This window comes from Paenibacillus sp. JNU01, from assembly GCF_059130585.1.
In genome coordinates, this window is the sequence record NZ_CP169723.1 from 3,287,272 (window position 1) to 3,344,942 (window position 57,671).

The 57,671-nt window shown below is 46.7% G+C and carries 46 protein-coding genes and 1 riboswitch (2 of these 47 only partly in view); all 46 genes read right to left on the reverse strand.

Annotated features, from left to right (window positions below):
* Positions 1 to 1,113, reverse strand: partial view of a stalk domain-containing protein gene (locus NLBNIHML_RS14360; protein ID WP_494354592.1) — the start only. The gene continues 1,611 nt to the left of window position 1, outside the view; the window shows 1,113 of its 2,724 coding nt (coding positions 1-1,113); it begins with the start codon at positions 1,111 to 1,113; its stop codon lies beyond the left edge, outside the window.
* 440 nt (positions 1,114 to 1,553) lie between these two features.
* Complete coding sequence (locus NLBNIHML_RS14365) at positions 1,554 to 5,264, reverse strand: SwmB domain-containing protein (protein WP_494354593.1); 3,711 nt, start codon at positions 5,262 to 5,264, stop codon at positions 1,554 to 1,556.
* A gap of 192 nt (positions 5,265 to 5,456) precedes the next feature.
* Positions 5,457 to 6,659, reverse strand: coding sequence for a methionine adenosyltransferase (gene metK / locus NLBNIHML_RS14370; protein WP_494354594.1), 1,203 nt, complete (start codon positions 6,657 to 6,659; stop codon positions 5,457 to 5,459).
* 254 nt (positions 6,660 to 6,913) lie between these two features.
* Entirely contained in the window at positions 6,914 to 7,186 is a 273-nt protein-coding gene (locus tag NLBNIHML_RS14375; protein ID WP_017691962.1) for an alpha/beta-type small acid-soluble spore protein, read from the reverse strand.
* A 147-nt stretch (positions 7,187 to 7,333) separates the two neighbouring features.
* Positions 7,334 to 7,900: a hypothetical protein gene (locus NLBNIHML_RS14380; RefSeq protein ID WP_494354595.1), complete on the reverse strand. Its 567-nt coding sequence runs from the start codon at positions 7,898 to 7,900 to the stop codon at positions 7,334 to 7,336.
* A 134-nt stretch (positions 7,901 to 8,034) separates the two neighbouring features.
* Positions 8,035 to 10,650, reverse strand: a complete 2,616-nt coding sequence (locus NLBNIHML_RS14385) for a hypothetical protein (protein ID WP_494354596.1) — start codon at positions 10,648 to 10,650, stop codon at positions 8,035 to 8,037.
* A gap of 129 nt (positions 10,651 to 10,779) precedes the next feature.
* Positions 10,780 to 13,734 (reverse strand): S-layer homology domain-containing protein, encoded by a 2,955-nt coding sequence (locus NLBNIHML_RS14390; RefSeq protein ID WP_494354597.1) that lies wholly within the window; start codon positions 13,732 to 13,734, stop codon positions 10,780 to 10,782.
* Between the two features lie 578 nt (positions 13,735 to 14,312).
* Positions 14,313 to 14,654 (reverse strand): hypothetical protein, encoded by a 342-nt coding sequence (locus NLBNIHML_RS14395; protein WP_017691958.1) that lies wholly within the window; start codon positions 14,652 to 14,654, stop codon positions 14,313 to 14,315.
* A 204-nt stretch (positions 14,655 to 14,858) separates the two neighbouring features.
* A complete protein-coding gene (locus NLBNIHML_RS14400; protein WP_494354598.1) occupies positions 14,859 to 18,812 on the reverse strand; it encodes an S-layer homology domain-containing protein in 3,954 nt (1,317 codons plus the stop codon).
* Positions 18,813 to 18,977: 165 nt separating this feature from the next.
* Positions 18,978 to 20,105, reverse strand: coding sequence for a glycosyltransferase family 4 protein (locus NLBNIHML_RS14405; protein WP_339238171.1), 1,128 nt, complete (start codon positions 20,103 to 20,105; stop codon positions 18,978 to 18,980).
* 375 nt (positions 20,106 to 20,480) lie between these two features.
* Positions 20,481 to 21,239, reverse strand: a complete 759-nt coding sequence (locus NLBNIHML_RS14410; protein ID WP_494354599.1) for a WecB/TagA/CpsF family glycosyltransferase — start codon at positions 21,237 to 21,239, stop codon at positions 20,481 to 20,483.
* Positions 21,240 to 21,246: 7 nt separating this feature from the next.
* Positions 21,247 to 22,428 carry a polysaccharide pyruvyl transferase CsaB gene (gene csaB / locus NLBNIHML_RS14415; protein ID WP_494354600.1) on the reverse strand — a complete coding sequence of 394 codons (1,182 nt, stop codon included), beginning with the start codon at positions 22,426 to 22,428 and terminating at the stop codon, positions 21,247 to 21,249.
* Positions 22,404 to 24,425 carry a DUF5693 family protein gene (locus tag NLBNIHML_RS14420; RefSeq protein ID WP_494354601.1) on the reverse strand — a complete coding sequence of 674 codons (2,022 nt, stop codon included), beginning with the start codon at positions 24,423 to 24,425 and terminating at the stop codon, positions 22,404 to 22,406. The genes csaB and NLBNIHML_RS14420 overlap by 25 nt, the downstream gene beginning before the upstream one ends.
* Positions 24,426 to 24,641: 216 nt before the next feature.
* Entirely contained in the window at positions 24,642 to 26,363 is a 1,722-nt protein-coding gene (locus NLBNIHML_RS14425) for a phospho-sugar mutase (RefSeq protein ID WP_494354602.1), read from the reverse strand.
* A gap of 112 nt (positions 26,364 to 26,475) precedes the next feature.
* Entirely contained in the window at positions 26,476 to 26,907 is a 432-nt protein-coding gene (gene fabZ / locus NLBNIHML_RS14430; protein WP_145324406.1) for a 3-hydroxyacyl-ACP dehydratase FabZ, read from the reverse strand.
* Positions 26,908 to 27,428: 521 nt separating this feature from the next.
* A complete protein-coding gene (locus tag NLBNIHML_RS14435) occupies positions 27,429 to 27,653 on the reverse strand; it encodes a DNA-directed RNA polymerase subunit beta (protein ID WP_494354603.1) in 225 nt (74 codons plus the stop codon).
* A 12-nt stretch (positions 27,654 to 27,665) separates the two neighbouring features.
* Positions 27,666 to 28,505 carry a flagellar hook-basal body protein gene (locus NLBNIHML_RS14440; RefSeq protein ID WP_339238184.1) on the reverse strand — a complete coding sequence of 280 codons (840 nt, stop codon included), beginning with the start codon at positions 28,503 to 28,505 and terminating at the stop codon, positions 27,666 to 27,668.
* Positions 28,506 to 29,038: 533 nt separating this feature from the next.
* The gene (locus tag NLBNIHML_RS14445) at positions 29,039 to 29,923 is read right to left on the reverse strand and encodes a flagellar hook-basal body protein (RefSeq protein ID WP_433747875.1); all 885 of its coding nucleotides are present in this window, start codon (positions 29,921 to 29,923) and stop codon (positions 29,039 to 29,041) included.
* Between the two features lie 102 nt (positions 29,924 to 30,025).
* Positions 30,026 to 31,024 carry a rod shape-determining protein gene (locus NLBNIHML_RS14450; protein ID WP_253441322.1) on the reverse strand — a complete coding sequence of 333 codons (999 nt, stop codon included), beginning with the start codon at positions 31,022 to 31,024 and terminating at the stop codon, positions 30,026 to 30,028.
* 219 nt (positions 31,025 to 31,243) lie between these two features.
* A complete protein-coding gene (gene spoIIID / locus NLBNIHML_RS14455; RefSeq protein ID WP_024632710.1) occupies positions 31,244 to 31,531 on the reverse strand; it encodes a sporulation transcriptional regulator SpoIIID in 288 nt (95 codons plus the stop codon).
* A gap of 170 nt (positions 31,532 to 31,701) precedes the next feature.
* Complete coding sequence (locus NLBNIHML_RS14460; protein ID WP_253441323.1) at positions 31,702 to 32,442, reverse strand: M23 family metallopeptidase; 741 nt, start codon at positions 32,440 to 32,442, stop codon at positions 31,702 to 31,704.
* Positions 32,443 to 32,874: 432 nt separating this feature from the next.
* The gene (gene spoIID, locus NLBNIHML_RS14465) at positions 32,875 to 34,215 is read right to left on the reverse strand and encodes a stage II sporulation protein D (protein WP_494354604.1); all 1,341 of its coding nucleotides are present in this window, start codon (positions 34,213 to 34,215) and stop codon (positions 32,875 to 32,877) included.
* Between the two features lie 469 nt (positions 34,216 to 34,684).
* Positions 34,685 to 36,031: a UDP-N-acetylglucosamine 1-carboxyvinyltransferase gene (gene murA / locus NLBNIHML_RS14470; RefSeq protein ID WP_278299125.1), complete on the reverse strand. Its 1,347-nt coding sequence runs from the start codon at positions 36,029 to 36,031 to the stop codon at positions 34,685 to 34,687.
* Between the two features lie 522 nt (positions 36,032 to 36,553).
* Positions 36,554 to 36,811 carry a DUF1146 family protein gene (locus NLBNIHML_RS14475; protein ID WP_124116534.1) on the reverse strand — a complete coding sequence of 86 codons (258 nt, stop codon included), beginning with the start codon at positions 36,809 to 36,811 and terminating at the stop codon, positions 36,554 to 36,556.
* Positions 36,812 to 37,419: 608 nt separating this feature from the next.
* On the reverse strand, positions 37,420 to 37,824 hold the full coding sequence (locus tag NLBNIHML_RS14480; protein ID WP_062836965.1) for a F0F1 ATP synthase subunit epsilon: 405 nt from the start codon (positions 37,822 to 37,824) through the stop codon (positions 37,420 to 37,422).
* Positions 37,825 to 37,884: 60 nt separating this feature from the next.
* A complete protein-coding gene (gene atpD / locus NLBNIHML_RS14485; RefSeq protein ID WP_047840699.1) occupies positions 37,885 to 39,288 on the reverse strand; it encodes a F0F1 ATP synthase subunit beta in 1,404 nt (467 codons plus the stop codon).
* A gap of 95 nt (positions 39,289 to 39,383) precedes the next feature.
* Complete coding sequence (gene atpG, locus NLBNIHML_RS14490) at positions 39,384 to 40,256, reverse strand: ATP synthase F1 subunit gamma (protein WP_076209796.1); 873 nt, start codon at positions 40,254 to 40,256, stop codon at positions 39,384 to 39,386.
* 130 nt (positions 40,257 to 40,386) lie between these two features.
* Entirely contained in the window at positions 40,387 to 41,901 is a 1,515-nt protein-coding gene (gene atpA / locus NLBNIHML_RS14495) for a F0F1 ATP synthase subunit alpha (RefSeq protein ID WP_047840700.1), read from the reverse strand.
* A gap of 16 nt (positions 41,902 to 41,917) precedes the next feature.
* Positions 41,918 to 42,466: a F0F1 ATP synthase subunit delta gene (locus tag NLBNIHML_RS14500; protein WP_036612565.1), complete on the reverse strand. Its 549-nt coding sequence runs from the start codon at positions 42,464 to 42,466 to the stop codon at positions 41,918 to 41,920.
* A complete protein-coding gene (gene atpF, locus NLBNIHML_RS14505) occupies positions 42,463 to 42,951 on the reverse strand; it encodes a F0F1 ATP synthase subunit B (protein ID WP_339238194.1) in 489 nt (162 codons plus the stop codon). Before atpF ends, NLBNIHML_RS14500 begins: the two co-directional genes overlap by 4 nt.
* A 113-nt stretch (positions 42,952 to 43,064) precedes the next feature.
* Positions 43,065 to 43,289, reverse strand: a complete 225-nt coding sequence (gene atpE, locus NLBNIHML_RS14510) for a F0F1 ATP synthase subunit C (RefSeq protein ID WP_017691934.1) — start codon at positions 43,287 to 43,289, stop codon at positions 43,065 to 43,067.
* A 78-nt stretch (positions 43,290 to 43,367) separates the two neighbouring features.
* The gene (atpB, locus tag NLBNIHML_RS14515; RefSeq protein WP_339238196.1) at positions 43,368 to 44,186 is read right to left on the reverse strand and encodes a F0F1 ATP synthase subunit A; all 819 of its coding nucleotides are present in this window, start codon (positions 44,184 to 44,186) and stop codon (positions 43,368 to 43,370) included.
* A 45-nt stretch (positions 44,187 to 44,231) separates the two neighbouring features.
* Positions 44,232 to 44,609 carry an ATP synthase subunit I gene (locus NLBNIHML_RS14520; protein WP_062836961.1) on the reverse strand — a complete coding sequence of 126 codons (378 nt, stop codon included), beginning with the start codon at positions 44,607 to 44,609 and terminating at the stop codon, positions 44,232 to 44,234.
* On the reverse strand, positions 44,602 to 44,856 hold the full coding sequence (locus NLBNIHML_RS14525; protein ID WP_024632723.1) for an AtpZ/AtpI family protein: 255 nt from the start codon (positions 44,854 to 44,856) through the stop codon (positions 44,602 to 44,604). Before NLBNIHML_RS14525 ends, NLBNIHML_RS14520 begins: the two co-directional genes overlap by 8 nt.
* 186 nt (positions 44,857 to 45,042) lie before the next feature.
* A complete protein-coding gene (wecB, locus tag NLBNIHML_RS14530) occupies positions 45,043 to 46,200 on the reverse strand; it encodes a non-hydrolyzing UDP-N-acetylglucosamine 2-epimerase (protein ID WP_339257685.1) in 1,158 nt (385 codons plus the stop codon).
* Between the two features lie 50 nt (positions 46,201 to 46,250).
* Positions 46,251 to 46,880: a uracil phosphoribosyltransferase gene (upp, locus tag NLBNIHML_RS14535; RefSeq protein WP_017691929.1), complete on the reverse strand. Its 630-nt coding sequence runs from the start codon at positions 46,878 to 46,880 to the stop codon at positions 46,251 to 46,253.
* Between the two features lie 424 nt (positions 46,881 to 47,304).
* Complete coding sequence (gene glyA / locus NLBNIHML_RS14540; protein WP_494354605.1) at positions 47,305 to 48,552, reverse strand: serine hydroxymethyltransferase; 1,248 nt, start codon at positions 48,550 to 48,552, stop codon at positions 47,305 to 47,307.
* A gap of 233 nt (positions 48,553 to 48,785) precedes the next feature.
* A complete protein-coding gene (locus NLBNIHML_RS14545; RefSeq protein ID WP_169479777.1) occupies positions 48,786 to 49,379 on the reverse strand; it encodes a TIGR01440 family protein in 594 nt (197 codons plus the stop codon).
* Positions 49,380 to 49,519: 140 nt separating this feature from the next.
* A riboswitch (ZMP/ZTP riboswitch) is annotated at positions 49,520 to 49,601 on the reverse strand.
* Between the two features lie 96 nt (positions 49,602 to 49,697).
* Positions 49,698 to 50,270: a low molecular weight protein arginine phosphatase gene (locus tag NLBNIHML_RS14550; RefSeq protein ID WP_339238201.1), complete on the reverse strand. Its 573-nt coding sequence runs from the start codon at positions 50,268 to 50,270 to the stop codon at positions 49,698 to 49,700.
* A gap of 58 nt (positions 50,271 to 50,328) precedes the next feature.
* Entirely contained in the window at positions 50,329 to 50,889 is a 561-nt protein-coding gene (locus tag NLBNIHML_RS14555) for a manganese efflux pump MntP (RefSeq protein ID WP_339238203.1), read from the reverse strand.
* Between the two features lie 204 nt (positions 50,890 to 51,093).
* On the reverse strand, positions 51,094 to 52,332 hold the full coding sequence (locus NLBNIHML_RS14560; RefSeq protein ID WP_494354606.1) for an L-threonylcarbamoyladenylate synthase: 1,239 nt from the start codon (positions 52,330 to 52,332) through the stop codon (positions 51,094 to 51,096).
* Positions 52,333 to 52,589: 257 nt separating this feature from the next.
* Entirely contained in the window at positions 52,590 to 53,249 is a 660-nt protein-coding gene (gene spoIIR, locus NLBNIHML_RS14565) for a stage II sporulation protein R (RefSeq protein ID WP_339238207.1), read from the reverse strand.
* Positions 53,250 to 53,511: 262 nt separating this feature from the next.
* A complete protein-coding gene (locus NLBNIHML_RS14570) occupies positions 53,512 to 54,729 on the reverse strand; it encodes an FtsW/RodA/SpoVE family cell cycle protein (protein WP_339238209.1) in 1,218 nt (405 codons plus the stop codon).
* 307 nt (positions 54,730 to 55,036) lie between these two features.
* On the reverse strand, positions 55,037 to 56,257 hold the full coding sequence (locus NLBNIHML_RS14575; RefSeq protein ID WP_339257696.1) for an FtsW/RodA/SpoVE family cell cycle protein: 1,221 nt from the start codon (positions 56,255 to 56,257) through the stop codon (positions 55,037 to 55,039).
* Between the two features lie 85 nt (positions 56,258 to 56,342).
* A complete protein-coding gene (gene prmC / locus NLBNIHML_RS14580; RefSeq protein ID WP_472479416.1) occupies positions 56,343 to 57,227 on the reverse strand; it encodes a peptide chain release factor N(5)-glutamine methyltransferase in 885 nt (294 codons plus the stop codon).
* A 24-nt stretch (positions 57,228 to 57,251) separates the two neighbouring features.
* Positions 57,252 to 57,671, reverse strand: the 3' portion of a protein-coding gene (prfA, locus tag NLBNIHML_RS14585) for a peptide chain release factor 1 (RefSeq protein WP_339238213.1). The gene runs 648 nt beyond the window's last position; the window shows 420 of its 1,068 coding nt (coding positions 649-1,068); the start codon falls outside the window, past its right edge; its stop codon occupies positions 57,252 to 57,254.

The window sequence follows — 57,671 nt, forward strand, 5'->3', positions numbered from 1 at the left end:
CATCCCGCTGCTGTTACTGTTTTTCTCCGCTGCAACGATGTAGACATACCGACCATCCTGAGAGTAGCCTACTGCCGTTCTTGCACGAATACCACCAATGCCGGACGCAGCGATATCCCGGGAGAAGGAAGCTGCCTTACCACCGTTCACCAAAATGGTATGACCACCGATCATCATTTCCAGATTACTTGGATCAACCGATTGTCCGGTTGTTTTGGCTTTCAGCTTGTAATCCGCATCCAAGGTTTGCCCAACAGATAGATGGCTCATGATCCATGTCGCCGCTGTTCCATGCGCACGCAAAATGTACCCATCCTGCGGCACCGTCATGTTTAACGCTTTTTTATCCGAGATTTGGGTGATTACTCCGTTCTGCACGAGAACCTCTGTCGGCGTTGTGGAAGGGTCATTCGGACGTTTGGTGGAGGTCCATGCCGGTGTATAAATATACATCGAGTTGGCATGACTATATTTCACCGCACCCGACTCTACCGTATAATCCTCTTTATTTATCCCACGCAAAGCAAAGGTTGAACCATCCTGGGCCTTCACCGTTCCATCAAAAGAATACTCGTCGATCATCGGTTTACCGTCCTTGGTCACCGTGAGTGCATACATGCCCGACAGTTCGGAAGGTGTGGAGACCAGTACCCCATCGGAGACCTGTCCACCAATTGGAGCGAGCTCCCCGGATACATTGAAGTAATCGCCATTTACAGCAGCCACTGCACCATTTTCCTTGGCCATGGCACCTGTGCTCTGTTTGCTGTTCAGATTACCGCCCTTGCCTGTCATCACATCCAGCTTCACATACGGGTTCTGCAGATCCACCTGGACCACATCCGCCAGTACGTTGACCTTGGAACCGGAACGTGTTGTCGTATATCTGTATTTCATGAGCTTCGCACCCGAAGTCAGAATTTCTTCACTCAACTTGCTTGTATTCGTAGATGCCGCTGCGGCCACCGATTGCCATGAAGTGCCTGACCACATCTGCCCGCCTGCACTCATCACCGGTGCAATCCAGATTACACCCGCCAGCGTCACTATTGCCCATTTCTTCACCTTACTGCCCTTAACGTCTTCCAGCTGTTTCCCATGTTTCCCCAGCATGTCTGAAACGTCTCTCCCATCTTGTATATCAATCTTAGACATCACGAACACTGCCAAGTAGGCAGTAGATAGCGAGATCTCTAGTATACTCTTCTATTAATAGACTGCTTTTAGTGGAAAAAGTTACGCCACTAGCTAACTTTGAGGTATTTATTGGTTAATCCATTCCACACGTTTATGCTATGTAGTTCAACTAATCAAAAAATAGACTTCGTCTGTGCACGAGTCAGCACAACAGAAGTCCATTTATAATTCATATATGTCCTATTAACTTAAAAGTCTTCTACCACAAATTCAATATCATTATAGTACCTCTGCAATATAATTGGTTTCGGCTTTCTAATACCTTTTTCACCAATTCATGTGGTGATAGTTTAAATCTAGGATTACTAAAAAGGAACACCTCAAGAAGTTCGCCTCCTTGAAGTGTCCCTATTAATTTATAGATATTCCAACTTATCCAAAACCCGTTTTAACATGACTGCTGCCTGAGCGCGAGTCGCGTTCCCCTGGGGTTCGAATGTTCTCGCTGTCATGCCTTGAATAATTCCCTCTTGCACTGCTTTGGCAACAGAATCCTTGGACTGAATTTTATTGCTGTCCTTGAACTTGGACAATGTCGACGTAGCAGAGGATTGAAGTGAGACCGTTTTCCCACCGTAGCTCATCGCCCGAACCATCATGAGAGCCATCTGTTCACGCGTGATTTCGCTTTCCGGTTTGAATGTACCATCCGTGTTGCCTGTAATAATGCCGGCTTCTGCCGCGGCACCAATGTAGGCACTGGTCAGATCTCCTCCGCGAATATCACGGAAACGACGTGCAGCATTCTGATCTCCTTTTAAACCAAGACCTTTCGCTACCAATTCGGCAAACTCGGCACGTGTTATTTTCTGATTAGGTCCGTAATAGGAGCCATTCGTGGCCCCAATGATCCATTTGGACGACAACTCTTTGATGACTGCACCTGCCCAATGGCTGGAGGTATCCTGATAACTCACGGAATGAGTGACAGGCACGATGGTCTGGTTACCGTTCAGTTGTCCTTTAACGACCACTCCTCCTGTTGTACTCGCAAACGTATGCGGCACATTCGCCAGAATCAGTGTAGTCGGATCAATATACGTAAACCCGGAAGTTGCTGTAGGTGTGTTTACAGGCAACTGCATTGCGAGCTGGCTTTTGATATTCTGCTCTACCCGTTGATTCGTATTTCCACTAAATGCAGAGAGGTAGATGTCTGTAACATTACCAAGCTTCTGTGCTCCAGCAACTGCCAGCATTCCGTCGATCGTCCCTGAACTGGAGACAGGAACCGTCTCCACCTGTACATAGAAGTAGGAGGCATCCGTGTTGGTTGTGTTTCCCCCTACAGCTTGACTCATTGCGGATACATCCAGATTGGAAAGTGGGACCATCCACAGACGATCACCATATTTGACACCGATTGAACCTGTACGGTTACTTAATGCAACCTGAGCCAATGTGTTAAGCGGGAATCCTACATAAGCGGAAGATTCACTGGCAGGGACTTCAAATACAACAGGTTGTGTTGTTTTGCCAGTTGTTGTTGCGTACTGGAAGGCTTGCAAAAGCTTCGCACCGTCTACATTGAACTGACGAGTAGAGCGATTGTTGCGTGACATCATTGAAACTGTAGCTGCTGTATCCGTGCTCATCACAAGCAGAGCTTGTCCATAACTTGACGAGTCTTGTTCTGTAAGCCAAGAAGGACGACTGTTCGTCTGGTTGCCTGTCGAACTACTACCATTTTGTTGCAGAGGAAGCGGTCCGAACGCAGTAATGGTGTTGTTCAACGCATCTCGCAGCGGAACGGCTCCCGGAGTATAGCTGACCGTACCTGTCTGTCCTGCTGTTGCCGAGTTTGAGAGATTAAGAGTCACGATCGAACCCGATATGGAGGCATTCAGAACATTCGTTGTTGTCCCTCCAAGCTGCACACTAAACTGTGAAACAGTTAGAGCCGTCTGAGCCTGAAGTGCATCTCTAAAGTTAATATATACTTTGTCCCCTTGAAGAGTTGCCGACAATATTTTCCCGTTACCAAAGGTATATTTTACTGGAGCCAGATTAACGTATCCTGCAGGATTGTTGTTTAGATCGGTTAAACGCAGGGTACCTGGCACATAGGAAAAGGTTACGTTTTGAGTGCTGGCAACTGTGTTGGCCAGCGTCAATGTAATCAGATCATCCTCAATCTCGGAATCATTGACAAATACGGCTTTACCATCTACCAATACGGAATATTGGCTCTTGAGTGGCTTATTCGTCCGGCTCAGCGGTTCATTATATCTGATCCACATCGTCGTACCACTCACTTCTGCACTCTTGAACTCAGGTGGTTTCGTGTCAATACTGTTACGTACATAGAACCCGTTGAATCCAGCTAGAGCTTGACCACGACTGTCTTTCACTGGCCATGTTCCTGGCGCATAGGATACTTGTACCACTTCACCATTCTGGATGGAACGACTCAGATTAAGCGTCACCAACGAACTGTTATTGGTGGATATGCTGCTGATGCCCACCGCTGACCCGTCTGCTGTAACACTGAATTGTCTCACCGCATCACTGGAGTTAATATAGACGGTCTCAGGATAGTACAGACTGATTGTATTGTAATAAGCTGTGCCTTCGCGTGGTTTCGACATAATGGAATCGAGACTGTTCTCTACATCTCTGGCTCCAAATGCCGGAGCCGCGTTAAGAGACAGATCCTGAATTTTACGTGTTCCTGTTCCCGGTGCGTAGGCAATGCGGACAACCTGACCTACGGCTACACCAGTATCCAGAACAACATATACACTGTCTCCTGAAACATAGGAAGAACTTACATTCCGGTTCTCTCCGTTAACCGTCACTGTGAAGCTGGAAGCAAACGGATCAAGACTGGAGAGCAACTCATCATACGTTAATCGAATGATCGTATTGCTGTACATTTTGGCTGTTTTCAGTACAGGTGGTGTTGTGTCTACGGTTAACGTTCTAAAGGTCCACGATGTGGCCCCATTCAGACCCGTAAACAGATTTCCCGTCTGATCCCGGAACACATTCGCAGGAATATCAACCGTATACGTTGTGTTGCTTGTCAGAGTCGTTTGCGGGATGATGCGCAACTGTCTGGGGTTGGACGTACTAATTAATGTCGTCGAAGCCACAATCCCGCCGTTTGCATTCTTAACCGTAGCTGAACTTGCGTAATTCCGGTCCAGATCTTTGTTGAATGTCAACGTAAACTCATTCGTGAGTGATACGCCTGTTGCTCCGTTTGTTGGAGACAGGCTGGATACGGTCAGGGCTGTGGGATCGGATACTACATTGAATCCCCATGTTGTTCGCTGAATGGCTCCCGTATCATTGTTCAGGTCATCACGCAAAAAACCTTCCGGAACTGCTATGTAAATCGTGCTGTTATTCGCCCAATTGTTCACTGGATCAATCGTCACCGTGGTTCTCGCCGTATTGAAACTAATTCGGTTTGAATTGGCATCAATCTCTTCCAATAATGTAGTGCCACGATAGATCTGGAGCTTGCCAGCACCGACTTTCATTGCCCGATCATAAGTTAGTTGAATATTGGCTGAAGGAGATACATTCGCAGCTGCGTTAAGAGGCGACTGCCCAGTTAATTGAGCTGTACTAACTCCTGATGTCCGGAATGTCCACTCTTTGTTCAGACCCTCAACCGGTTGACCGTCCCCATATACGAAAGACTGGCTACCGATCGTAACATAGAATGACCCTCCAGGCAGAGCAGCAGGAAGCTGGATTTGCACACGTTTCCCCAAAGTTGCATCAATAGCAGCATCATCTGCCACGACAGTCACTGCCGCATTCGTTACGGAAACTTTTGTTACGATCGAGTCATCCTGAACTCGGCGTACAGTAATTTCCTCTGTAGAAGTGTCGATTTTCTTTACTGGCTTAATAAAATCAATCGTCAGTGGTGCTGATCCACTCGCCTGTTGTTCGTTCACAGCAGGTGACGTTGTGCTAATTCCTTTTCCCGTCAACTCATCGGCGGCATAGGCGAACTCTACTCCTCCCCATCCGGCGAGTATCCCTTGAGTGACTAACATCAAAATCATAAGACTAGCCAATCCCCTACGGGCCATTTTTCTCACAAACACCCAACCTTCCCCCTTATCTCATTCTCCTAATTGTCTGATATACAGACCTCTATATTTATGTCGGTCAGAGAGAGATTTTCAATTAATAAAATGGAAATGTATGGTGCTTTATTTTGTAAAAAGATGCAAAAAGCCCCTGATTCCATATTGGAATAAAGGGCTTCATAAGAAGATCACTATGCAATTAGCTAATTACAGACCTGCTTGAGTTTTCAAAAGGTCTGCTTTGTCCACTTGCTCCCAAGGTACATCCAGATCTGTACGACCGAAGTGACCGTAAGCAGCAGTTTGTTTGTAGATTGGGCGACGCAGATCCAGCATACGAATGATGCCAGCCGGACGAAGATCGAAGTTGTTGCGCACAAGCTCAACCAATTTCTCTTCGCTGACTTTACCAGTACCGTATGTATCCACGTTGATCGATACAGGGTTGGCTACACCAATCGCATAAGCGAGCTGGATTTCCACTTTGTCTGCAAGTCCTGCAGCTACAAGGTTTTTCGCTACGTAACGAGCCGCATAGGCTGCGGAACGGTCTACTTTTGTCGGATCTTTACCAGAGAACGCACCACCGCCGTGACGTGCATAACCGCCGTAAGTATCTACGATGATTTTACGTCCAGTGAGGCCTGCATCTCCCTGAGGTCCGCCAATAACGAAACGTCCTGTTGGGTTGATAAAATATTTAGTCTGCTCATCCAGCAATTCCGCTGGAACGACAGGCAAGATGACATGTTCTTTGATATCTTTTTGGATCTGTTCCAGTGTAGTCTCTTCAGCGTGCTGAGTAGACACAACGATGGTATCCACACGTACCGGCTTGTCACCGTCGTATTCAATCGTTACTTGCGTTTTACCATCCGGACGAAGATATTCCAACGTACCATTCTTACGCACTTCCGCCAGACGGCGTGCGATACGGTGGGATAATGCGATTGGCAAAGGCATGAGTTCAGGTGTTTCGTTCGTTGCAAAACCGAACATCAGACCTTGGTCACCTGCACCAATATTCTCTGTTTCACGAGCAACTTGTTCCGGGTCACGGTTCTCAAGCGCTGCGTTAACGCCTTGGGCAATATCAGCGGACTGCTCATTCAGAGAAGTCAGAACTGCACAAGTGTTATAATCAAAACCGAACTTGGCACGTGTATAGCCAATATCCTTAATTGTATTACGAACGATGGACGGGATGTCCACGTATTCAGAAGCTGAACTGATTTCACCGATGACAAGCACTAAGCCTGTGGCTACGGAAACTTCGCAAGCTACACGAGCATTGGGGTCGTTTGCAAGAAACGCGTCCAATACGGCGTCTGAGATCTGATCGCAGATTTTATCCGGATGTCCTTCAGTTACAGACTCCGATGTAAATAGATGCCGGCCTTTAACAGACATGAAGTTTCAACCTCCCATAACTAGTAGTATGGCGATTGCCCGAACAAAACATGACAGCGATTCGTTCACTGTACCCTCGAAGCTTTCCAAATGGAATAAGGACCCTGGGTCCGCAGTTACGAAGATAAGGATTTTTCAGGTAATTGCCTCAAACGAAAATCAACCTTTCCCTAGTGGAAAAGGTTGCATACCTCAAATGCCATCTTAACGTATTTGTCAAGACGTGTCAAACGAATTGGGGTAAGGAAAATGCCCTATAAGTGCTGCTCTGCCTGACGAATTAGCCTTTTGGTGATCTCTCCACCAACGGATCCATTCTCGCGGGAAGTCAGATGTCCCCACCCTTTGTATTGCCCGTAAGAGTGATCACTCACTTCGCCCAGTTCAGATCCAAATTCTGTATCCGCACCAGCCAGACCTCTGCCACCATAACCCACATTGAGACCAAACTCCGCAGCAATCTCATACTTCATCTGATCCAGCATTTGACGACTTTCGGGTACCACTTTGCGATTGCTTCTAGCCATGTCCCTGCACCTCCATTAATTGATTGTCAACAGTTATAGAGTGGGCAGGAACAAGGCTTGCTAGCCGTATTAATGTTTGTTAGAACTGGTTAATCTGAGCAAATGAAATGTATGAATAATGAATAATTCCTTTAACATTAGCAAAACCTATTTCAAAGTATATCCACCACGAACCATTACGGTTAGGCTATATTTGTTTCCTTCCAATACCGTGATCCCCCGTCCATCCCTTGGAAAAGAGAGCAGGTGATTGGTCGGCGCTGCCTGTCCATTCGTGAGGTCAATCCCGTCCGTCAGATCCGCTACACCATTCGTACCTTCACTGACGATCACAGCCTTGCCGCTTCGTACAATGAACTCCGCGCCAGACTTGCCGATCAGCTGTTGACCCGGCTTCACGGTTACGATCTCAACGGCATCAGAAGCACCTGAGACCAGTGGAGGAAGCGAAGTATCTCCACCTGTGCTACCCGTGTTCCCCGTTCCCGTAGAGCCTGAGTTACTACCGGATGAGTTACCAGAACCTGTGCTAGCACCGCCACCCAATGCTTTTTGAATCTGCTGATCTACATAACTCTTCGTTACAACCGGATCGTCTGCTGTTCCTGGCTGACTTGTACCTGCACCGATGGCTGTATTACTGTATACCGACCCAACCCACACGCCAACACCGATGGCGAGCGCAGCAAGGGATACTTTCATATAAGGTTTCATGTGAATCATTTTCCTCCTCTGGTAATCTATTAACTTTAACTATAGAGAAAAAATAGGGATGCGACAAGCAAAACCTCGTTTCCATTGGGGTGGAAACGAGGTTAATAAAGTATTCATGGTACTGATTCTTATAATTAGAGCCCATTCGTAGGAAACGTTGGTAATTCAAATTCTTCTTTTGGCAGCTTAGTAATGTCAAATCCATAACTCTGCTCTGCAAGACGAATACGTTGTCCTTGGAATTGGTCATACACTGTTAAGCGATAAGAACCGCCACGTAATTTCTCATAAATACTATCTTCAATACTCCAGTTCAAAGTCTGATTGCTACCGACTTTGAGATCGGTTCCAAGCGTTACTTCTTTCTCAAATGTTTTACCAGTTTGATCCGTTATAGCTAAGATCAATTTATGTTCGTTCTCTCCCATCTCAATTTCCTCATTGCGACTCAGGCTATAATTCATATCAATCTGTACGGAAGAGCTACCCGCCAGATAAGCACGAACGCTGTTAGCTGTCAACGCATATGGATAGAGATCAATATTGGTAAGTGAACCCTGTACGCTGATCGAAGTTGGCGGTACTTCAAATGCCAAAGCATTCACATAAGCGGTAGCTTCGCCTTCACCTGTAACAAACTTGTTATCGGCAATACCTTCTCCTACAACTAAACGCAGGTCTGAGAACGTCACGGACTTCGGTAGCTTGGCCCAGAACGTCACAATCGATTTCTGGCCTGGACCCGGTTTACTATCTGTTTGCTTCGCTGTAGCACGGTAATACTGCCCGTCTGCTGTTTTGAAATAACCTACAAGTTTGCCAAGACCACTCTGACGGAGTGATTTGTTGGTAACTTCGAACTCTGTATATACGATATCTGATGAAGTACCTGGATAACGGATCGTTCTGCGCACACCCATCTCCGTCTCTTTATCACCAATTCCCAACGTATACGTCTTGCCTGTTCCAACATACGAAACGGGTTGTATTAAGCCGGATGTGTTCAGCGTAATCCATTCATTCGTTTCTTCCTCGCTCACTTTCTCACTCAAACTAACCTCAAGACGAGACATCCTCAGATCAGAAGGAATCTTGGTTAACAAGTATGCTTCAGTTGTCATACCAGCCCCTAAGAGTTTTCCTGATTGAGTATAGATCAGTTTCTTGTCGCCCTCAATCTGAGCAGAATCTATGGTAAACATTGCCTCAAGTTCAGGCAGTTGCACCGTTTTGCTACTTGCATTACGAATAGTCACTTTTGCGGCAATAATATCACTATCCAGCCATGGTAGCCGTTGCAGTGACCCCAATGAAACACCAAACGTTCCTTTATTGTTCTTAATCACAGTCTCTGTTGTTAATCCATCTCCACTAGATACCGATTCAGGGATTGCGTAGACGCCTACAGGATAGGAGAAAACAAACCCATTGGTTGGAGAAGAAGCTGTTGTTGACTCTGTACTTTCATTTTTGTCCACCGGACTCATTACATAGAGTTTTATCTTTTTGGTATCCCCATCACCCTGAAGGGTTGCACTCAGCTTAATCGTCTTAATATCGCCAGGGTTCAACTTCAATGCATCCAAAGCTTTGGTTTCGATCGGATAGACTGTTCCGTCTGTATTCCGTACCTCGAAGGTATATGTCGGCACCTTAATGGCTTTTTTCCCTTCATTCTTGAGCTTCATTTGAAGGTTAAGACTATACTCACCATCATCAATTCGAACTTTGGCAGATTCAAGCAGTGTGGACAGTCGTTGTCCTTCGACAGAAATGATGTTTGGCTGATTGGCAGCAACCTCTACATTCGTCTTGCTAGCCTCTGGCAATTGCAGTGCAGCAACAGGCAGAACACTCTTCTCTTCACCCTGTTCTTCTACCAGCAACAACTCAGACTTTTGCAGCTTCACTGATGTAGGAAGAGATGCCATCAGACTGAGAGCCTTATTAGCTTGGGCTTGGATACTGACATTTGTGCTGTCTTTATCCGGGGTTAGCGGATAGTTCGTACCACCTGGCGTTCGCAAAATCCATTTGATGTTTGGATTTTCAAGTAATTTATAACTGATATTGTTTAAATTCACGCCAATTTTCACATACTGTTTCTTATATTCACCTGGAAACACTTTAATACCTGATACTTTCACCTTCACAGCAGAATCGCTTAGACGAACTGTCTTCGGTTTGCCCACAGGTGTGGTTATGCTATAGGATGCGGGCACGTTAAACTTCCCCAGCGTACGTTCATAGTTAGCTTGACTGAAATCCCACTTCACGATGAGGAAGTTCAGATCACTCAGTTTCACTTCGCGACCCACCTTCATGACGTAGGTCAACTCCACCGTTGATCCGGGCGCAACAGTTTTCTTTTCCTGATCTTTGGCGATCAGTTTAGGCGAGAACGATGTTCCACCCTTGGTTTTTACTTTGCTCCAGTAATCAAGCATCATCATTGGGGTACTGTCATTGTTCTTATAAGACAATGTATACGTAACCACATTGCCATCGTCTTGAGCCAAGATATTGACATCAGTTAATCTTACGGAACTTCGCGCTGTCACTTTAACAGCTGATAGGTTTCCGAGTGTATGTACAACCTTCTGAGTTGTTGTTGTTTTCATTGATGTACTGCTATTTGAACTGGTGGCAGACGTTTTGTTGGTTGTGCTCGCTGCCATGGTGATGCCAGCGGTTGAACTGATCAACATTGCACTTGCGAGCAAGCTCACAAACATTTTCTTTTGATCCACTTCCAAACCTCCCATAAGTTGCTTGTTGCTTTATAGTATAAACGTTTGAGAAGAGGAGAAAGTTACGATGTTGTTGTAAACATAAAAAAACACCCTTCAGTAAACTGAAGGGTGCTAGTTGTAGATCTATTATGGTTGTACAATTCTTCCTGCTTCGCTAAATTTAGCAACGGAAACTTTGCTATCATCAGCTTTAACAGCCGTAGAAGCACCCGCGTAGGAAACGCTGAAGATTGCATCTGCAGTAGCTACTGGGTTAGTAGTATCAACTGTAAATGTCAATGATGCAGGAATTGCAGGAACATTACCAGCTGCTGGAACGCCAGCATTTGCAGTAATTGAAGCTGCATCAACTTCTGCTTCTTCAGAACCAATTACAACAGTAAGCAAATCTTTAATCAATTCTTTGTCTGTAGAAATTTCGATATTTTTATCGAATTTAACAGTAACATCGAATTGAGTAGCGCTTGTTTGTGTAACAACTACAGGATTAGAAGAAATCAGAGATGCTGCAATTTTGTTAGTCAGAGTGGATCCAGTAGGAACGTTTACAACGTTACCGAATGCATCTACAGTGCCAGTTCCAACACGAACCAATTTCAAGTTAGTGAAGTCAGCAGCAAGTTCTCTGTCCAAAGTCAATGTCAACGTTTTTTGGTCAGCAGACAACGTAAAGTTATTAGCAACTGCTACAGTAGCGTCACTTGCATTTTGTACCTCGAAGTTATTAGCAACAACATTAGAGATAGGACCGTCAAACTTCACAACAACTGTTTTCTTATCAGTAACATTGATGTCTCCTGTTACTTTAACAGCATCAGTAGAAGCTCTAAGTGTTACTGGTGTGCTGTAACCTTTACCAGCAGCCAGATAAGCACCAGTTGCATCAGCAATATAGTTTGCTGTGATGTCAGTCAATGTGCTGTACTCATTAGCTGTCAAGTTAGTAGCTTCCAAACGAACAGTGTTAGCAGTGATCAATTGGATATCGTTATCCGATTTAACAACTTGCTTAGCACCTGTACCAGTAGTCAAGTACTTAGTTGCATTTACTGCACTACCTGCTCCATCAGCTGCAAGAGCACGATTGAATTGAACATAAATGTAGTTATGTCCGTTTTCAACAGTTTTCCAAGCATTTGTAACAGAAGCTGTAGAAGCTTGAGCTACAGAAAGTGAAACAGTGTAAGGAAGCAATACATTACCGATAGTTGCGGAATCTTTCACTCCAGCAATTGTCAGTGCATATACTTCGCTATTAAGGTTAGGACCAAAGTTGATTGTAACTGTTTTACCATCAGGCTGAAGTGCTGGCTGACGGATTGGGTTGCCGCTATTGTTAACAGCTGTAGAACTTGAAGGAATGCTACCTGCAGCATTTCTCAAGACATAGTTACTGCTATCTTGTGCAGAAGCTCTGTCAAGATTTTTGCTGAATACCAGTGTAGCAACGTAGTTACCATCTTCTTGAGCAAATTTAGTATCTACAACTACTGGACGTACTGTGTCCAAAGAAGGAGTTACTTTAACATCCAGATTAGCAGAGTTACCGCTGTAATCTGTAACATTAGTCAAACGAATGTTATTTTCAGATGCATTCAATGGATTTGTGAAAGTCAATGTTACTTTGTTATCACTCACAACTGTAGTTGCAGGAGTGAAGGAAGTCACATTAGCATAAGCACCGGAAACGGATTTCACTGGCTCATCAAAAGTGATTGTAACTTGTTTCAAATCTTTTGAAGTTACGGATGAAACTACTGGAGCAGTAGTATCAACTGTTGCAGTAAATTCAGTAGTGTTTGGAACGATTGACAGACCTGAGTAATCAGTTACGTTGCTTACACGAAGAGTGTGTGCACCTTCTGTCAACTCAGTTGACAAGATTACAGTATCTGGGTATGTGTATTGAACAGTCGCAGCGATAGCTTTGTCGTCAATACGGAAGTTACTGGAAATGATACCTTGTTGTCTAACAGGCTCACTGAATTTGATTTTCAAAGCTTTAGTTCCGAGAGCTTGAACAGACTCTACAGTTGGAACTGTTACATCAAGTGCTGCAAACGTAGCAGTACCAGAGATTGTTTTGGAACTATCAGCATTTTTAACATTGTTTACTGTAACAGTAGTTTGTCTTTGATTTACAAAGTTGCTGTTATCAGCCAACAACAAAGTTACTGATTTTTTGTCTGCAGAAGCAGTTGCGCTTTCGATCGTCAAACCGCTGATTGTGTAGTTGCTTACAGTTTCAGCAGAATCATGATCTACTGTTCCGTCGAATGTTACTACTACTTGTTTAAGGTTATTTGCAGTTGCAGATTCAACCTTAGTAGCTGTAGTTACTGCATAAGTAACTTTCTCAGTGAACTCTTTATCTTTGTAAGTGAATTTCACTTCAGTTTCTTTGTTAGCTTCGAGAGCTTTATCCAAAGTTACTTTAACGGATTCACCGTCGCTGATTTTAAAAGTAACAACTTTACCAGCTTCGCTTACTTCATAAGAAGTAACTTTCAAGCTTTGAGCTTGATCGATTGCGAATGCTGCACCTACCAACAACTCGCGGGAAGCATTGCCAGCGAAGTTAGCGTTAGCGTCGATCAGACCTGCGTTGATCGCTGCTTGAGCATAACCTTTAGCCCATGCTGCTGCACTGTTGTTAGTTTCAGTTGGGATTTCAAGATCAAGTGCACGAGTCAAGATTGTAGCCATTTCAGCTACTGTCACTTTACCGTTGAAGTCAAAGATTTTTTTCTCTACGTTTTTACCTTCCATGATACCCGCAGCTGTTACAGCTTCGATGTAAGGTACAGCCCAGTTTTTAGCTGTGTAGTTTTTGTCAGTGTAAGAAAGAGTTCCAGTGATCTCTTTCAGACCTAGCAATTTAGTGATAACTTTTGCGAACTCAGCACGAGTCATGTCTTTATCAAGACCTGCTGTGCCATCTGGATAACCAGAGAAGATACCTTTTGCTTTCAATGCATCAAACTGTTGTTGTGGTGAAACTGCTGTGTCACCGAATGCTACAGATGCAAACATTGAGAATGCCATTGCTGTAGACAATGCTACGGATAAAATTTTCTTCATAACCTTTTTGTCTCCTCCTTGGGCGTTCATAACATTAGAATTTTCTTTAATAGGGTCGCTCGTATTCCTCATATATTGTTGCACCCCCTTTCCAGAGTTTTGAGCAAGTTAATATAAATGATGTCTGTGAGCATATCACAGAAACTTGTAAACAAGATAATAGAATCACACGTAAATAGAGTAGTTTCCTAATCCTACCTACGTATTATACAATGGGTCTCTCGTGCCGTAAAGCAATTTTTTCTAATAAATAGACAAGATTCTTCACGAGGTCAATCTTGGTAAGTTGCCCAATGTTTTTGACTCTACATCTTAAACGCAGCAGATTTCAAAAAGTTGCGGATTCTTCAAAAAAAGTTTTGAACTTATTTATGTATTGATGCAGCGCGGTCTCTAGCAGGTTCAAAACCTTTAATACAGCTGAATTTATAACCTCTTCTTTGAAATCACACTGTGTAAGGAATGATGTAGACGTTTATTTATACCCGTTATTTTCCACGATGAAGCGACAAAATCTACAATATTGAAATAAAAAAAGAGGGCCCTCAGGGCCCTCTTCTTGGATCAGTGACTATAGCTTAGCGGATCTTCATCGCCAACTCAATAATCTGAGCACGCATATTTGGATCACTGTTCAATCTCAGATACATATCATCAATCGGTTGTCTGTTCTCGCGGTATGTTTTCTCGTGCTTCATCGTAGTATGAGACCATTCAATCAATTCATTCTCAGCCAGAACCAGATTGTTATACGCATCATGGAAGCCAGTGGACTGTACAAGTCCTTCCATGACTTCCTGAGAGATCTCTTCAGTCTTACGTGTATCTTCCAACTTTTTCTCCAGAATGACTGCTTGCTTCTCGAACTGTGTCTTTGCCTTCATGTAGCCCAGCTGGGCTCTCGAATAAATCGGTTTCATTAGCTAACTTCACCCTCTAGATCATTGTGTATTTACCGTTATTGTATCTTAATCTCTAGCAAATTACAAAAATAGTTATTGGTAATAAACAGATTTCTTCTATTATAAATGAATTCTATATAAGCTGTTCTACAGTCATAAAAAGAACCCACCCCTTTAGTAAAAGGGACAGGTCCTTCCTAAAATTATCTCAACACTGTTAGATTAACTCAATGTTTTCGGGAATAGCTTCGTGCTCTTCTTAAGCAGTTCTACAGCAATCTTGGCTGCTTCTGCACGAGTCATATTACCTTTTGGATTGAATTGGAATTGCGTTTTGGCTGCACCTGGAATGTTTACAGGGCTTCCTTCCATGATTTTTGCTTTGGTAACCGCCACAATAGCTGGTCGTGCATAGAAATCAATAGAAGTTGAATCCAGGAACGATTTGGCCAACGTAGCCGTCAGCTTACTGTCATTAGCTGCAAGCTTGGCATTCATCGCACGCGCAATCATAACAGCTGCCTGCTCCCGTGTAACCGGCTGATCCGGTCCAAAGAAGCCATCACTAAGTCCTTGAACAATACCTGCGCGTGCTGCTGTTTCGATCGCTTCATATGTCCAACGATCCGATTTGGTGTTCTCGGAAACGTCTGTGAAGGTTGTTTTGCTTGGTTTTACCAATTGGATATCCATACCTTTGACAAGCAAAGTAGCAAATTCGCCACGTGTTGTCTGATCATCCGCACCAAATGCATTGGTTCTCAGCGGATTCATAATCCCTTTGGAATACATCGCATTCAGCAAGTTCCGTGCCCATGGATGGTTTGTGATATCCGGGTAACTTTGACTTTGCTTCATGACTTTGTAATAACCAAATTCATCAAACGGTACGGTAATGGTGTGACTCTTCGTATCCACCGCACCACCTATGGAAACCCATTTACCTACATTAGAGTCATCCGAGTAACGATATACGGTAATTGTAGACCCTACATCGTCAACAATGGATGGATCATAGCTCAGCGTTAACGTTCCGCGCTGGGATGGCGTCAGAATACGCTCTTGAGCATATCTTGTAAACTCTCCATCAATGGAATACGGTGTAATTCCGTTCGTTCCTGCTTTGTATCCGTTCGTACCACGATCACCCAGTTCACCCAGACCACCGTTGATCCAGTAAATATCAGATACTTGAGTGAAGTTGGCTGTATTAATCACCGAGGCGAAGAAACTCGACAACTCGGTAGGAATACGGATTACGCTGGCACCATTGGTGCTTCTGTCATCTGCATTAACTCCGATAACATTCCCGTAGTCATTCTTACGTTCTACAACCCCATCTTTTGGATCAGCGATACCAAACAGCAGTTTATTGTCTGGATAGAACTTCACCATGCCACTTGTTGTTGTCGATTGCAGCACTGTTCCTTTCGGGAATGAAAGCACCAAATTTTTGTTAAACACAGTATATTTGTTGGCTACCTTAGGAGCCATGTACTGTGAATCAATCGCGATCGCACCTGTATAATACACATTGATTGTATCGTTAATGGTGCCACCCTCGCGGATAATCTGAATCTTAATTGCATTATTCTTGTCTGCTTTGAGTCCTACATAATCCAATACAAAACGATTATTCATATCCGTACGTTTAACTGCAGGCTCTTTACCAATCAATACTTGGGATGCTCCCTCAGCTTCAATATCGAAACGAACAAAGTTTTTGTTCACAACGATGTTATTACCTACCGTAGGCTGTGGAGACAAAATACGGTATGAAGAAGGTTCGCGTACAATCTCCAAACGTTGTGTCGTTCTTGCACCTGTGCTGTTGATCAGTTCGAGTGTGTACACATGTGTTCCGGGTACATCAAACTTCAGATTCTGAATCCGTGCGATAAACAGGTCACTATTACCTGTAATATCATAGCTTGGCAATCCAGTTGTAGCCGGTTGATTTACTTCGAAAATCGTTGTACTTGTCAATTCTTTAGTGAAAATTTTATCGGAACCAAAGTAGACGTTCACAATATCTGCACCACCGCCATTAATGACGAGGTCATAATTCTCTTCACTTGTAACATACTTGTCTTCTTTGAACGCAAATTCAGGTGTAACCGAGAAAATGCGCTTCATCTCGTCATCTTCATATTGCGTAATTGGTTTGTTAATAAACTGCTGACGTGAGTCCTTAGGAATCAGCGTAGGCATGAATGATGTCACTGTTGACTGATTTTGGTCAATGACGTTGATCTTCAACGTAGTCGAGATCGTGATTGGAAGTTTGTTGGCATCCTCGTCTGTAGCACGAATTAGAATCGTGTTCTCACCATATACAATTGGTCCTGATTTCAAGACGGGAAGATCTACACTGAACGTTCCATCTGCATTCGGGAACGTTGTTGCCGTTGTATGCTTTTTACCATTCACCAATATTTCAGCCACGAAGTTAGTACCGCCAATGGTTTTAAAACCAATAAAACGTCCTTTTAACGTAAGCTTCTGTTCGTTGCTCTTGGAGTTAAATGTATATGTCTGTCCATTCTGAAGACTTTCCACATATATCGAACTTGCAGTTACATAAGAAATTTTCACGACCTTAGGCAAATTGGTCGGACTACCATAATAAAAACGTACTTGTTGATCTCCACCAAGGAAACCTGATATTTTATAGATTTTTTGGTTATTAGGTAATCCCGTTGGCGAAGCTACGTTAGCTACAGTTAGCTTGGTTGTGCCTGTTGGTAAATATTCACCTACAAGCGTCCCTGAAATAGGTTCACTGGATTCTACCAGAATGAAGAACTCATCGCTTTGCAGCTTAGTGCCATCAAGCTTCGTTTGGGAATCAATGGCTTCACCCACTTTGTAGTCAGGCAAATAATAAATTTCTGTGATATCCTGTGCTCCTGGAGAGAAGGTATAACTTGCGTTATATCCCGCACTGAAATTACCGTAAGCGAGACGGAGACGAAGCGTCTGATCCTTCTTCGGAGTTGTTCCATCTGCGGCAAGTTCCAAGTTATACGGTGTTGTAACCTCGAATTTTACCAATCGATACTCAATGGTTACACCATCCGAGCCCGTGATTAGTACCTCTTCATCAGGATCTGACTCAAACACAAAATTAGTTGGTTGCGTCAAGTTGCCATTAGACAACGTGATTTCACCATTCGTCGGACTAAATGGATTAGGGCTCGCTGAATACGGAAGCAATACCTGTCCAGTCAATGTTGCATTGGTTTGACTGGTACCTGTAAAGGTTGGATTGCTACCCAAAATAGACTTGTCCTGTCCACCCAATTGCACTTTCAAATCCGTAAAAGGTTGATCTTTATCAAAATAATAAATGGAACGTTCTGTTTCAATGGCATTGGATGCGCTTGAAATTTTGAATTTCAAATTATTCAATCCTGCTTTTAATGCTAGCTGTGGCAAGAAGAACGATCCATCTTGCAGCATGGAGGCATTGATCTCGTCCCCGCCGTTCACTTTTACGCTTACAAGCGTAGAGTTCTGTACTTTACCTTGAATAGATACACGTTGGGTATCTACAACCGTGTTGGAACCTTCATTCAAGTTATAGGACTTGTTACCGCCTGTAGCGGAACTGTCCGTAAATACTTGGAAGCTCTCAATAAATGGAGCCTGATCGTACAATACATAGAATGTATCTGAGCGCTCAACTGATCCCTGGTTACCCGAGAAAGTAACCCGGTTGAATCCCGGGAACAGATTCAGGTTATTGGCTGTGAATTTGTTATTGCCACTTGGATCAGCAGTAACAGCAGTTGTAATTGATTTAGTGGAGTCCGGTACCCATTTGCTATCTGAACCGGATGTAACCAAATTCAGTTGTTCAACCTTAACCTTCAAGCTCGTATTGGATACAAACGCATAAGAACCTGAAATTGTAATTGATGAAGTTGAGGTTGTGTATGCATTCGAACGTGTCAAGAAGGCCTTGGTTGCATCTTGAACTATAGATAGAGCAGCGGTCTCCCGCAATGTTCTAAGATCTGGCGTAAAATATGTGGTATAAGCATTAGATCCTGGAGTTACCGGATCACCGTCTGCAGCTGAAGCAACAGCCCCACCGAATAGACCTTGTGGGAACAATGAGAACACCATGGTGACCAACATGATCCAGACCAACGGCCGTTTCTTTTGTTGCATTACGTATCATCTCTCCTCTTTTTAAGTCAGTTACCTTTATATATCGGCAAAAGGTTCCAATTATTTAGTAAAAATCTCAAAATAAACAAAAAACCTTATCCACGAGGGATAAGGTTGGGTCTGGAATAATATTCAAGAATAGCTATAAGCATTACATTTATCTATTTATGATTTCGAACGAGTCTCTGGGCTCATCTTAACACGCATGCGCATCAGGAAGTTAATAACCGGTCTTCTCGTCTTGCTAACAAGTCCGATGACTTCTGCTCCTACCTGGAGGAAAAACATCATGATGCAGATGACCACAAATGTTACCCAGTTGGCTTCGAACATGGCAGCGGAAGATTGAATAATCGCCAGAACTCCGAAGAACGCGGCAATTCCGTATATGATCAGTACCGTCTGACGGTGACTGAATCCAAGTTCACGCAAGCAATGATGCAGGTGACCTTTATCCGGTGAGAAAATCGGTTTCCGTTGTACCGCACGACGGATGATCGCGAAGAAGGTATCCGAGAGCGGCACGCCGATGATGATCAGCGGTGTAATGAAGGACACGACAGCAATTTGTTTGAATCCGAGCATGGACAGCATCGCCAGAGAGAAACCAAGGAATAGTGATCCCGTATCCCCCATGAAGATCTTAGCCGGGTGGAAGTTGAAGAACAGGAATCCGATAATACTACCCAGCAATACAAGACACATCAAGGCGATCATCATGTTACCCATCAGGAAGGACATCACGGCAATGGTACCAATCGCAATACCGGATACACCGGCAGCCAGACCATCCAGACCATCAATCAGGTTAATCGCATTGGTTACACCAACGATCCATAAGATCGTCAGCGGAATGGATACCCAAGCTTCGAGTGAAGAATAGGAATCCTGAAAAGGAATGTTAACGAAATCTACCCGGATATTAAATCCGAATACAACGACAGAAGCAGCAACGATCTGACCAAGCAACTTCACTTTGGCTGAGAGCTCAAACCGATCATCAAGTGCTCCAATCAATACGATAATTGTTCCACCAATCAGAAACGCACTGACAAAACTCATATCCCGAGTCGTGAACCATGCCGATACAAACGGAAGCAATGCAGCAACTGTAATAATAAAGGCCAGGAATATCCCCAGACCGCCAAGACGCGGCATGATCCGTGTGTGTACTTTACGTGCATTCGGCGTATCCATTGCGCCAATGCGGACTGCGAACTTTTTGACAAGCGGTGTCAGGGCAAGAGCCAGTCCCATTGACACGATAAATCCAATGATAAAGATCGCTACCATTTGAACATTCGACCCCCAATTATAATACCTGTACGAAATTATAAATCCCCTGATCTCTTTTTATATATAAAAAATTATTGTTAGTCACTTTTGATGAAAAATGCCATTTGCACCAGAACGGAGAGGGCAGAAATAACCTGTAGAAGCGAAGCATTCGCCTTTATCACGGGATTTCAACCTTGTAAAGGTTAGAAAAAGAAATCCAGGGATAACAGCGATCAAAAGGTTATTCTGACATCGAAGTGGCAACGTGCAACTTAAAGTTTCATTTGAGTGGCACACATGTAATCCGGAATGAATTATACGCCGATCCCACCCGAAAAGCTATCCTCAATTTCTAGCATAAACAAGCATTTATCTCTTAATTACCTGTTTTTAACGGGCTTTTGTCACGTTTTCTTTGTCACGCATCACCTTAACAGCGAATTTCGGAAGCGCAAGCATCCGGCCAGCCCGGCTTGGTTCACGCAATAAGCGATAGAACCACTCCAGTCTTAACTTTTGGAACAGCATAGGCGCACGTTTGGTTTTACCCGAAATCACATCAAAGCTGCCGCCAACACCCATGGTTACGGGAACCTGCAGTGCATCTTTGTGTTTATGAATCCAAGGTTCCTGTGTATCGGCCCCACGTGCTACAAACAACAGATCAGGTGAAGCTTCGCGAATAGAAGCGATAACCTGTTCATCCTCAGCCGGACCAAAATAACCGTCGCGATAACCCACAATACGAATCGCCGGATATTGCTGTTGTAACCGAACTGCCGTTTCTTGAATCACCTCAGGGGTGGAACCCAGCAAATATACACCCCATCGATAGTTTTCTCCAACACGCAGCAATTCATGTAAAAGCTCAAATCCCGGCACTCGCTCAGCTACTGGATCTCCACAATAGTTTGCCGCCCATACAACCCCTGTTCCATCAGGAACAATTATTTCCGCAGATTGCATGACTTCCATGATTGCGGGATTTTCCAGTGCAGCCATAACCATAATCGGGTTGGCTGTAATGACTTGATGTGGTTGCTTGGACAGCACAGCTTCCTGGAGAACCTTTACCGTTTCTTTCATCGTCAGTTTGGAAAAAGGAATGCCGTAGATCGAAACGGTAGGTATGGATCCGGTCTGACTCATCTTTATCTCATCCTTTGCGGCCTAAATAGTTAATAATCTGCTGTGCAGGCACTCTGGCTTCCTGCTTCAATTCGGTGATGCCATCTTCATGTTCCTTCAGCCACTGTGATCGTTGATCCAGCAATCCAACGACAGTCTTGGCGAGTTTGTCGCCATCGAGAGAGCTCGTATCCCCTGCTGGTTCACTATCCAGTCGAAGCAAGAATTGATCGATTTTAGGATCATACGAGATACCCACCGGTGGCACATATTGCGAAGCTGCATAGATCAGACTGTGCAGACGCATACCGATGACAAGATCACACTTGCTGACTTCCTCCAGCATAAGCTGAGGGTCGGTCAGATCCTGTGCGATGCTAACCTCACTGCCTTTGCTGGTCACATCACCGAGCAATTCCATAAGGAATCGTGAAGCCTGTTCATCAATCGGCAAATGAAACGGCAGAAAACGCAAGTGAACAGCTCTTTTGGAACATAACTTTTTCAATCCCGCGGCAATAGCCGTTAGCTCTTTACGATCCGACTCCCAGAACCGTACCGATATCCCGATCACTGGAAGCTTCGTGTGTGCTCCAGATGTAGTTTCCACTTGGTTAGCTTGGGTAGCTCCATTGGTTGAAACTGCACCTGTGCCACTCTTAACTTTAGTCTCAGGTAGTGGCAAACCCATTACGGGGTCGGGTACAACATGGATCTGATTCCACTGTAGCCCGAGACCACGCAGGTAATCTGCAGATTGTTCATCCCGAACAGATACATAGGTGCAGCTCTTAAAGACTGATTTGATCATCGGGTTAAAAATTTTTCGATTCACAGGGCCAATACCCTGTGCATAGATAAACGTTGGTTTTTTCAGCATCTGAGCCAGCTTGATCACACCCAGATAATAAGGAATGGATTTCAGTCCAGTTGCATCCTGCAATAGACTTCCTCCGCCACTGATTAGCCCATCGCTCTCCTTGAGTGCTTCACGGACTTCCTTTAATTTCATACGGTTCACGGAGCGCACACCGTACATGGCGGTTGTCGACTCGGGATCACCCGAAAGAACAATAGGTTCAATCGTTATGTTCGACCTTTGGCTTTCCTCTTCCAGCGCTGTCAAAATCGACTTTAGCACCGCTTCGTCTCCGCTATTGCGGAATCCGTAATACCCCGAGATGACTAACTTTTGAGAAGTGGTGACCATTTTTTCCAACATCCTTCCGCTACTTGCCACACACCCACAGCAATGATACCGAAGATTAAGCCAAGTCCCAATCCCATCACTCCACGAATGAGTGACAATACAGCCGGCGTATGGATATGCGCGAACGTATCCACCATGGACAATTGTCCAATCGCTGCAATAATGAGCACAAAGATGACTTTACGATATTTTAAAGCGGCGAACACGCCAACGATAAACAGCGGGTGTCCCAGCATAAATTCTTTGAATCTCGGACGTACACCGAACGTATCTTCCAGCGTAGTACGCAGGAACATCTCGAATGGTGTTACTGATCCCGAGTTGCCTGTACGGCTCAAGTAATAGTATCCAACAACGGCAGCAACGAGTGCCAATACAACCATTAACACATTAATTGGCATACGAAGCATTTCTTTAATTTTCTTAATAGAGAACGATCCAGAACCACGATAAAACACAATGTAGATCGCTACCAGTGCCATAGGTGCAAAGTGCAACAGACTTACGCCGCGGAACTGGTTAATGACCAGACTGTACGTAATGCTGTTAAGCAACGCAATGACAAATGGTACGGCCAGGAACGAAATAATTGACGTTCTTACATATAAAACTACAGTCTGTTTCAAACGACGACCCGCAGATGCGTCGGGTTGACGCTGTTGCTGATAGTTCACGGTACGAACGGCCAGCACCATCGCTATGGTCGGCGCCGCTATGGCCACAAGCAAGGCTATTCCTTGCTCCAGCAGCGTTGGTTTCAAGAGGAACAATCCTGCACTGCCCACCAAAGCAACCACAAATGCGATCAAGGTCAGTAGTGGGATAAAATAAGAAACCATAAGTGCAATCATCGCAATCGCACCAACGAGAGCAACCAGCTTGGCATAACGTTGAATCGACGAATCCTTCACTGTGAATGCTTCAGCTTGTCCAAGTTCGAAGCCATGTTTCGCCATACGTTCTATCGCATGACCAGGCTCACCCAGGCTGTTGATCAGATTCTCAATTGGATCTGTAATCATGGCCTTGGCTGTATTCCGACTTGGCGATGCATTCATATAAAGCATACGAATGTTGCGGTCTTTGGTTGCCAGTACAAAACGGTCAGCGATCGTGTCTACGTCCAGATTGGCATCGCCATCACTAAGCGAGTACAGACGCGTAACGTTGTAATCCGTTTTATAAGCAAGGGTCTGGAATCCAGACTGCGGTTTCTTCAAGTTCTCAATGGCTGCAAGACCAATATTGTGCTTGTTCAGCAACTGTGCGAACTGATCAAGACTTCTCATCTCTGCATTATCATTGTACCCTTTCACAGCATCACCATCAAACAAGATGCGCTTTACGCCATTCTCTTCGAAAAAGGTAAGCAAGCGCTCCATCGATTCCTGGCTGTAGGGCACACTGTCTGAGATCCGCGGCAAAATGTAAAAACCTTTATCACGCAGCATCTTCACGGCAACCGGATCAGGCTGCAAAGGCTGCATGTTGGCATTCTCTGGAGGAGTCTGCAATATTAAGCCGCTACGACCTTCATATTCCCATGGTTGCACCGGAATCTGCCGATCAGCGAACGTTTGTTCAATAATAGGGGTATACGTCTGTGCGTTTTCCTCTGATGTAAATAACACATACGTGTAATTCGCGTTAGAAGGGATCACATCTTTGGTCAGGTTCGCGAGATCCTGACCGTTGTATACCATCAGTCGGCGTGTCTTTCTCAGCTCGTCCAATGTACTTTCGAACACAGCCATCGTTGTAACGCCTGCGTCTTTTAGACGAGTCAATTGTTCATTCATGAAATCTTGCGGATGTGCCTGATACGCGGAGATATCCAGCAGACCCCGATAGTTGAAAACAAGCTCCACCTTTTTGGCAGAAGATTCTGTCTGCACCCGATCACTGATTACAGGGATGGACGCAACCAGACCGATAATAACGACGAGCCACAACCACTTCCGAGAAGCGTTATTCCAATAAAGCCATTTTTGACGCACTACATGTACCTCCTCAAGTGTTGGAACCAAATGCACGTTCAGCTCAAGTAATTCGTTCATTTAACATTTATACAATAGGTTACAAACAGCTTGTGTCAACAAGCCCTGATATATGCCAGTCTATCTACACTTTTATTTCAAAGAAAAACCCCTCCGCCAACCAACCTTACGGTGCGGAGAGGCCTTCTCATGTTCTTGCTCATTGTTGCATTCGTATTATTGTGCGTCTACACGCGACATTACGTTGGTCACCAGACGCTCGATCCGGCTTTCTGCATCTTCCAAACTCTCTCCACGAACGGCGAAGTATACTTTGATCTTCGGTTCTGTTCCTGAAGGGCGCAAGCAGAACCATGATCCATCTGCCAAAATGAACTTCAGTACGTTTTCCTTCGGAAGACCGTCCAGACCAAGGGAGTAGTCCAATACATCTTGTACAGCAATTCCCGCTACTTCTTGTGGCGGATTGGAACGCCAGTCCGTCATTTTGGCCTGAATCTGAGCTACGCCGTCTTTACCTTTCAGCGTACGGGATTCCAGCTTCTCCAAGAAGTACCCGAATTGGTTGTACAGCTCTTGCAAGACATCATAGAGTGTCTTGCCTTGGCTTTTATAATAAGCAGCAGCTTCAGCAATCAGCATCGAGGCAAGAACAGCATCCTTGTCGCGGGCATAGTTGCCTGAAAGGTAGCCATAACTCTCTTCATATCCGAACAAGAAGGTATGACTGCCTGTTGCTTCGAACTGGTTCATTTTTTCACCAATATATTTGAAACCTGTCAGTGTGTTCATCACTTCTGCACCGTAATGTTCAGCAATAACAGCACCCATCTCACTAGTTACGATCGTTTTGACAACTGCGCCATTGCTTGGCAGTGTTCCTGTCTCTTGTAGGCGACTCAGCAGATAATGTACCATAATGGCACCAGACTGGTTACCAGACAAGACGAAATATTTGCCATCGTTGTCTTTCACGACAGCACCCATACGGTCTGCATCCGGATCTGTTCCGATCAAAATGTCAGCGCCCACGGATTCTCCCAGCTTCATTGCAAGCGTAAACGCTTCGCGTTCTTCCGGGTTAGGGGATTTCACGGTAGAGAACTCAGCATCCGGCTGTTCCTGTTCAGCTACAATGTGCACTTGCTCGAAACCGATCTGCTCCAACACGCGACGTACAGGGATGTTGCCTGTGCCGTGCAGCGGTGTGTATACAATTTTGAAATCACGACCAATGCCCGATTGGATCAGTTCGCGGCTCAGACTACGGCTTGCTACGGTATCCACGAATGCTTGGTCTTGGTCTTCACCCAACCAGATCAGGAGCCCTTGGGCTTCTGCTTCTTCTTGCGTCAGCTTCTTCACGTCAGCAAGGGAAGGCACTTCCTGGATGTAATGAATGACTTTTTCTGCTTCAGCTGGTACCAATTGACCGCCCTCATGATTGTAGACTTTGTATCCGTTGTATTCCGGTGGGTTATGGCTCGCTGTTACAACGATTCCGCCAGTAGCCTTCTGATTACGCACTGCAAATGACAACTCTGGAGTTGAACGCAGGGATGGGAACAGCTTGGCTACAATGCCGTTTCCAGCCAGTACAAGCGCAGCATCCAGTGTGAATTCAGGTGAGAAATGACGGGAATCATGAGCAATGACCACAGAAGGTTTGCCTTCTTGGTCACCATGCTGCTCAAGCAAATAACGCGCAAATCCTTGCGTCGCCCGACCTACGGTGTAACGGTTCATCCGGTTGCTTCCTGCACCAATGACCCCGCGCAATCCCCCTGTACCAAACTCCAGGTTTCTGTAAAAACGTTCCTCTAGCTCTTTCGGCTGATCCTGCAAGTCACGAAGCTCCTGTTTCGTTGCTTCATCAATCGAAGCATCCTCCAACCATTGCTGCAACGTCTCTGATGCTGCTGTGCTTAACTGTTCCATTTCTGATAAACCCCTTCCGTCTATATAAATTCAGGTGTGCTGAGTTACTTCAGCATCGTGCATCATTCGGCCCGTCTATGTTCCGAAATGATGTCAATGCTCACGTATGTAATCAGCTTGGGTCAGACAGTGCAAACATAATCTCGCCTTCAGCGACTACTTTATCGTCCACTCGGGCAGTTGCTTTACCTTTACCAATAGAACCCTTCAAACGTGTAATCTCCACTTCCAGGATCAACGTATCTCCGGGCACGACTTGTCCACGGAATCGGAAGTTGTCCAGTCCCGCCAAAAAGCCAATTTTGCCTTTATTGCCTTCCATATTCAGAATGGCTACTGCACCAACTTGAGCCAGCGCTTCAGTAATCAGTACACCCGGCATTACCGGATACTCTGGAAAATGACCAATGAAGAATGGTTCGTTAATGGTTACGTTCTTCAGACCAACGGCACGTTTGCCATCCTCAATCTCTAGAATCTTGTCCACCAGCAAAAACGGGGGACGGTGCGGGATGATTTCTTGAATCTGTTTAATATCGAGCACAGTGTAATCTCCTCTCGGGATGTTTATATGAGCATTCTTCATCATAAAGTTCTCATGTGCGCATAGGTGACCGTTACGGTTACGGATCGTTCTTTCGATCGCTGTTGTTTCCTAATGTTTCTGAGCTATATCTCAGATGGATAACATTAGGAAACAGCTTATGCTTTCGAAGCAGCTTTCTTTACAGAAAGCTTTTAGGCGAGCGCTTCGCTTCTTCTGAACGATTCCGTTCCCTCCACTTACTTCGGTGCTGCAAGGTCAACCCCCACATGACAAAGGCGAAGCTCATATAAAATGTTTTAATTTAAATTTTGTATGGAAAGCATATTTTCGGTTAACACTAGTTATATCCTTCATGACTGCAGTAGTGAAGGTTAAGATAAGGGGTCTCTCTTCGCGATGACGAATGTCTTTCGCAGGGGAGGCCTCTTTTGACGTCAAACGTCATCCATCATTATACTGTTTTCAACGTCAAAAAGAAAACTCCTGCCTGCGCAGGAGTTTTCGCTTAACTCGTTACATTATGGAGCGAACACTAGATTATATACATGTTCCCATGTACTCCATTGCCATACGGAACCGATATCCTGTTTGCCCAGTACCACATATCCAGCTACCATTCCGCCAGCGAGGGCAAGAACAAGCAGGGCCGGGATCAAGAACCATCTAGCGATGCGCCATCCACTCTTCTTCCTCTTGACTTCCTTTTTCTCTGGCTTACTGTTCTGCTGCTGTGTTTCTGTCATCACATTCACCTTTTACGCTCTCATATTGTTGGCAAGACCCAACATGGAATCACTTGAAGTTAGCGCCTTGGCCGCCAGTTGATATGTCCGCTGTCCTTGCATAAGCAGAGTCATCTCCTGTGTCATATCCACATTGGATTGCTCCAGAAATCCTGGACGGATTAAGGCAGCTGCTTGACGTGTAGCTGCATTCGCGCCAAATACATCATCCTCGGTTAATCCCGCATCCAGGCCGAACAGGTTATCCGCATATTGTACCAGACCTTCAGGGCGTTCAATGTCTACCACTTGGAGTTGTGCCCCAATGATTGCGTTCGCCTCATTACCGCGTCGGATTAACAGGTTGCCATTTTCATCAAAAGCAACTTTGCTATTATTCGGTGCCGTAATGCGATTACCTTGACGATCCAGAGCAAAGTGACCTTCACCATTGACCATCACCATCATATCTGGTGCATTTGGATTAGCTTTTGGTCTTGTATCCGGTACAAAATGAAATGCACCCTGACGTGTCCACATTTTCTCCCCGTTCGCTTCAACTGCAAACATGGCATTTCCTTCAATGGCCAGATCAGTCGGAAGACCGGTCTCGTTCAAGGGGCCTTGAGACATATCCTTCGTCACATCCGCCAAACGAGCACCAAAACCGAGGTTATATCCCATCGGTGTGGAGCGTCCATCCAGTTTGTACTTGTCCGGTTGTTGTTGCACCCGGGTCAGCACATCCTCGAAGGCCGCTTGCTTGCTCTTATAGCCTGCCGTATTCACGTTGGCAATATTATCGGCAATGACATCCAGTCGTTGCTGTATGGCAGTCATGGAAACCTTGGCACTAATCATCGAATTATTCATCGGTGGTTTACCCTCCCCTTGTGTCCTGTCCACCCTCCCAAACCCTCCCTAGTAGGGAGGGCCCCAGATGGCGCTGCCCTCTGGACTCCCGAAACAGGCGGATTAGGTAAGTGGGGTACGATCTTGCTAAGTGACGGTGGTGTGTGTTCGCCGCGACTGCCGGGTTATGATCCTCGCCATAGTTTCACATGGCTGAATCATAGCCCGGCACGCTCTTTATGCGGCGTGGTAGCTCCGCGTGGTCTCTTCCCTGCTTTGCTTCGCAAAGGACTGTCGAGACCGTCGCTTCGCTCAAGTAATGCCACGCATTCCTCGCATAAGCTCAGCTGCGTCTTGGCTCTCGCGCTACGCGTGGTCTCTCCCTGCTTTGCTTCGCAAAGGGCTGTCGAGACCCTCGCTTCGCTCAAGTAATGCCACGCAATCCTCGCATAGGCTCGGCTGCGTCTTGGCTCTTCGCTTCGCGTGAGCCTCTCTGCTTTGCTGCGCAAAGGGCGTTTGCCTCTCCGCTGCGCGGTTATATTTAAACGTCGGCGTTATACACGGCCGACTTCATTGACAGCTTTATCCAAACTGCGGTCGTAGAACTGTACGACCTTCTGATTCGCTTCATACGCCCGGAATGCGGCGTTCATATCGACTGTTGCCTGTGAAGCATCAACATTGGAGCCTTCCAGATAACCCTGACGGATCTGCACATTATCACCAGCAGCCATCATCCGGGCCGTTGCCCCATTTTCATCACTGAGACTGAAATTGCCATCACCTTGACGAACCAGTTGATTCGGCTGGTCAATGACACTAATGCCGAGAGTAACCCCTGTCGGTGCACCGGTTGCTGCATCCACCAAACGGCCTTGCTCATCCACTTTAAATTGCTCTACAGAACCTGTCAACACTATAGGTTGTCCATTATTATCCAACACTTGTGAACCTGTTGAGCTCAGCAGTTGTCCCGTTCCTGTAATCTCGAAGTGACCATCGCGTGTATAACCGGTGTTACCTTCTGCATCCTGAACTGTAAAATACGCCTGAGGCTGATAAGTTACCGTGCCATCGGCCCGTACAAATTTGCCTGATGCGTCAAAAGGGACAGGTTGTCCAGTCTGCGGATCATTGACCGTCATATTGGATGAAATGGAAAAATCATTTTTCTGCCCCGTCTCCATAATGGTCCCCTGCAAATTCATGGACAAACTCTCTTCCGCGAACACCCCCGTGTTCAGCTTGCCCAGCCGCTTTGTCGGGAGATTTGCATCTCCGCCTACCAAGGTAATGAGCATTTCCGGGAAGGAACGGCTTACGCTGTTGACCTGTTTATATCCCGTGGTGTTCATATTTACGATATTCTGTGTTGCTGTGTCATGGCGGCGTTGTTGCGTAATCATTCCCGCAGTAGCGGTGTACAGACCTCTTAACATGTATTAACCCCTCTCCTCAAGCGCTTGCACTGCATCGCAGGTTGGCTGCTTGTCCGTTCTGCTTTCCGAGCATGGCGAACCTTTGCTTTTTATATCGGCAGATTAGAACTTTTTCTTAACCACCTGATCCAAATTATTAAGCATTATGCCTGTCCCCTTCACGACACAGTGCATTGGATCTTCCGCAACCCATACCGGTACATGCAATTCATTGGACAAAAGCTCGTCCAGTCCGTTCAGCAATGCACCTCCACCTGTCAATACAACACCACGATCGATAATGTCCGCTGACAATTCAGGCGGTGTACGTTCCAATACCGACTTCGCTGCTACGATGATGGATTGCACAGAATCCCAGAGAGCTTCCTGTACTTCATTTCCCGATACCGTTACGGTAACAGGCAGACCGGATACCATATCACGTCCGCGAATGTCCATCTCGGTTTGACGTCCACCCGGATGCACGGAACCAATCGCAATTTTGATATCTTCCGCGGTACGTTCACCGATCATAAGCTTGTACTTGGCTTTAATAAACTTGATAATAGCTTCGTCGAACTTGTCCCCTGCGACTTTAATAGAAGAGGCGGTGACCACGTCGCCCATAGACAGGACTGCAACGTCAGTCGTACCGCCGCCGATATCCACGACCATATTGCCGCTCGGCTGAAAAATATCCATTCCCGCACCGATCGCTGCCGCTTTCGGCTCTTCTTCCAGAAACACTTCTTTGGCACCGCTGCGTTCTGCCGCCTCGCGGATGGCCTTCTGTTCCACGGAAGTAATGTTCGTTGGTGCACAGATCAAAATTCGAGGGTGGCTGTACCAGCTTCTTGCACCCACACGATTAATGAAATGTCTGAGCATCGCTTCCGTAATCTCGAAGTCCGCAATAACGCCGTCACGCAGCGGTCTAATGGCAACAATGTTACCTGGAGTACGCCCCACCATACGACGCGCTTCTTCCCCAACAGCAAGGACACGCTTCGTATCTCTTTCAATGGTCACGACGGAAGGTTCATCGAGGACAACCCCACTTCCTTTCACGTGAATAAGCACGTTTGCCGTGCCAAGATCAATACCGATATCCTTGCTAAACATAAAAGAGCCCCCAAAGTGATATTATTTGGTCAGCGTATCCTGTGAAAAAGAGTCCCTTATCACGTCACCGCTCGTTCGACAAAGTGCAACATATATATGTAAAAATCGGGCTGATAAGATGTCATAATTCGATCCTGTACCAGCTTTTAACATATCATACTTCAGGGGAGGGATTCAATGCATGTGTGAGCTTTTTGACCTACGTCTTTGTGCAGATGCTTACGATTTGGCGGAAGCCAACACCTCACGTTTCTTGCCACTCGTTTTTTTGTATTTAATTTTGGTCGCTTCACCGCCCCGCAAATGGCGGATTGACTTGTGATACTCCAAAATGTGTTTCACCTGGTCAGCAAGATCAGGGTTGATTTCCGGCAGACGCTCCGTCAGATCCTTATGCACAGTACTCTTTGACACGCCGAATTCTTTGGCTATGGTACGGACCGTATTCCTCGTCTCAACAATGCAGCGACCAATTTTGATGGTCCGTTCCTTGATGTAATCGTGCACGCTCCCGCCTCCCTACTGTGTGGATAGTTTGGTACATTATATGAGGAGCATGCCTATATATTCGCGGTTTAGAGGTGTGACAAGCTTCGAAGGTCCCATTATTTTCTGAAAAGCACAAAAAGAGCAGAGGTTGAACCCTCTGCCCGTCATGTTGCTGCGGTAAAAATCATTTATTTTTCCGGAAGATATCCTTGCGGGTTAACCGGCTGTCCATCTTCGTACACTTCAAAGTGAAGGTGGTTGCCAAGCGTTTTACCCAATTCATTGACACCAGCAGATGCAATCGCATCTCCTTGTTTCACTTCGTCGTCCTGTTTCACTTTGACGTCTGCCAAGCTTTGGTATACCGTTTTCAGGTTATCACTGTGTGTGATTTCCACAACTTGACCTGTAAGCGGATTTTGCTCAACCCGGGTAACTTTACCGGCAAGCGCTGCTTTGACTTCAAACGTTTTGTTATCCCCACGTGCCAGATCCACACCCGTGTTCGGGATGAATGTATCATTGTACTGCACCATTGCCGCTTCATGTTCCTCGGTTGAAGCTTCGCTATCATAGAAAGGTTTTACTACCGAAATCTCGGACGGTACCGCTACCGGCCATACAAAATTCTCCGACTTGGCAACAACTTCCACACTTTCTTCTTCTCCGCCTGCTGCTGTTCCTTCTGTACCCGCCGATGCACCTGTTTCTACTACCCCGCTAGCAGAGTCCGGGTTCATAGCTTTGTCGCCTGTTCCCTGATAGACCCACACTAAGGTTAGTATAATGCCTGCTGCTGCGATGTAGGCTGCCGGGAAGACCCAGCGTTTGGACATTGCTCTTTTCCATGAAGAGGGCTGGCTAGCCGGTACTCCTTGAGTTGTTTTAGGAGTTTCTTCTTGGACTGTTTTTTTGTTTTGTTCATTCATCTTGATCACCTCAGTAACAAGTGTTACCGGGTGCAACTCTTTTATACACGTGCGACTCTAATTATTTTCACGGAGGTTTCAAAGAGTGCTATATATATTGGAGATGAGTGTTAGTTCGTGCACCGCTTCGGGGCCAGAAAACCTTTCGACCGCTGGTTACTACCAGATTTCTTCTATCACCTTCTTCAAAGGTGAAATCCGGTAGTAAAGGCGGACGCTTTGCTTCTACAGGTCTTTTCTGCCCCCTGCGCTCTGCATACGCTAGCACTCTCCGCATATATAGCCAAGTCTTAAAACCTCCGGAAAGGGCGGTTGGTAGACTGGTCTGGATTGGCTGTAGAGGCCAATCCTTCTATGAAGTGCATTTATCGGCTAAAGGCGAAATGATATAGGATGTGACTGGATAATATAGTTTAAAGCGCCTAGGTTCTCCTACTTCGATGCAAGCATCTTGGATGCCTGTCCGAATGAGATACCAGTATAGTAGTGCTTGAGAATCTGGGTGGCCGTGTGTCCCTCCTGCGCCATGCCGTTTGCTCCCCATTGGCTCATGCCAACACCATGCCCGTATCCGTACGTTGTAATCTGGACCTCATCACCTGTGGTCTTCCAACTGAACTGGCTAGATCTTAATCCAAGTAGCTTGCGCACCTCTGGACCACTGAAGGTTTCACCTGCGATCTGCATTTCCTTAATCCGATGTCCTTTGGTTGTAGACAATACCTCCATCCACGACCCACTCTTCTGGGTGGTAACCGGAATGGCATCCAGGTTCAGCTTCTGCAGAATCTCGTTACGTTTCATGGTAACGGTCTGTTTGTAGCCTGGGGCAAGGGTTTTGTCCCATGGACTATCCACACTTTGCAGATACGGTACAGCGTTACCCCACACATCCTCCGCATTCTCGGTATACCCATTACTTGTGGAAAAAAAGGATGCGGTGATCGCCTTGCCCTGATATGTCATCACCGTATCTCGACTTTCGCGCACAGCCTGTTGCAGCTTCTCCCATTCCTTCGCCTTCCCTAGGCGAGTCCAATCTGCTTTTACCTGATCTGGCGGAATAAACACCTGATGGCTGACCGTATCCGTCACATCCGCCGCACCTGATGGAACACCGCTTGTATCACTAGCAGCAAGCCTTCGCACGATAAACGTGCGAGCCGCTATCGCCTGCGCCTTTAACGCCTCCAGCCTGAATTCCGCCGGCATCTCAGCAGCCACAACCCCCGTAACATAGTCTTCCAGCGGCAGATTCATTGTTGTGCCCGTTGCAGACAGGTATACGCGTACCTGGGGTTCTGGATAGGTAACAGGAACTGCTGGCACAGGAGCTGGAGTTTTTGTACTGCTGGCATCTGTTGGAGCAGGGATCGGCTTGGGTGATTCGGTTGTCCGTGGCCATACCAGAATGACCGGAATCAGCAAAGCCATTGCCAATAAGGCAGATACAGCGGCAGCAGGTTGCCATCGTGTAGCGTTGCGTCCCCATCGGGGTTTTCGCCCGAATGTCCGCATTCGGCGACGCTTCACACGGCGGAATTGATCCAGCTCAATTACAGGTATATGAATATGCTCGGTTGCCTGCTGGTTCAGCTCATCTGTCGACACCCGTCCTGGGTTTGATAATCTTGCAGGCTGTGATGGAACAGTCCTCAGATTTAATGGGGCAGGCTTGTCTCTTTCCACTCCAGAAACGATATTCTCCTCCGGCTCTTGCATACCTGGACGAGGGATCAGGGGTACCTTTACCTGTACACGAGCTTCTTTCATTCGACTATAACCCTCCGTTGTCTATGGCCGGTCATGTGCCGGTCGTGTTGTTCAAATCCATAGTTTAGGTTATGACCTAGCTCGATCTGATAGAACCTGATTTAAGAGAAACGAGGCCCTTTTCCTTCCATTCACTCACCTGCTTTTTTTTGCCGTGTATCTCTTACAAATGCTGATCTGTCGCCATAAATAGGTGTTTATCCGTAAACCAAATTCTTAAAAAAGGCGCTCTTTCATTTTGTTCAAACTTGGAACAGAATACGATGTTATGTTATATAAATTAGGACCAGCTATTAATAGAATCAGGTATCAAATTCCTCATCATCTTGTTAAAAGTAAACACAAAAAAAGCCAAGCCAGATGGCTTAGCTTTATCATTTTTTTTACAATATACGTTCCATCGCATTCATAACCACACAAGCGTGTCGTTCATCATAGAGGGACCATATTTTCACTATACAACCCAGTGTTAAGCCAAAGTTGGTTGCACCTTAAACATCGGTACTTCTTTCTCCACTTTTTCACTAGGAGCTTTGGTTGCTTCCAGCTTAGGCTCATCAACCGAGATCCGATAGATGTCAGCGCCAAGTCCGTTAAGCTTCTCAGCCAGATGTACATAACCACGGTCGATGTGATGAACACCGCCCACTTCCGTTGTACCTTCAGCAACAAGACCTGCAATAATGAGTGCGGCACCCGCACGCAAATCGGTAGCCGTTACTTTGGCACCCTTCAGTTTGGCATTACCTGTGATGATGGACGAACGTCCTTCAACTTTGATCTCCGCATTCATCAATTGGAACTCATCCACATGCATGAATCGGTTTTCAAAAACAGTCTCTGTCACAACACTTGTTCCTTCAGATGCGAGCAAGAGTGCCATCATCTGGGATTGCATATCTGTCGGGAATCCTGGGTATGGTAATGTTTTCACATCCACAGCCTTAAGAGGACGATCTGCGATTACACGCACGCCATTCTCATCCGGTTGGATCGTTACACCCATCTCTTCAAGCTTCGCGATAACGGAGCCTAGGTGATCAGAGATTGCACCTTCAATGTACACGTCACCACCAGAAATTGCAGCAGCAGCCATGTACGTACCAGCTTCTACCCGATCCGGAATGACCGTGTGTGTAACGCCTGACAGTTTTTCCACACCTTCAATGCGGATCACTCCAGTACCAGCACCACGTACAATGGCACCCATTCCATTCAGGAAGTTGGCAAGATCCACGATCTCAGGTTCTTTGGCCGCATTCTCCAGAACAGTTACACCTTCGGCCAATGTTGCAGCCATCATAATATTTTGAGTGGCACCTACGGAAGCCACATCCAGATAAATTTTCGCGCCACGTAACCGTCCTTGGCTACGAGCTTCGATATAACCTTGGCCCAAGCTGATCTCTGCGCCCATGGCTTCAAAACCTTTCAAATGCTGATCAATAGGCCGTGTACCGATGGCACATCCACCAGGAAGTGAGATTCTTGTATGACCCATTCGAGTCAACAGAGGCCCCATGACCAGGAAAGACGCCCGCATTTTACTTACCCATTCGTACGGGGCTTCACAGGAAGTAAGCTTCTCCGCATTTACGGTAATCACTTCGTCCCGGTATGTAACTCCCGCTCCCAGCGATTCCAACACCTTGTTAATCGTCATCACATCGTCTAGAGGAGGCGCGTCAATAATAACGCTTTGTCCTTCTTCCCCTAAGAGAGAGGCAGCGATGATCGGAAGAACAGAATTTTTAGCGCCGCTAACTTTGACACTTCCGGTCAACCTTTTGCCACCGCGGACGATAAATTTGCTCATCATGGTTCCCTCCGCGCTTTTATTCCCTTTTCTTCATTCCGGAATACGTAAGCCCCACTGTGTGTAGAAAGGACTGTTGCTGTGTGTGGAATTTCGACATATTCTGGCATATTGCCACAGATGTCTGTTCAGAAAAGAATTGGTTTTTATAATCCATATCAATGATACCATGTGCCGTGCTTCTTGCTATTCAGCATGTAAAATTAGTGTCTTACAAGCCAGCAGAGCATCAGAACAGACAGAGTGGGATGGTTATTAGCCGGCATGAACCGGATATCCCGTTTATAACTACAAAATAAGTGAACAATTGTGAATTCCCTAACTTCCATCATAACATTGTTGAATTGTACGATACAAGCATTTTTACATAAAACATCTCAAATTCATCCAATTTTACGTCACATTTTTTTCTTAATTTCTTTACCGACAACTCATACTCTAATTGTTAACACAATTAATCGATGTTATTCGACAATGAGCTCCTTCAAGGGCCTAACAGATGATTAACCAACCATCTCAACATTAAAACAAATTACGCAACATTTGAGTCCATGACAAGTAGTCAATGACAAAGCCAGCAACGGCATGCCCCAGAATGATGGCGAGCAACAAATGTAACAGTCTTCCCTGAGCACCTCGTGGTTGTCTGATGATTAAATCCAGTTTGAGATTCTGCAAAGCCCACCAAGACAACGCAATACATAAAAGGGAGACGATGATTGAGACCAAGCCATTGGTGCTTAACGCCTGGTTCACCTGATTCGTCAGATCAGTATCCATATATTCTTTACCTCCACATTTGTTGCAGCGATCAGCATATCATATGCCCGGCACCCATAACTTGTTAGTATACTGGAATGTCTTGAGCACAACATACTGAGCGCACTGTCAGATTTACTCCTGCCAGGCAGGAATCTCCTGATACCCAAAGAACGAGCAGCAACAATCCGGCTGTGCAAGACTATGGAATCTACTACGCAGCTTCCTGCTTCTGCTGACTCTATGGAATATAGGCTCTTTCATCATACATTGTCAATTACATTGATTTCCACTTCTCAAATATTTTAATTTTAAATTGCCGGGATTTTGTGACTAAAACGACATAAAAGAGCGCTATTTCGATATCGATTCTGTCATTTCCTCGGAAATAATTTTAATTTTCTCATGAAAAAAATGGTTCTCTTTGTGGTAAATACGCCCACTACTTTAGTCCTATATTCTATGCAATTCCTCATCATCGGTGAATATTTTGCTTAAAATACTTCTGTTTACTGAAGGGATATGATGAGATTTTGTGGTCAGCCATTTTAATATATTCGATAAAACAATTCTATCAGACAAACTCAAAAAAGCCCGGCAGACTAAGCCGCCGGGCTTCCAAGAATCGTTTATTTGCCAAAAACGTTAATCCGGTTAACCGCTTTTTGCAGCGCAATCTCTGCACGACGGTGATCAAAGTGGTCCTGATTGCTTTGGCTTGCAAGCCGACGTTCTGCCCGCTCTTTCGCCGCACGCGCACGGTCCACATCAATGTTTTCCGGGAATTCAGCACTCTCTGCGAGTACAACAACCTTATCTTTACGTACTTCGATAAACCCGCCACCGATAGCAACTTGTTTATTTTCTTTTCCGTTACGAATATAGATTGGTGCAATCTGCAAAGGTGTAACCATAGGAATATGACCAGGCAGAATGCCCAGTTCCCCTTCAATACCACGAGCCGTGATGCTATCCACTTGTTCTGAATACACCAGACGCTCAGGTGTTACAATCTCCAACAAAAAGGTGCTCAATTCCATCCCTCCTGAAACTATCCGAAGGATAGCCCACATAAGGACAATCCTGGATTCAGACTAAACCAGTGTTTTGGCTTTCTCCACTGCCTCTTCAATTGTACCAACAAAGAGGAAAGCTGCTTCCGGAAGATCATCATACTTACCTTCGAGAATCTCTTTAAAGCTGCGCACCGTTTCTTTAACCGGAACGTATTTACCCGGAATACCGTTAAATGCTTCAGCAACGTGGAAAGGCTGGGACAAGAAACGTTGGATTTTACGAGCACGGTATACAAGCGCTCTGTCTTCCTCACTCAACTCGTCCATACCCAAGATCGCAATGATATCTTGCAATTCATTGTAACGCGCCAAGATACGTTTAACGCCTTGAGCTACGCTGTAGTGTTCTTCACCTACAACTTCAGGGGACAAGATCCGGGAGCTGGAAGCCAGTGGATCTACCGCAGGGTAGATACCCATCTCGGAAATTTTACGCTCCAGGTTCGTCGTTGCATCCAAGTGAGCAAACGTCGTTGCAGGAGCCGGGTCAGTGTAGTCATCCGCAGGCACGTAGATGGCCTGGATGGATGTTACAGAACCTTTTTTCGTTGATGTGATACGTTCTTGCAGTTGACCCATTTCTGTTGCCAGCGTAGGTTGGTAACCTACCGCGGAAGGCATACGTCCAAGCAAGGCAGATACTTCTGAACCCGCTTGGGTGAAACGGAAGATATTATCGATAAAGAGCAACACGTCACGGCCTTCTTCGTCACGGAAGTATTCCGCCATGGTCAGACCTGTGAGGGCTACACGAAGACGTGCGCCTGGAGGCTCGTTCATTTGTCCGAAGACCATTGCTGTTTTGTTGATAACGCCGGAATCACTCATCTCGTGATACAAGTCATTACCTTCACGTGTACGCTCACCAACACCCGCGAATACGGAGATACCACCGTGTTCTTGTGCGATATTGTTGATCAATTCCTGAATGGTTACCGTCTTACCTACACCGGCACCGCCGAAGAGACCGATCTTACCACCTTTAGCGTAAGGAGCAAGCAAGTCGATAACTTTGATTCCTGTCTCCAGCATCTCTGCTTGGGTAGTCAGTTCATCAAATGCAGGTGCTGAACGGTGAATCGGGTTCTTGTGCTCAGCAGCTACGGCACCGCCAGTATCAATTGCTTCGCCGAGTACGTTAAATACACGACCCAGTGTTGCTTCACCGACAGGTACAGAGATTGGTGCTCCTGTATCTAAAGCTTCCATACCACGAACAAGTCCATCCGTGGAGGACATCGCAATACAACGTACTCGGTTGTCACCCAGATGTTTCGAAGCTTCGAGTGTAAGGTTTACACTAACGCCGCTCTCACTTACTGTAGTGATCGTAATGGCATTGAGGATTTCCGGCAGACCGCCGCGATCAAACTCGACGTCAACAACCGGACCCATGATGCTCACAACGCGTCCTTTGTTCATCTTAACGTTCCCCTCCTACAAGCCTGCTACTTTTGCAAAAATAATGTACCGTTCGTTTATCTTTGCTCTGCAAGCCTTCATTAATAAAAAAACGGTTAGCCTTGTGCTGCGTTGGCACCTGCCACAATTTCCGTAATCTCCTGCGTAATCGCCGCTTGGCGGGCACGGTTGTATGTCAATGACAAGTCATTAATGAGTTTAGATGCATTTTTGGTTGCATTACCCATTGCCGTCATTTTCGCACCCAGCTCACTCGCCTTACCGTTCAGAAGTGCACCATAGATCAGCGTTTCCGCATAACGCGGAAGCAAAACTTCAAGTACAGCTTCAGCAGACGGCTCGTATTCGTAGCTTGCCGTTGGTCCTTCCGCAGCAGTTACCTCAGGTGTTTCCATTGGAAGAAGTTTTTCTACCGTAGGAATCTGGGTCAACGCATTCACAAAGCGGTTATAACAAATGTACAATTCATCAAATTCAGCCAGTTCAAACCCATGAACAGCTTCGTGTGCGATGGATTTGATATCTGCAAATGAAGGCGAATCCGACAGATCCGTTGTTGTGGATGCCATCGCCATTTCACGACGTCTGAAGTAGTCGCGTCCCTTACGTCCAATGACGAACAATTCGTAGTCATCCTGGGAGTTGTGGCGCTCTTTGAGCGTCTGATTAACCTGACGCAAAACGTTCGCATTGTATCCACCCGCAAGACCACGGTCCGATGTAATGATCAGATAAGCTGTTTTTTTGACCGGACGGCTCTCCAGCATCGGATGCTGTATGCCTTGCGTGCTAGATGCAATACTCGCTACAACTTCTTTCAGTTTCTCCGAATAAGGACGGGCTGCTTCCGCTTTTTCCTGCGCTTTACGCAGTTTTGCAGCAGCTACCATCTCCATTGCTTTGGTGATCTGCTTGGTGCTTTGTACGCTTTTAATTTGCCGCTTAATTTCGCGCATGCCTTTTGCCATGATTTCACCACCTTAAAGTTTTGACAAAGTCAAAACTACATCGTAAGCACAACCCTGTTTTGACAGAGTCAACGTATTACATGCAGACATGCGGAATCGGTTAGACAACTCCGCACCTGCAATCATTTATTTAGACAGAGACAGCAAAGCTCTTTCTGAACTTCTCGATTGCACCTTTCAGTGCATTTTCGTTGTCTGCAGTCAATTCTTTAGTATCACGGATGGATGCAAGAATCTCCGGATGGCTGCTCTCCATGAACGCAAGGAACTCACGCTCGAAACGAGTAACATCACCTGTTGGAATCTCATCCAGGAATCCTTTAACCGCAGTGTACAAGCTGACAACCTGTTGTTCTACAGGCAGAGGCTGGTTAACACCTTGCTTCAGGATTTCCATCATACGCGCACCACGATTCAGGCGGGCCTGAGTCGCTTTATCCAGATCGGAACCGAACTGGGAGAACGCTTGAAGCTCACGATATTGAGCGAGGTCGAGACGCAGGGAACCTGCAACCTTTTTCATCGCTTTGATCTGAGCAGAACCACCGACACGGGATACGGAAATACCTACGTTGATCGCCGGGCGTTGTCCAGCATTGAACAAGTCAGCTTCCAGGAAGATTTGTCCGTCCGTGATGGAGATTACGTTCGTTGGGATGTATGCAGATACGTCGGAAGCTTGTGTTTCAATGAACGGCAGTGCGGTTAAAGAACCACCACCAAGTTCATCATTCAGCTTCGCAGCACGCTCCAGCAAACGGGAGTGCAGGTAGAAGACGTCACCCGGATAAGCCTCACGGCCCGGTGGACGACGAAGCAACAAGGAAAGCTCACGGTATGCAGAGGCTTGTTTGGTCAAGTCATCATAGATGACCAGAACGTGCTCGCCTTTGTACATGAAGTACTCACCCATCGAACAACCGGAATACGGTGCGATGTACAAGAGTGGTGATGGATCGGAAGCTGCAGCAGTTACAACAATCGTGTACTCCATTGCGCCTTTACGACGAAGGGTTTCCACAACTTGAGCAACCGTGGACTGTTTCTGACCAATAGCCACATAGATACACTTCATGCCGCTACCTTTTTGGTTCAGGATCGCATCAATTGCAATGGATGTTTTACCTGTCTGACGGTCACCGATGATCAACTCACGTTGTCCACGGCCGATTGGAACCATGGCATCAATGGCTTTGATCCCTGTTTGCATCGGCTCATGAACCGATTTACGATCCATTACGCCTGGTGCTTTACCTTCAACCGGACGGAATTCCGTTGTAGCGATTGGCCCTTTGCCATCCACTGGAATACCGAGCGGGTTCACAACGCGTCCAATCAATGCTTCGCCTACAGGCACTTGCATGATTTGGCCCGTACGTTTCACTTGGTCACCTTCACGAATATCGTAGTAAGGTCCCAGGATAACGACACCGACATTGCTTTCTTCCACGTTCATGGCGAGTCCCATAACACCGCTTGGGAATTCAACCAACTCGTTGGACATGACGTTCTCAAGTCCGTAAACACGAGCGATACCATCACCAACCTCGATTACCGTTCCGACTTCGACTACATCGATATCGGTCTTGTATTGTTCGATTTGGCTCTTAATTAATGTACTGATTTCTTCTGGTTTGATACTCAAGTGTCCTCACCCCAATCTACTGTACTCGTCTGTTAAAAGACTGCTCAAGACGTTCGAGCTTGCCAGCCAAGCTGCCGTCATAGATCGTATCGCCAATGGCGACTTTCAATCCGCCCAGCAGAGTCGGATCAACAATGTTCTCGATACGAATCTTTTTATTCACACGGCCACCGAATTCACGGGCTACCGCTTCTTTTTCTTCATCATTCAACGCATAAGTCGAGTAGACACGTGCATCAGCGATGCCCAGCGACTCACCTTGAATCTTCCGATAATCATTCAGTAAGTCTCCCAGCAATTCAACGCGTCCGCGTTCAATCAACAACAAGACTGTACGAAGGACTGAATCGGATACCTTGCCATCAAGACTTGAGTGAATCACGTTCTGCTTGGCTTCATCAGAGATATTAGGGGATACGATAAATTTCTCGATATCTGCATCTCCGGTCAATGCACTGACTACTGCAACCAGTTCCTGTTCAACCTCAAGCACCTGCTGTTGCTGAAGAGCAACTTCGAACAATGCTTTCGCATAACGCTTGGCAACAATCGTATCGCGGCTCATTGTCGGCCTCCTACCTCATTGAGGTATTGGTTCACAAGCTCTTCTTGTGCAGGACCGTTCTCAACTTCTTTTTTGATCAATTTGGATGCAATCTGAACGGAAGCTGTACCCAGTTCGCTGCGAAGTGCTGCGACTGCTTTGTTCTTCTCGCTCTCGATTTCGCGTACTGCATCGTCTTTCAGACGATTAGCTTCAGCTTTCGCATCAGCCAAAATCGATTCAGCTTGTTTGCCACCCGTTTGTTTGGACTGTTCAATGATGTCGTAAGCATCTTTACGTGCTTGCTCAAGAGCTTGTTTTTGTTCCTCCACATAGGCAATGGCCTGTTCCCGAGTCTGTGCAGCCTCATTCATCTGCGTCATCACGAGTTCACGACGTTTTTCCATAATGGAGAACAAAGGCCCGAAGGCATAACGGCTAAGCAGCCAGTATAAAATTGCAAATGCAACAATCGCAAGAAGCGTATTTTCCCATATGAAACTCAATCTGTTCACTCCTTCCTGGAGGTATCCTTGAAACGTCATCCGTTAGAACGGACATTACCTAAAAAGAAGGCGCGGATGGCTATGGCCTTCCCCGCCAAACCTTTAAAATTTAATTAAGCCATACCGTAGAACATGAACGCGAGTACCACACCGATGATCGGCAATACCTCGATCAAACCTACACCGATAAACATTGTTGTTTGAAGAGTGGATTTTGCTTCCGGTTGACGGGCAATACCTTCCACCGTTTTGCTGATTACCATACCGTTACCAATACCTGCGCCAAACGCGCCCAGTCCTGCAACAATTGCTGCTGCGATTAATGCCATTGCTCCCATTTGTATATCCTCCTTAAAATGATAAATCGAATTTTTTATTGTTCAGCCTGGTGAAGAATTCTTCGTAGGGCTTGAAACTTAATGCTCGTCGTGCGTCTCGATGCTCTGTGAAATGTACACCATCATCAAGATAACAAACACAAATGCCTGGATCGCGCCGATAAAGATACTGAAGCCTTGCCACACCATTAATAGCGGAATTGCTGCGATAGCACCAAACACTTTGAATGTGGTCAGTTTCAGGATCGTTGCGATCAGTACCTCACCCGCGAAGATATTCGCGAATAGACGCATACCGTGTGTCAACAGCTTGGATGCCGTCTCAATCAAGTTGATTGGCAAGAACAAGGCGAATGGCTTAAGGTAATGCTGGAGATATCCTTTGGTGTTGCGGAACAATCCCAGTCCATGAGATACAAGGAACGCTACGAGAGCGAGTCCCATCGTTACAGACAAGTCGGCTGTCGGTGATTTCCACCAAGCCAGTTCAACGTGTGGGTGTGCTTCAGGATCCTTGGCATGCGCTTCTTCAAACGCTTCCACCGCTGTAACAATCGGTTTACCGAACACTTGCGCATGTTCTGCGCTGTCCACTGCAGTTACCGCTTGGAACGGAAGTCCGAGCATGTTTCCTACAAAAATGAACATAATCATGGAAAGAGCGAGAGAGATAAAATGTTTACCTTTCTTCATATCCATTGTACTGGAAATCAGATTGCGGACGAATTCTACTGCCCACTCCATAAAATTTTGCAGCTTGCCGGGGTTTTCAACGGATAGTCTTCGTGTGGCCAGTACAGCAAAAATAAAAACAAGGGCACCTGTAACTACCAGCATCAACACAACCGATAGATCCAGTCGAAATCCGCCAAGCATAATAATTGGAGCTTCATGCATATTTTTCTCACCCCTTTCTCGACTTGAAAGCTGCAGCCCTTAACTTCATTCTGCTCTGCGGGAATGGACAATCCCTATAATCAGTAAGGAAAATTGTGCAATGACGAGACCGCCTGCAACCGCATATGTATTGAAGTACTGCGGAAAGCGCATCGATATGAATATACCGAGCACAGCGAGTGCCGCTCTTGTCAAAAATCCCAGGTTCACACGCTTCAAGTTACCTTCTGCCGCATCATCAGACATTTTCCTTACTTTGTAGCCCAAGTAAAATGCATTGATCCAGCTAATTCCTGTACCCAGGGCTAGTCCCAAAGCAATTGTCTCCACACGTGGCATAAAGGCCGCTGCGAGAAAACAAATCATAAGAAAGTACATGATGAAAACAGTCATCGATCTGCGGTATCTGGTTAGTTCACTCATCACTTTCCCCCATGAATTTTTTCGCGATAAAGTAGATGCTTACACCGCCTGCCGCAAGAAAAAAGAGAACGCTTACGGCGATCCATATTCCGTTACCTCCAATGGTCTTGTCCAACCAGGAGCCAGCGTAATATCCGGCAACAGCGAGAATGGCAATCTCGATCCCAAAAGCTGTCACGAGCCCCATCGCTTTCCATACATTATCGTCATGGTTACGGGATGAATTTGGTTTGTTCGAATCGGCCATTTTCCACGCCACCCTTGCAATCCCAGTTAATTTTACTGAATGATGAGAGCCTTTGTCAATTGAATGATTTTAGCGTTTTAAAGGGGAAAACGACGGGAATACAGACCCTCAAAGCCCATAAACCCGCGTAAACCGTACAGTTTAACTGTATGCTATGCCCTTTATAAATCCGTCAGAAAAATTGTATTATTTTTTGAATTTTCTGTGAAATGATTCCGGACGCTCACTATTTACACCAAAATGGTGCAGAATCGCATTGACAATTCTTTCCGAAGCATGTCCATCACCGTATGGATTAGCAGCCTGGCTCATGCTTGCATACAGGTTTTTGTCTGTAAGCAAAGCTTTGGTCCGTTCATATACACGTTCCTCTTCGGTACCTACCAGTTCCAGCGTTCCAGCTTCAATACCTTCCGGGCGCTCTGTCGTATCGCGCAATACGAGCACAGGCACACCAAACGAAGGTGCTTCTTCCTGCAAACCGCCTGAATCGGTCAAAATCAAGTGAGTATGCGGGTAAAAGTTATGCAAATCCACCACGTCTAGTGGATCAATTAATTGAATACGGGGATGATTCCCCAAAATCGCGTGAGCCGGCTCCTTCACAGCAGGACTTGGATGCACCGGGTACACGATGGCAATATCTTCAAATTCGTCGGCAATCCGTTTGACGGCCTGGAAAATGTTGCGGTGAGGCTCGCCTTGAGATTCACGGCGATGAGCTGTCATCAGCACAAGGCGTTTGCCTTGGGCCCAATCAAGTACCGGGTGTGTGTAGTCCTCCCGTACTGTATATTGAAACACATCTGTTACCGTGTTGCCTGTGACGTACGTACTAGACTCTGATTTATTTTCTTTGGCAAGATTGGAAGAAGACCAATCCGTAGGCGCAAAATGTAGATCAGCCAGTACGCCCGTCAGCTGACGGTTCATCTCTTCCGGATATGGAGAAAGCTTGTTCCACGTCCGAAGTCCTGCTTCTACATGTCCTACCTGGATCTGCTGCAAGAATGCTGCATAGCTTGCTACAAAGGTAGTTAATGTATCCCCGTGAACCAGCACAATATCCGGCTTCGCTTCAGCCAATACCGGCTCCAGACCGCCTAATACACGAATCGTAATTTCATTCAATGTCTGACGGTCTTTCATCACATCCAGATCATAATCGGGATGAATGTCGAAAACTTCAAGAACCTGATCCAACATCTGACGATGCTGCGCAGTTACGCAAACAATAGATTCAATAGACTCGGGGTGTTTTTGCAATTCCAAAATAAGCGGAGCCATCTTGATGGCTTCCGGACGCACCCCGAAGATCGTCATGACTTTAATTTTCTTGGACATTCGAGCAAAGCCCCTTTTCTATAAGTTCCGATTACAAGCATGAGATATGCTTATTTAGTGCCGTATAGACGGTCTCCTGCATCGCCAAGTCCTGGAACGATATAACCATGATCATCCAGACGGTCGTCCAGTGCTGCGACATAGATATCCACATCAGGATGTGCATCCTGTACAGCTTTAACGCCTTCCGGTGCTGCTACCAGGTTCATCATCTTGATTTGGGTACAGCCACGTTTTTTGAGCACGTCAATAGCTGCAATCGCCGAACCGCCAGTTGCAAGCATCGGATCAATTACGATCAATTGACGCTCTGTCACGTCTGTAGGCAGTTTGGTGTAGTATTCTACCGGTTGCAGTGTTTCCGGATCACGGAACAGACCAACATGTCCAACTTTTGCGGCTGGCAACAATTTTACAACGCCATCCAGCATTCCGAGTCCTGCACGCAGAATCGGCACCAGTCCGAGCATGCGTCCAGAGATGACTTTACCTTGTGTTGCAGCTACAGGTGTCTGTACATCAATCGTTTCCAGTTCAACATCTCTTGTAATCTCATAAGCCATCAACGTTGCCACTTCATCCACCAATTCACGAAAATCTTTCGTATTCGTACGCATGTCGCGTATAAACGTCAGTTTGTGTTGAATCAAAGGGTGATCACATATTACTAATTTTCCCATCTAATTTGTCCCTCCGGTAAGTTCTTCATGTTCAGCATTTCCAAATATACCTAGCCACCATTCATGGGCTCGATAAATCCTGTATATTATATCATCACCAACAACGAATTACACCATCAAAGGGCACCCAATCATTACAGAATACCGAATCCTATAAAAAACAGGACCGGAAAATGATCCATCCGGTCCTGTTTTGCTCCTGCTGTTATGTCATTGAGTGGGAAAAATATGAATACAAGTGATGCTCCGCAAACAGATTGCACCTTCGATCGCTGTTATCCCCTGATTTTTTTGATCTCCTATAAAAGGAGAAAATCAGGGGATAAAGGCGAGCGCTTCGCTTCTCCGGTTGCATTCTGCCAGCTTCGTCTTTTGTATTCCAATTTAAACAAACTCAAAAGAAAGCAGCATGAGCAAAGTTTTTTTAGTATTTAAGGTCGGTATAGAGCGGGAATTGATCTGTCAGTGCAGTCACTTCTGCACGCGCTTCATCCAGCTTCGCCGTATCTTTTGGATTTTTCAACGTTTTGGCAATGATCTTACCAATGGCAACCATCGCTTCTTCGTTCATACCACGGGAAGTTGCAGCAGGTGTACCAATTCGAATACCACTCGTTACAAACGGGCTTGTAGGGTCGAATGGAATTGCATTTTTGTTCACGGTAATACCGATGGAATCAAGTACATACTCAGCTTCTTTACCTGTGATGTTCACACTGCGTGTGTCGATCAGCATCAAGTGGTTATCTGTACCACCGGATACGATGTTCAAGCCTTCAGCGATCAGTGTTTCAGCCAGAACCTGTGCGTTTTTCACAACGTTCTGTGCATATGTTTTGAACTCTGGTTGCAAAGCTTCTCCGAATGCTACCGCTTTGGAAGCAATTACGTGCATCAAAGGACCACCTTGGGAACCCGGGAATACCGCTTTATCAATCGCTGCTGCCCATGCTTTACGGCACAGAATCATACCACCACGAGGTCCACGCAACGTTTTGTGTGTTGTTGTTGTTACGAAATGCGCATGTGGAACCGGGTTTGGATGCAAACCAGCAGCTACCAATCCTGCGATATGAGCCATATCCACCATGAACAAAGCACCTACATCATTGGCGATGGAAGCCAGCTTTTCAAAATCAATGGTACGCGGATATGCACTTGCACCTGCAACGATCAGACGAGGGCGGTGTTTGAAAGCCGCTTTGCGCACTTCATCATAATCAATCAGGAATGTATCTTCCTGCACGCCGTATGCCACAAAGTTGTACAGCAAACCGGAAGCGTTAACCGGGCTACCGTGCGTGAGGTGTCCACCATGGGCAAGGTTCATACCAAGTACAGTATCACCAGGTTTCAACGCTGCAAGATATACTGCCATGTTCGCTTGTGCGCCGGAGTGAGGTTGAACATTCACGTGTTCTGCTCCGAACAATTCTTTGGCACGATCACGCGCAATGTCTTCAACTACGTCCACATGCTCACAACCGCCATAGTAACGTTTACCTGGATAGCCTTCAGCGTACTTGTTGGTCAGTACAGATCCCAATGCTTCGATTACTGCTTCACTCACGATGTTCTCGGATGCAATCAGTTCGATGTTGTTCTGTTGACGTTTCAGTTCAAGATTCATCGCTTCCAGTACTGCCGGGTCATTCTTGCGCAATTGTTCCATGATTAAATTCCTCCCAGTTATAAGTGAAGTTATAAAGCGAAACTACAGTGGTTACACTCCTCACTTCGATTGCATCACCATCTTCCGATCGCTGTTATCCCCTGATTTTTCTGAACTCCCTTATAATAAAGGGAAAATCCGGTGATAAAGGCGAACGCTTTGCTTCTTCAGATTGGTGTTCCACTCTCCGTTTTTGTGTAAAGTCTAATTTAGCTTTATATTGGTTGAAGATATCAGTCACAAAATGTTGAATCTGGTTGTTCTTCCATACGATACACCGCGCGTTCGCCGCCAATTAACTTCGGACGAGTCAACGCTGTGGTCACACGCGCATCTCCAACATAGCGGAGCGCTGTACGAAAAGGTACGGCTACATGCCGGAGATGCATGCCAATCATCGTCTCCCCAATGTCCAGTCCCGCATGGGCCTGCACATGTTCAGCCAGGCATGGATCGGTCAGCGAACGATATGCTGCGGATGCCATTGAACCTCCGGCCTTGGGCACGGGTACTGCACCAACCTCAGTCAATCCAAGACGAGTAAGCACAGAACGTTCCATGACCAGCGCACGGTTCAGATGCTCACAACACTGGAATACGGTATCAAAACCGAATTCCTCCTGCACTTCGCGTATACCCGCAAGAAGCTGTTGCGCCACTTCAATAGCACCACTCGTACCAATCCGTGCCCCTGCAACTTCACTTGTGCTTGTACCGATCACAACGATCTGTCCAGGCCCAAGCTGTCCGGCAAGCGCCAGTTCATGCAGAATGGATGCGGTCTGTTCCTGCAATCCGGGTTGTTCTGAATCTAACTCTATAGTCATCCTATCATCGCCTCCCGATAAAATCATGCCCGCTGTCTCTTGGCTGTCCTTGTATTCTTGCACGGCATCTCAGGATCTATTATAGCGAATAATCAGATGAAAGACGAAAAAAAGAGCAGTCTGCGGGTAACGCAGAATTGCTCTTTTGCCCAGGCGACCGGCCGTTTGTTCCGGTGCTCCATCGTGGTTATGCCCACTTCGTCGCCAGTTACACCGGATCCCTGTTTTCCCCTTCATCATAAAACAACCCGCGTTTAAAATCAACGGTTAATTTACATCACGTGTCCTGTTTCTCTAACCTGCCCCGCAGGATCAGAATTATCCCAGCTTATCCAAAAGCCGGTCCAATGCCGTCCGAATCTCGGCCGCAGCGATATTATAATCATCACGACTCCCACCAAATGGATCGGAGATGTCGAAACTAGGAATGCGTTGTCTGATCTCAATGGCTCGCTCACGCTCCGATGCCAGGATCTCTTGCCCAAGGGCACGTTTCATCTCCAGCGTTGCAAACAGGCTGTCCAACTCCTGAACATCTCTTAATACCTGCTCGTCGTCCTCCACATACTCTTTCAATGTATAGGTTTTGTGGACAGAGTCTGGAAATACCTGCATAACATGCTGCTTATGACTCCGTGTTAATGTAAGAACCAGGTCCGCCCAACCTACCAGGTTGGCGCTTAGTTGTGTGGAATGAGGTGGACCTTCAACGTTATGATCTCTCAGAACCGCTTCCGCATGACGGGAAATCGGCATACCCGACGTAGCTGCCACACCTGCGGAACGAACCTCTACCTGAATGCCGCGCTCCGATGCCAACTTTCGCAAAAGCCCCTCTGCCATGGGGCTGCGGCACGTATTGCCTGTACATACGAATAAAATATGTTTCATTGTGTTAGCCTCCCCATTTTACATATGATGCGAATGATAGGATATCTCAAGTTTTATTCTAAAATATAAACAAAAGTCCAAACGCAAGCAAGATTGCGCCACCAATGGCCTCACCATAATCCCCAAGATTCTGACTCACCCGACGGCCTAATAGCAGACCCATCACCGACATCACCCCGCCACAAAAGCCAAAAGCCAGTACGGTTAAGATCAGATCACTGCTAAACATCCCTAAGGAAACGCCAACGGAGAACGAATCCACACTTACGCTGAGGGAGAACAGTATAACGCCGAGCAGGGAACGGTGGTCCACCAGCTTGGTATCGCCTTCACGGAATGCATTCAGAATCATATGACCACCCAGCAGAACAAGTAATCCACCTGCTGCATACGTCGTAATGTCACCGAGCAGCGAGCTGACGTATTTGCCCATATACATACCGATGAGCGGCATGATGATATGAAAGAGCGCCGTTACTGTACTGATTCGCAATACATCCCTCAGCCGAATGCCCTTCATGCCAATTCCGATCCCAAGTGAAAACGCATCGAGGCCAAGTGCAACTGCCATGATCAAAATGGTTACCAACTGCCCTACATGGGCAGACACATCCCACATCCCCATACCCCCAAGTCACGTAAAGGTTCTTGTACACGATATGCGGACAAGGACCTAAACATGACCGATGAAAGGTAAACGACGACGGATGTACTCCATCTCCATGATACATAAGGCTAGATTGTAGGCAGGTGGATGCGATGTTTTAATTGATTTGTTTTGGAAAAGAGTGCGTAGCTCTCCTGACTGTATGATCAGGAGAGCTTAGGAGGGCTGTGGGTCGCCAACTTGGATGAGTTGGTTACCCGCGGCCTTGAGCAGCCGATTCATGACGGCTGCTCCCAGCCCTTCGCGTGAGCAGGCTTCAGCCACAATATATGTGGCGCCTTGCTCATCGCAGCTGCGCAGCGCGGCGTATAGCCTGCGCGCTGCTTCCTCCAGCTCGCTGGCGTCACCCAGCGAGAACACGGCATCGGCGCGGTACTGCTCTGCGTGCTCGGCGAACGCCAGCACCGCGGTGCGCTCTCCGCGCTGCGCCGCCTCTGCGAGGGCGGCGCTGATCCAGGCCGCCACCGCTGCGGGCGGCCCCTCCACCACGCACAGCGCCCCTGCGGGTGCGTAGTGCGTGTACTTCATGCCCGGCGAGCGCGGCGCCGGGCTTCCCACGCCAGTGGACCCCTCCGCGAGTAGCACGGGGTCCGTGGCGACACGGGCGGCAACGGCGGACAACTGTTCCGCCGTAATGCCGCCAGGGCGCAGGATGGTGACGGTACCGTCGTCACCGACCTGCACCACTGTGGACTCGACGCCCACCCCGGTGGGGCCGCCGTCCACGATGCCGCCGATGCGGCCATCCAGATCCTCGCGCACATGAGACGCGAGTGTCGGACTTGGCCGCCCGGAGCGGTTGGCGCTTGGCGCAGCCACAGGGCATGCCGCCGCCGCGATCAACTGCAAGGCCACCGGATGGTCCGGCATGCGCACGGCCACCGTATCCAGACCGGCGGTGACACGCGGGGACACCGCCCCCGGCCTAACCGGCAGCACCAGCGTCAGCGGTCCCGGCCAGAAGGCCGCCATCAGCGCTTCCGCTGTCTCGTTCACTTCCGTGACCAGAGTGTCCAACTGGTCACGGTGCGCGATATGCACAATCAGTGGATTGTCGGAAGGTCTGCCTTTGGCGACAAATACAGCCTCCACGGCTGCCGTGCTACGCGCATCCGCACCCAGGCCGTAGACCGTTTCGGTCGGAAAGGCCACCGTCTGACCTTGACGAAAACAGGCTGCGGCAGCCTGCAAGTCGGCGAGCGCCCTTTGATGGGCGCTCCCCTTTTTCACATCCGCTAATTCAATATTACCCAATCCATGATCATTCTCATTGCTTAATAAAACGCGCACATCCCAATTGACTGTGACCATCTCTGCTGGAGTTCCCTTGTCATGAACCTCCATGTCATTTCCCATTTCAGAGGTGGATTGCACTTGCTCATTCTCTCTATTCATATATCCATCACATTCCTAAACATCATAATAGGTTACTTGTGCACGTGAGAAATACACTTTAAACTCCATACACATCCTTGTTCACTTCGCTTCATACTCCATGTTCAATATAAGTAATTATAACATACCTGTCCCGCCTCGGATGCCCTTCATACTTCGCTCCACGCATGAGTCTCACTGTAGCTTCAACCCCAATTCATATCAAAAGGGCAGCTCCCTGAATTGAAGCCACCCACATCTATAGTATAAATCCGTTGTTATGCGAATAACCCAGTGACCCAACTCCATAGTTTCACAGCCATATCCCACAGAAAGAATCTCGCCTCCGGTGTCTCTCCCTGCACAGACGCCTCTGCATCTCCAGGTTCAGCCGCTGCGGCCGATACGTTTGAAGGTTTCGCCAGTGCATCCCCGGTCCCTGCATCAATGAAACACAGCGGCGGGAACAACACACACCACCAGTTCTGACCTTTGCCTTCGCCTAATGTAATCCGAACCGCTTCATAATCTCCAGCAGGATACACGGTGCCTCCATATAGCTTGGTTGGGAACGGAACCGAACCCAATTCCACCTGATACTCATACTTCAAACCGCGACTGGCCAACTCTTCTCCTACTCTATTTTCAATCTCGGACAAATGCTCACGAATGACATGGCGTGCTTCATCCAGACTTTGCGGATTCTCCAGTTCGGCTACCCACTCACCCATCTGAGCAACGACAGCATCCCGAATCTCGCGTTTCACCAATTGATCTCCCGGTGCATCCGAGTTTGCTAGAATACGCAAGCGAATCGATTGTTCAGGAATCGCTGTGGCCGCCACAGCTGCATCCGTTTTCTGACCTTCCCACATCATGATCATCATCATAAGACATACAATAATAAGTCCAATTTGCTTAACAATTCGTCTGTTCATTCCGTTCTCCCCCTCAGCTCTCTGATCACGCGACCTGCAACTCTCTCATGTCTATCAGTATGCCCGGGAGAGACGGAAGTAAACCTAGCATATACAATAAATCTACTAAATCGATTCTATGATATACATACGCTCACCAGTCATGTTAAAAAGGCTGATCCGCACCTGGTTACAGGGCAAATCAACCTCGTTATCCTTATGAATCATGAACAATCACGTTAGTCGCTCCACCACTGTGCTTTTCATTAAACTATTTCAGCAGTTACACAGCACTTTTCTCTTTCTTGAGCATATTCCATAAACGTTCCGACAACCGCGGTTGCTGCTCCCCCATGAGAAGTTCATCCTCCTCTTCCTGTCCATATAACTTAATGCTCATGACCACCCCAATACAAGCCATGTTAATGAGCAGGGAGGTGCCCCCGTAACTGATGAATGGCAACGTAATCCCTGTGAGCGGCATCAGGCCGAGGAACGCCCCCACATTCTCAAACACCTGATACAACAACATTCCGATAATACCTACAATGATGACGGGTCCCGCGCGATCTCTGCAACTCAGAGCAATCCACACCATACGTTGAATCAGAATAAAGTACAACAGAATCAGTACGGATGCACCGACAAAGCCAAACTCCTCTGCGATCACGACAAAAATGGAATCCGAATACGTGTAAGGGACTCGACCGCTCTGAACGGATGTTCCTTGCAAATAACCTTTGCCGATGATGCCCCCTGAACCAATGGCTAATCCTGCATTTTTCGTATGCCAGGACGCTTTGGAGGTAGCCTTTTCCGGCACAAGCCAGGGATCAATTCGCTCCGCCCAATGCTCCCTTTTTATCTTTTCAAGAAAGGTGAATACTTCATCATGGTAGAACGTATAGGCTTTAACAAAACCAAAGAAGGTCACTCCCACAATCGTCAGTACAATTAATACGTGCTTCAGTCTCATATTTCCGATCCAGAATACCGCAGCCAGAATCACCACATACCCCAATGCATTGCCTAGATCATTCTGAGCCATAACCAGAGCAAATGGAATAAACGCCCAGCAGCCAATCGGCACAATATCTCTCCAAAATTGCAGCGTGCCTCGTTGTCTCTTCACAATTAAATGAGCAAGGAACAGAATCAGAATCATCTTGAACAGCTCTGCCGGTTGAAAAGAAAATTCCCCAAGCTTCAGCCAACCGTTGGCATTATTGATCGAACTGCCCAGGACATTAGCGAGGATCAGCAGTATAATTCCAAACCCATACAAATAAAACGCATATTTCACGTATATCTTGTAATTCACAAGCCCGATGACAAGCACCGCAATGAATCCAGCCACATAGAAATAAATCGTTTTGACATGGTGACTCGCCAGGTGAGCATCTGTTTGCGTTCCGCTGTAAATTGCAAATACACTAATAATCATGAGCAACAGCATGATGAAGAGAATCACACCATCCATCTTTTTCAACATTCTCAACATGACTCCGTCCATCCCCCTGAATCTAGCATTCTATGATTTCCAATTAAACTCAATATTTCCATTGTATATAATTGGATGATAAAATGGAAATCAGATTGCTTCAGGATGAATATCAAACAAATCAGCGGCCTATCTCCCACTGTAAAAAATAAAAACCCTGGAACAGATCATCCCTAAGTGAATAGGGCTGATCTGTTCCAGGGTTCTGTAGTTATATAAGTTAAACTAAGGATTATTTCCACTGACACTACGATAACAGAATAAACTTCCAATCGCTGTTATCCCAGATTTTTCAATTCCGAGAACGTTATTGTTCCTGCTGGGATGGCTTGCGTTTCAGCAATTTCATCACCAGATCGGTAATACTCGGTTGTTCCGCAGAGCCGAGAATATCCTCGTTTTCTTCCGTGTGAACCTTGATACTCATCACAATCCCCATACTGATCATGTTGAGCATAATGGAGGTACCACCCGAACTGATAAATGGCAGCGTAATCCCTGTAAGTGGCATCAGACCAATGAATGGACCAATATTAACAAAGATCTGGTAGAGCAGCATCGCTATAATACCTACAATAAGATAAGGTCCGGCGCGATCCTTACACTCCAGTGCAATCAGCACCAGCCTGTGAATCAGGATAAAGTATAGGAGAAGCAATACCGAGGCACCGATGAAGCCAAACTCCTCCCCGATCTGTACAAAGATCGAGTCTGCATAGGCCAGCGGCACCCGATTCGACTGAATCGTTGTGCCCTCCAGATATCCTTTGCCCGTAATACCGCCAGAACCTATCGCAAGCTTCGCATTATACGTCTGCCAGAGTACATCCCTTGAGGTCAGTTCTGGTACAAGCCAGGGGTCAAAACGATCCGCCCAGTGCGAACGTCCAATGTCATTCAGAAATTTAACGATCTCATCATGATAATGAATATATGCTTGTGTACCGCCGATAAAAGTCGCCACAGCAATAATAAAACCAATGAGGGCATGCGTAAATTTAATGTTGCCGATCCACAATAGGCCCACAAGAATGACAACATAACTTAACGCATTTCCCAAGTCATTTTGAAGCAATACCAGTAGTAACGGCGGCAGAACACAGAGTGAGATCGGAATAACATCACGTCCGAAATAGAGCGGACGATTCTTCTTTCGGGCCAAAAAGGCTGATAAAAACACAATTAGACATAACTTGAACAACTCAGCAGGTTGCAAACTGACCCCGAAGATGGACAGCCAACCTTTTGCACCGTAATACTCTTTACCAAAAAACATTACGAAAATGAGCAGCAGCATACCCACGCCATAGATATATAAATAATTTTTGATTATAAATTTATAATTGATCATCGACATTCCAAAAAAGACGATGAATCCAAAAATATAAAAAATCACTGCACTTTTCGGGAGTCCCTCCAGCTTCGGACGACCAAACGTTGTACTGTAAATCGACAAAATACTGATAACCATCAGAATAACCAGTATAAACACGATAGAATAATCTATCTTTTTAAATTTGTGCAGCATGTAATTATGTTCCCCCAAGCATTCAGAAATCTTCGGTATATCTCATTGTAGAGGATTTCACGGCAAAAAGAAAACCCGCGGAACCTTACATTTTCGTCACCTGTTCCGAAGTACGAACACCCAGGACATGCCGCTCGATTCCGGCAAGGTCCGGTACAATGATAATTTCCGGCCAATGTCCCGCCGTTTCAAGTAGAGCCGCGATGTCGCGAGCCTGCCCCTGGCCCAGCTCAAAACCAATGATCTGCGGCGGTGCAGGCAGCAGCGCCAGCTGCTCCAGCATGATCCGGTACGGTGCAAGCCCGTCCGGACCGCCGTCCAGTGCCATGCGCGGCTCATGATCGCGCACCTCTTGCTGTAACCCGGCGATATCTGCCGCCGGGATGTATGGCGGGTTGGACACCAGGATGTCCACCTGTGCCCCGGCGAACGGTGCCAGCAGATCGCCTTCACGGAAGTCGATCTGTACCCCGTTCGCGGCCGCGTTCCGCGCGGCCACTTGCAGGGCAGCCGCCGAGAGATCCCCGGCGCCGACCTGCCAGCGCGGGCGCAGTGAAGCCATCGTCACCGCGATGGCACCACTGCCCGTGCCAATATCGACGGCGAGCGGAGCGCCGTCAGGAAACACGCGGTCGGCTTCGCGCAGCACAGCCTCGACCAACAGCTCGGTCTCCGGCCGCGGAATCAGCACGGCCGGCGTGACCTCGAACGGCAGCCCATAGAATTCCTGGCTGCCGATAATGTATTGCGCCGGCTCACCCGCAGCCTTGCGCGTGACGGCGTCCTCCCAGCGGCTGCGATGCTCGCTGGGAAAAGGCTCCGGCTGCATCATGTAGTACGCGGCGCCATAGACGCCGAGTACATGTTCCAGCAGCAGCCGGGCATTGTTTTGCGGCTCGTACACGCCGCACTTCTCCAAAAAAGAGGAAGCCTCCACGAAGGCTTCCCGACAGCTCTGTTCCGGCGTCATGACAAACTGCGCTCGGGTCACAGATTATTCTCCTCTATCCATCATTTCAGTCTGCTGAGCAATGGTCAGTGCAGACAGAATATCTTCAATCTCTCCGTTCATCACCTGATCCAGCTTGTGCATGGTCAGGCCGATCCGGTGATCCGTCACACGGCTTTGCGGGAAGTTGTACGTACGAATCCGCTCACTGCGGTCACCCGTTCCCACTTTGCTCTTCCGCTCAACAGAGATCTTTGCTTCCTCTTCCATACGTTTCATATCGAAGATACGTGTACGCAGAACCTGCAACGCTTTTTCCTTGTTGGAGTTCTGTGATTTTCCATCCTGACATGTCGCTACAATTCCCGTTGGAACGTGCGTTACCCGTACTGCGGATTTCGTGGTATTAACCGATTGTCCACCGGCACCACTGGAACAGAACGTATCCACACGGATGTCTTTATC

What these genes read in the sequence shown, in the direction of transcription:
- metK (WP_494354594.1), bottom strand. Translation starts at nt 6,659, where the DNA reads ATGTCTGTTAAAGGCCGGCATCTATTTACATCGGAGTCTGTAACTGAA.
- NLBNIHML_RS14375 (WP_017691962.1), bottom strand. Translation starts at nt 7,186, where the DNA reads ATGGCTAGAAGCAATCGCAAAGTGGTACCCGAAAGTCGTCAAATGCTG.
- NLBNIHML_RS14380 (WP_494354595.1), bottom strand. Translation starts at nt 7,900, where the DNA reads ATGAAACCTTATATGAAAGTATCCCTTGCTGCGCTCGCCATCGGTGTT.
- NLBNIHML_RS14390 (WP_494354597.1), bottom strand. Translation starts at nt 13,734, where the DNA reads ATGAAGAAAATTTTATCCGTAGCATTGTCTACAGCAATGGCATTCTCA.
- NLBNIHML_RS14395 (WP_017691958.1), bottom strand. Translation starts at nt 14,654, where the DNA reads ATGAAACCGATTTATTCGAGAGCCCAGCTGGGCTACATGAAGGCAAAG.
- NLBNIHML_RS14400 (WP_494354598.1), bottom strand. Translation starts at nt 18,812, where the DNA reads ATGCAACAAAAGAAACGGCCGTTGGTCTGGATCATGTTGGTCACCATG.
- NLBNIHML_RS14405 (WP_339238171.1), bottom strand. Translation starts at nt 20,105, where the DNA reads ATGGTAGCGATCTTTATCATTGGATTTATCGTGTCAATGGGACTGGCT.
- NLBNIHML_RS14410 (WP_494354599.1), bottom strand. Translation starts at nt 21,239, where the DNA reads ATGAGTCAGACCGGATCCATACCTACCGTTTCGATCTACGGCATTCCT.
- csaB (WP_494354600.1), bottom strand. Translation starts at nt 22,428, where the DNA reads ATGGTCACCACTTCTCAAAAGTTAGTCATCTCGGGGTATTACGGATTC.
- NLBNIHML_RS14425 (WP_494354602.1), bottom strand. Translation starts at nt 26,363, where the DNA reads ATGGAACAGTTAAGCACAGCAGCATCAGAGACGTTGCAGCAATGGTTG.
- NLBNIHML_RS14435 (WP_494354603.1), bottom strand. Translation starts at nt 27,653, where the DNA reads ATGACAGAAACACAGCAGCAGAACAGTAAGCCAGAGAAAAAGGAAGTC.
- NLBNIHML_RS14440 (WP_339238184.1), bottom strand. Translation starts at nt 28,505, where the DNA reads ATGAATAATTCGATGATTAGTGCCAAGGTTTCCATGACTGCCATACAG.
- NLBNIHML_RS14445 (WP_433747875.1), bottom strand. Translation starts at nt 29,923, where the DNA reads ATGTTAAGAGGTCTGTACACCGCTACTGCGGGAATGATTACGCAACAA.
- NLBNIHML_RS14450 (WP_253441322.1), bottom strand. Translation starts at nt 31,024, where the DNA reads ATGTTTAGCAAGGATATCGGTATTGATCTTGGCACGGCAAACGTGCTT.
- NLBNIHML_RS14460 (WP_253441323.1), bottom strand. Translation starts at nt 32,442, where the DNA reads ATGAATGAACAAAACAAAAAAACAGTCCAAGAAGAAACTCCTAAAACA.
- spoIID (WP_494354604.1), bottom strand. Translation starts at nt 34,215, where the DNA reads ATGAAAGAAGCTCGTGTACAGGTAAAGGTACCCCTGATCCCTCGTCCA.
- murA (WP_278299125.1), bottom strand. Translation starts at nt 36,031, where the DNA reads ATGAGCAAATTTATCGTCCGCGGTGGCAAAAGGTTGACCGGAAGTGTC.
- NLBNIHML_RS14475 (WP_124116534.1), bottom strand. Translation starts at nt 36,811, where the DNA reads ATGGATACTGATCTGACGAATCAGGTGAACCAGGCGTTAAGCACCAAT.
- atpD (WP_047840699.1), bottom strand. Translation starts at nt 39,288, where the DNA reads ATGAACAAAGGACGCGTTGTGAGCATCATGGGTCCGGTTGTTGACGTC.
- atpG (WP_076209796.1), bottom strand. Translation starts at nt 40,256, where the DNA reads ATGGCAAAAGGCATGCGCGAAATTAAGCGGCAAATTAAAAGCGTACAA.
- NLBNIHML_RS14500 (WP_036612565.1), bottom strand. Translation starts at nt 42,466, where the DNA reads ATGAGCCGCGATACGATTGTTGCCAAGCGTTATGCGAAAGCATTGTTC.
- atpE (WP_017691934.1), bottom strand. Translation starts at nt 43,289, where the DNA reads ATGGGAGCAATGGCATTAATCGCAGCAGCAATTGTTGCAGGACTGGGC.
- atpB (WP_339238196.1), bottom strand. Translation starts at nt 44,186, where the DNA reads ATGCATGAAGCTCCAATTATTATGCTTGGCGGATTTCGACTGGATCTA.
- NLBNIHML_RS14520 (WP_062836961.1), bottom strand. Translation starts at nt 44,609, where the DNA reads ATGAGTGAACTAACCAGATACCGCAGATCGATGACTGTTTTCATCATG.
- NLBNIHML_RS14525 (WP_024632723.1), bottom strand. Translation starts at nt 44,856, where the DNA reads ATGGCCGATTCGAACAAACCAAATTCATCCCGTAACCATGACGATAAT.
- wecB (WP_339257685.1), bottom strand. Translation starts at nt 46,200, where the DNA reads ATGTCCAAGAAAATTAAAGTCATGACGATCTTCGGGGTGCGTCCGGAA.
- upp (WP_017691929.1), bottom strand. Translation starts at nt 46,880, where the DNA reads ATGGGAAAATTAGTAATATGTGATCACCCTTTGATTCAACACAAACTG.
- glyA (WP_494354605.1), bottom strand. Translation starts at nt 48,552, where the DNA reads ATGGAACAATTGCGCAAGAATGACCCGGCAGTACTGGAAGCGATGAAT.
- NLBNIHML_RS14545 (WP_169479777.1), bottom strand. Translation starts at nt 49,379, where the DNA reads ATGACTATAGAGTTAGATTCAGAACAACCCGGATTGCAGGAACAGACC.
- NLBNIHML_RS14550 (WP_339238201.1), bottom strand. Translation starts at nt 50,270, where the DNA reads ATGAAACATATTTTATTCGTATGTACAGGCAATACGTGCCGCAGCCCC.
- NLBNIHML_RS14555 (WP_339238203.1), bottom strand. Translation starts at nt 50,889, where the DNA reads ATGTGGGATGTGTCTGCCCATGTAGGGCAGTTGGTAACCATTTTGATC.
- NLBNIHML_RS14560 (WP_494354606.1), bottom strand. Translation starts at nt 52,332, where the DNA reads ATGAATAGAGAGAATGAGCAAGTGCAATCCACCTCTGAAATGGGAAAT.
- spoIIR (WP_339238207.1), bottom strand. Translation starts at nt 53,249, where the DNA reads ATGAACAGACGAATTGTTAAGCAAATTGGACTTATTATTGTATGTCTT.
- NLBNIHML_RS14570 (WP_339238209.1), bottom strand. Translation starts at nt 54,729, where the DNA reads ATGTTGAGAATGTTGAAAAAGATGGATGGTGTGATTCTCTTCATCATG.
- NLBNIHML_RS14575 (WP_339257696.1), bottom strand. Translation starts at nt 56,257, where the DNA reads ATGCTGCACAAATTTAAAAAGATAGATTATTCTATCGTGTTTATACTG.
- prmC (WP_472479416.1), bottom strand. Translation starts at nt 57,227, where the DNA reads ATGACGCCGGAACAGAGCTGTCGGGAAGCCTTCGTGGAGGCTTCCTCT.